Consider the following 56,680-nt stretch of genomic DNA (forward strand, 5'->3'; position numbering starts at 1 on the left):
AGCTGCGTCCCTCCATCCTCTAAGGTCAGAGTCAACTCATTGGTCGCATCGTTCAAACTGAAGGCTGTGATCTGCTGGTTGTCTGTATTGTCTAAAAATGGCGTCAGATTCACCGTACCACCGTCTTCCAGGGTTAGAATGTTTCCTGCCTCAAGGGTCAGTGCCTGATTGTCTGCAGCCGCTAAGATTGTGCTGAAGTCTACCAGCTGCGTCCCTCCATCCTCTAAGGTCAGAGTCAACTCATTGGTCGCATCGTTCAAACTGAAGGCTGTGATCTGCTGGTTGTCTGTATTGTCTAAAAATGGCGTCAGATTCACCGTACCACCGTCTTCCAAGGTCAGCGTGTTGCCGCTCAAACTTAATTGCTGATCATCGGTATTGATCAAAGCAGAAAGATCTACGGTAGCCTGGCTTCCGCTTCGAAGTCGTACCGTAAGAATTCGTGTCAGATTGTCAAAACTGAAATCATCAATCTCTGGGTTCACTCCTGAAGTGAGCCCCCATGAAGCACCGTTCCAGAAATAAAGGGCACCGGTATCAGTGTTGACGTAAATGTCACCAATCTCCACCCCTGACGGACTCGTTTGTCCATCTGCGGTAACATCGGTTCCGCTGAGTATCTCACAGTTACACTGGTCTTCCAGGGTCACGATCACCTGAGCGGAGGCGAATCCGGTAACCAGTAAGAAAAATAGTGGTAATAGTTTTTTCATCGTTTCGATAGGGCTAAATATTAAAGCTGATTTTTTGATTTCATTCTTTTGAACAGACTGATCCCTCTTCTTGTTCCTATTACAGCTGCCAGTAAAAGCAACAATTGTATAGCTATAAAGATCCCAAGGGCCCAGGCTATTACCGGACTACCCGCAAAATCTGTCATTACGGTCTCTAAAGCTGATGTTAAGGGGGTTGGTTTCATGTAGGCTTCAGTTTAGATTAAAATTCTCTCATGTTTTTGGGGATTAAATCTACATATCAGAGGCCGGTTTCAGAAAAAAATGATGCGAACCCCTTCAATAGTGTTGTCAATCATTTTTATTCACTCTGAATGTCTTATTTCTGTTGGTAATCACATGACGAACTGAAACGGTCAACTCAGCATGATTTGAATAAACTTCATTACAGTTAATACCACCATTTGAAACCGCAACCCGCACCAAAAAATCATTCTGATCAATATCAATATTGCTCAACATCAGGTTGTCGGTAGAAGCAGAAGGATATTCATTTACGTCGAAATCTGTGAAACTGCCACCCCCATTCACACTATATTGCCATCGGAAATTCATTGCATTAGAAGTGGTCACTGAAAAAGTAACGTCATCACCGGCGAAAGCAGCAATATCCTGAGGCTGCGTTTGAATAGTAGCATTAGGAATAATCGTAAGTGTGACTGCTGCCCTGAAAGTACTCCTTTTAACATCACTTGGGTCTGAATTATCTACTGTACCGGCATAGTAAGTTACCGTACCAAGGGTGTTTAAAGTGGGTGAAGCAACAAGGTTCCCCTGATACTCATCATCATACCATTCGATATCATAACCTTGCGGAGATGTAGCTGAAGCAGCTATAGGTCCGGAACAACTGGTAATATCACCGTCACTAACGGGGGGTTGCAAAGAATTTTCTATTTCATCAAAAGAACCTCCGGGAACATTATTTCCCTGGCAGGTCGAAAACTTTTCTGTTCCTATATAAATTGTTTGGGAACTGCTGCAATTCCCACTTGTAATCATTTCACCTCCATCAATAGCAATCACCGCGTTGTCAGGTAAATAAACATCAGCGTTTTTCACCCACCGCATAGCTCCAATTACCCCATTCGCTTCGTCTACAGCAAATAACTCGATCACCGGAATATTGAGTGTTATAACCGCATTATCCTGAAAAACTATTTCCCCGTCAAGCATGGTTAGCTTGTTGAAAGGAAAATCAACTGTAGAGGTTCCCGAAAAGAAGATGCTGGAACCATCGTCTACTACCAGATTACCATTCGTATCTACAATGCCGGGATAATCAATGGCTGCCACCCAATTGGTTCCGTTAAAATATTGCCAGTTCCCTGCTTCATCCCAATCGTTATTGACATTCCCTGTGAAACGATAATCCCCGGCCGTTTGCCCGAAGGCGACGGCAGAAAAAAGCATAGAAAGAATAAGGAAAGTGTAAAGATTCTTCATAGGCAGCAGGTCAGTATCTGGGTCATCTTGACTTTTAGGGGCTGATTAATAATTAAATCAACGGCAAATATAATCGAATAGCCCACCCACTTTCGTTCATTAATAGCTGTAGGTAGTCATATTCTCGACCAAATACAAGGTCGAAAAACAGCATAAATCTAAACAAAATCAAGCGTTTCAGCCCTTCTCCGCACCCTTTAATTATCCACTTTGTTGTTAACATCTCAGAATTCGATATCAAATACTCTAAATCTGAGGTTTGCGACAAAAGACACGGCCTGGTTTCGCTCGTTAATTTCGCATTTAATGATATCTTTGCGCCAAATTTTCAATATGAGTTTAGTTGCGGAAATCGCCAAGCGAAGAACCTTTGGCATCATTTCACACCCCGATGCCGGAAAGACCACGCTTACAGAAAAATTACTTCTTTTCGGAGGAGCTATACAGGAAGCAGGAGCCGTAAAAAGCAACAAGATTAAAAAAGGAGCCACCTCTGATTTTATGGAGATCGAAAGACAAAGAGGAATTTCGGTCGCCACCTCTGTGCTGGCTTTTAATTATAAAGACAAGAAGATCAACATACTCGACACCCCCGGTCACAAAGACTTCGCTGAAGATACCTTCAGAACGCTGACCGCTGTAGACAGTGTTATTGTGGTGATCGACGTTGCCAAAGGGGTTGAGGAACAAACCGAAAAACTGGTCGAGGTCTGCCGTATGCGCAATATCCCCATGATCGTTTTTATCAATAAACTTGACCGTGAGGGAAAAGATGCTTTTGACCTGCTGGACGAAGTGGAACAAAAACTCGGATTAAAAGTAACCCCGCTCAGCTTTCCCATCGGTATGGGATATGACTTTAAGGGCATCTACAACATCTGGGAAAAGAATATCAATCTTTTCAGTGGCGACAGCAAGAAGAATATAGAAGACACCATCGCTTTTGACGATGTGAACAATCCTGAACTGGAAGAGATCATAGGTGAAGATGCCGCAGAGGACCTCCGGGAAAACCTGGAACTGGTCTATGAGGTCTATCCTGATTTCGACCGCGAAGCTTATACCAAAGGTGAACTACAACCGGTATTCTTCGGGTCGGCCCTGAACAATTTCGGAGTGCGGGAACTGCTCGACTGCTTTGTTCAGATCGCCCCCTCTCCCCTTCCTAAGAAGGCTGAGGAGCGACTGGTAAAACCAAATGAAGAGGAGTTCTCAGGTTTTGTCTTTAAGATCCATGCCAATATGGATCCCAAGCACCGCGACCGCCTGGCCTTTATCAAGATCGTATCAGGAACCTTTGAAAGAAACACACCATACCTGCACGTTCGGCACAATAAAAAACTGAAGTTCTCCAGTCCGAATGCCTTCTTCGCCGAAAAGAAGGAGATCGTAGACATCTCTTATGCCGGTGATATTGTCGGCCTTCACGATACCGGGAATTTCAAGATCGGCGACACCCTTACACAAGGAGAAGAGCTCAACTTCAAGGGCATACCCAGCTTTTCACCCGAGCATTTCAGATACATCAATAACGCTGACCCGATGAAGTCGAAACAGCTGGAAAAAGGAATCACCCAGCTTATGGACGAAGGGGTTGCCCAGTTATTCACCCTTGAAATGAACGGAAGAAAGGTGATCGGAACCGTAGGTGCCCTGCAGTACGAAGTAATACAATATCGTCTGGAGCACGAATATGGCGCCAAGTGTACCTATGAAAATTTCCCGGTACACAAAGCCTGCTGGGTCGAACCCGAAGATGAGAAAAGTGAAGAATTCGCTGAGTTCAAAAGAGTCAAACAGAAGTTTCTGGCCAAAGACAAACAGGGACAACTGGTGTTCCTCGCAGATTCATCCTTTTCTATTCAAATGACACAGCAGAAATACCCGAACGTAAAACTGCATTTCGTATCTGAATACTAGTGAAGACAGGTACATAGGTACGTGGGTACGTGGGTACGTGGGTACGTGGGTACGTGGGTTGGATAGTTAAGTTCCGAAACTTTCCTGGCCCGTTGGAAAAAATCTGACTACCGCTTGGTGATCTCCGAGCCGGAGAAAACCCATACCTCCATACCTTCATACCCCCATACCCCCATAACCCCATACCTTCTTTACCCATACAAAAACAAAAAACCCGGGCAATACCCGGGTTTTTCGACGCACTAATATACTAAGATGTTAGGTTTAGCGTAATCGATCAACAGATTTTACGAGATCCTCATCCTTTTTGATGGCCTTGTTGGCCAACACTAATAAAACGATAGAAATTACAGGAAGTAGCATCCCAATACCCTTCTCTGAAACCTGGGTTTCTCCGGATAAGATTAGCGACCGATAAACGAAAAATCCTAGTAAAACAAAGTTTAATATGATATTCAATCTGTTTATGACAAATTGAGATTTTCGATTCTTATAAAGAAATACAGTCACGAAAGCAATGGCTGCGGAAACAAGAAAAAACACTGAATAAAAAAGGTCATCCTGGGCATATACAGCCTCCCCGTTATTATCTGTCCAGAGATTCACCCAAAAAGGAAGAACCCCGTTGATGATAACGACAAGAAACATGTATAAACTCTGTATTCTCTGCAGCACGCTTAAGGTGTTTAGTGAGGCAAAAATAATGTTCTTTTCGAAAAAATATATCCCAAATAAGAAATAAATTTGTATTATTGCGTAGTCAATTCGAAACGAGTACTTTACTTCGTTAGTTGCACTTCCAGCGAATTTTTTTTCATAAAAAATTATCGTTCACACCTCAAACCATCAATTTATAGTTTTAGTAAATGTTTGAAATTTCAGATTTAAAAGCAAAGAAACTTGCTGAATTACAGGAAATTGCCAAAACTGCCGGCATTCCTAAATTTCGTTCTCTTAAAAAAAACGACCTGATATACCAAATTCTTGATTTCCAGGCCGCTAAGCCCGGCGCCGTAAAGAAAGCTGCAGAAGAAGTTGCACAGGATAGCGATAAGACTCAGAGCGATTCCGGACAACAGCACGATCAAAATCAAAAAAAGAAACCTCAACCGCGCAAAAGATCGCGCGTGAGCAAAGATTCTCAAAAAGGTCAGGATAGCAATCAGCCTAAGAGTCATTCTTCTGAACAGAATGAAAATAAGACTGCCCAGCAAGAGCATCAACAGGATAAGAGCAGTCAAAAAGATAACAACCAGCGGGACACCAATCAAAGAGACAATAGTCAAAGAGACAATAGTCAAAGAGATAACAGTCAAAGAGATAAAGGAGGCTCAGGAAGAAAACCATCTCAGCAAAAAGACGATAATAAATCTCAGCGACCTCAAAAAGACAGTGGTTCAGGTTCCAATAAAGGACAATCAAAGCACCACAAGAAAGGTAATACCGGTAACGGGAAGGATAAAGACAACTACGACAAGGATAAAAAGAACAAGTATCGCGAGCCGGACTTTGAATTTGACGGCATCGTAGAAAGCGAAGGAGTTCTGGATATCATGCAGGATGGTTACGGTTTCCTGAGAAGCAGCGACTACAATTACCTGTCATCTCCAGACGACATTTATGTTTCTCAAAGCCAGATAAGACTTTTCGGCCTGAAAACAGGAGATACCGTTAAAGGAACAGTACGACCTCCTAAGGAGGGTGAAAAATACTTCCCTCTTATCAAGGTAAATCATATCAACGGACTGGACCCTCAGGTGGTTCGTGACCGTGTTTCCTTTGAACACCTCACTCCTTTGTTCCCGAATGAGAAATTCAATCTGGCCGAAAAACAAAGTACCATATCAACCCGTATCGTTGACCTGTTCTCTCCTATAGGAAAAGGACAGCGGGGTATGATCGTTTCTCAGCCGAAGACCGGTAAGACCATGCTGCTCAAAGATGTCGCCAATGCCATTGCAGCCAATCACCCGGAGGTTTACCAGATGATCCTGCTGATCGACGAACGTCCGGAAGAGGTAACCGATATGCAGCGACATGTTCGTGGAGAAGTAATCGCATCAACCTTTGACGAACCGGCAGACCGACACGTAAAAGTGGCGAATATCGTTCTTGAAAAAGCCAAACGCCTGGTAGAATGCGGCCATGATGTCGTAATACTACTGGATTCGATCACCCGACTGGCCCGTGCCTATAACACGGTACAACCTGCCAGCGGAAAAGTGCTGAGTGGTGGTGTCGACGCGAATGCGCTTCATAAACCTAAGCGTTTCTTTGGAGCAGCCAGAAATATAGAAGGTGGTGGCTCTCTTACCATCATCGCAACAGCATTGGTAGATACAGGTTCGAAAATGGATGAAGTGATTTTCGAAGAGTTCAAAGGTACCGGTAATATGGAACTGCAGCTCGACAGAAGAATTGCCAACAGACGAATCTTCCCTGCCATCGACCTCATCTCTTCTTCTACCCGAAGAGACGACCTGCTGCTTGATGACAATGCGGTTCAACGTATGTGGATCATGAGAAAATACCTTTCAGACATGAACCCTGTGGAAGCTATGGAATTCATGGAAAATCGCATTAAGCAAACAAAGAATAACGAAGAGTTCCTGATGACTATGAATCAATAGGAATTACCGACATAAAAACAAAAGCCCGCATTTTACAGCGGGCTTTTTTTATACCCCTCATTTGGTAATCACTCCCTTTTCCCCTTTTTCTGTATCGACAACCTGAAATACAGGGAACGCGCAATGAGTATCAGCACCAGCGCAAAAGGGAAAGCAAAGATCAGGGTCGCCGCCTGCAGGGCCTTGATTCCTCCTCCCGCTAACAGTAATAAGCTCAGGGCTGCAAGAACGAATCCCCATATTACCTTCAGTTTTAATTTTGGATCAAGGTCACCCTCAGAGGTCATCATACTGATGACGAAAGTCGCCGAATCAGCAGAAGTAACCAGAAAGGTAAACAGCAATACCAAAGCCACCACAGAGGTCACTCCGCTCAGCGGTAATTGCTCAAACAGAAGAAAGGTTCCAAGGTCAACATTTGCCAGGATTTCTTCACCTATAGAAACGTCAGAGAACATTTCAATTTCTATGGCCGATCCGCCGAAAACCGAAAACCAGAAAATACTGAAAATAGCAGGCACCAGTAAGCAGCCCATAATCAGCTCTTTTACGGTTCGCCCCTTTGAGATTCGGGCTATAAAGATCCCCACAAAAGGAGACCAGGCAATCCACCAGGTGAAATAACTCAGGGTCCAGTCTCCCATCCATGTCTCGTATTGAGGGCGGTAAGGGTCAACCTTAAAACTGTATTCCGGCAAATGCTGCAAATACAAACCGATTGAATCGACAAACACTTTCAGGTCAAAAAGCCAGTCTCCCGTAAAGAATACGAACATCAATAAAGCTATTGCTGTTAACATATTGGCATTGGAGAGAATCTTAATACCCTTGTCCAGACCTGTGGAAGAAGAAATGATAAACACCGCAGTGATCACCGCCATGATAATGCTATACCCCGCCAGATTCTGCACCTCCCAACCAAACACATGATTAATACCTCCACTTATCTGAAGCACTCCCAGCCCCAAAGAGGAACTTACCCCAAAGATCACCGCCAGTATCGCTATAAGATCGACTACTGCCTTAAGAATCTTCCGGGTAGATTTATTTTGGGTGAAATCGACAATGCTTGAGGAGATGAGATACTTCTTGCGCTTTCTGAAGCCGTAATAGGCCGTTCCCAGGGCACAAATAGTGTACACTCCCCAGGCATGCAACCCCCAGTGAAAAGAGGCGAAAGCGGTTGCTCCTCTCGCAGCTTCCACACTTCCGGGAACTGCATTGGGAGGATTTAAGAAGTGACTCATAGGCTCTGCCGTACCCCAGAACAATATTCCCACCCCCATTCCGGCAGAAAATAACATCGAATACCAGGAAAAATCAGAAAAATCAGGTCGCTCATCAGGAGGTCCCAAAACAACATTCCCAAACCGGCTAAAAGCGAGATAAAACAGAAATATCAGAAAAACAGAGGCCAGTAGTACATAAAACCAGCTTAGGTTATGCGAGATGAATCTCGAAATATTATCTGCTACTGTTCCAAGTTCCTCCCCGGCAATAAGAGCCAGAATGATTACCACGACCGTAACAGCAAGGCTCACCCAAAAGGTAATTCCCAGCAGAGACTTTTCTTCTTTACGAATCTCGTTAACATCCTTCCGAATATCATCGAGCTCGTTCTCAAGTATCCTTTCCTTAAATGATTTGGTACGCTCTGCAACCTGCCGGTAAGCATTCGGCTTGGTCATATCAAGCTCCCGCCGTAGTTTCATCTCATACTCCTCAACCTTGGCATCAACAGCCAATTGCACCTCTGGATTTTTAATTTTTTTCCTTTTTTCACGAGCAATAGATTCTTTATCTGACATATCTGAGAATTGAAGTTAATATACAGCAGGTCAGACAGGCGATCAGGACGCGGAGAGACTTCTTCTAAACCATATAAAATAAACTTATCTTTCTTATAGTCAAATTTTTAAGACATATTATGAACTGGGATTTGCTATAATTTTGATGATCTCCTTTAATGCACTAAATTGATACAAACCAAGAATCAACCGATGAAGAATATAAAAAAGTTTATAGCTCCCATCCTTATTGTTATCGTTTCCCTGGGTGTTAAACCCCTGATATTTGATGTATGGAACCTTGGAGAGCCCTATCTCTATTACCTGAACAAGATAAGCTCCATATCTCTAATCATCGGTCTTTCATGGGGCGCTATAACCACTCTGAAAATTCTGAAAAGGGAGTATCTCGAAGATTATAAAATAGACACTGAAGACAACCTCAACGCGCGAAAGCGGCTCACCCAGTTTAATATACTTGAACGAATCATCATATTTATCATTATTCTAATTGGTGTAGCAGCCACCCTGATGTTGTTTGAAGAGGTCAGAAAGATAGGTGTCAGCTTGTTCGCTTCAGCAGGTGTCGCCGGTATCATTCTTGGTTTTGCTGCCCAGAAAGCCATTGGCACCATTCTGGCCGGACTACAGATCGCCGTATCGCAGCCGATACGCATAGATGATGTGGTTATAGTTGAAGGTGAATGGGGCAGGGTCGAAGAAATAAAACTCACTTATGTGGTGATCAAAATCTGGGATAAACGAAGGTTGGTCGTACCCACCACCTATTTCATCGAAAAGCCCTTTCAAAACTGGACGCGCACCAATGCTGATATTCTGGGTACTGTTTACCTGTACACCGATTATAATATAGACTTTGATGCCTTAAGAGATGAACTCACCAGGCTGCTTGAAAACCATGAATTATGGGATGGCCAGGTCAATGTTCTGCAGGTTACCGACAGTGACGAGAACCATGTAGAAATAAGAGCACTGATGAGCGCAAGGAATTCTCCTCAGGCATGGGACCTGCGGGTTTACGTGAGAGAACATCTTATTCGTTTCATTCAGAATAATTATCCTGACGCTCTTGTGAAAACCAGGGTCACTATTAAAAACAAAGATTAATTCATCGAATTATAGTAAGATAATTCATAAATTTAAATGTCATGCCAAACGACGACAACCCAAGAATTAAGAATGAAGAACAATATGAAGCTTTGCGTGACAAAGGCATGTCTAAAGAAAAAGCAGCCCGTATAGCCAATTCTTCTGATAGCGGTAAAAAAGGCGGCAAGGCTGAACCTTATGAAGAAAGAACGAAAAAAGAACTTTATGAGAAAGCCAAGGAGATCGGGATCGAAGGGCGATCCAAAATGAATAAACAGGAATTAATTAAAGCTTTACGCAATCACTAACCAATGAGTAATATACAACCATTCCATCTGGCCATTCCGGTTGACGATCTGGACAAATGCCGGAAATTTTACCGGGATACCTTAAAATGCCCTGAAGGCAGAAGCAGCGACCTGTGGGTCGATTTCGATTTTTTCGGCCACCAATTGGTCATACACCATAAACCAAGGGAAGAGAGTGTAAGAGCTCACACCAATCCGGTAGACGGAAAAGACGTACCCGTTCCGCACTTCGGGGTTGTGCTGAAATGGGAAGACTTTCACAATCTGGTTAAAAGCCTGAGAGAAGCAGAAATTACCTTTGAGATAGAGCCATATATCAGGTTCGAAGGTCAGCCCGGTGAACAGGCAACCATGTTCTTCAGGGATCCTTCAGGAAACGCCCTTGAATTTAAATCGTTCAAAGATCCCTCCCGGCTATTTGCTTCCTGATCAAACAAAACCTGCTCTATGAATAAAACGATTATTTCTCCGGATCTCATGCGGCAGATCTTCCTCATAGCACTTATCCTGCTGTCGGGTTATCTGATCACTGCTGAGCTTTTACCCTATCTGTCAGGTATACTGGGCGCCATAACCCTATTCATCCTGTTCAAGGGTCTGATGAGGAAAATGCTTGATAAAAACTTCAAACCAGGACTTGCTGCAGGTATTATCATTATCATTTCAATATTTATTGTGATCATACCATTATGGCTGCTTATCCAGTTATTCATTTCAAAAATTCAAAAGGCAATCGATAACTCAGAGGCCTTTATGAACATCATCAAAGACCGGTTAGGTGATCTCGAAAATTACATTGGCTATGATATCATGGCCAATATCAACACGGAGGCCATTACTTCATGGGTGTCAAAAAACGCACAAAACCTGGTAGGTTCGACCTTTCAGATTTTTGTCACGCTTTCTATCATGTACTTCCTGCTTTATTTTATGCTGATCAAAATTGAACGCTTCAAGGAAATATTCCTGCAATTTATTCCTGTAAGCGACGAAAACATGGAGATCATCACGCATGAAAGCACTCAGATCGTAAAATCCAACGCCATTGGCATCCCTTTGGTAGCCATCATGCAGGGTGTTGTTGCCCTGGTGGGGTATTTTATTTTTGGAGTAAGCGATCCGTGGTTCTGGTTCGTGGTAACCGTAATAGGCTCCATGATCCCGTTTATCGGAACAGCCCTGGGTATCGTTCCGGTTACTGTATTGCTTTATGCTGACGGAAATACATTTTCTGCAATCGGACTTTTGCTATACGGGGCCTTCGTAGTGGGATCTACCGATAATCTCTTTCGAATGTTCGTTCAGAACCGCATGGCTAATCTTCATCCACTGATCACCCTGATCGGAGTTGTGATAGGTATTCCTTTATTCGGGTTTTTAGGGCTGATCTTCGGACCGCTGCTGCTTAGTCTTTTCCTGCTGCTGCTTAAGATCTATAAAAACGAATATGTCCCGAACAAATCTGAGAAAGATATCGAAAAACCCACAGAAACTGAAGAGGCTTCTGAAGACAATGAGAATCTGGAGTGAAATCATCTTCCCTTGCCCTTTTCTGACATCTTTCACTCATATCTCCAACTCCTGAGATCAGCACCTGCGGGGGCACTTTCTTCGATGCGCTTCATGATCTTCGGAACATACATCGTATTGTAGCGCAGACGACTGATATAATTCGGGTTTTCATGGTCGCCATTCCAACAATGTTCAGCCCGGTCGCCGTAATCAACCTCACCATCATAATAAGGGTCTGTTGTGCTTTCCAGAAAATCTTCCATCAGATAAACGGCATTGTTGAGATAGTAATTATCCATGTCTCCGCAATAGATATGGATTTTACCCTTAAGCTTTTCCCCAAGCTTGTTCCAATCTCTCTCCAGTATATATCTCAGATCATAATTCTCTTTCCAGTAATTTGCCACCTCCCTGTCAATCACACCGGTTCTTTTATCCCAGATTCGCTGAGGATATCCGTCATCTCCCTGTGGAGAATATGTCGCTTCCCAAATATCCCATTGCTGACCCGAGCGGGAATGGTCACCAAGTACCAGCTCGAGTTGATTAATATCTTTTACGGTTGATGATATCTGACCCAGGTAATCTCTGTGACCCGGTACCTCAAGACGGGTATGTTCGCCGGGGTAATAATAAGCATTCTCATCTTCATAAATATCGGTAAGACAATAGGCCCTGAAGTCAATGGGGTCAGGACAGGCCGCAAAGCAACCATTATATTCGTCGGGGTATTTTACCTGTACAGCCAGGGCCTCCCACCCTCCGGTGGAACCGCCGTATAAAAATCGTGACCACCCTTCACCCATTCCTCTGAACTCTTTTTCAATATAGGGTATTAGCTCATGTGTAATGGCATCACCATAGGGTCCCTGATTGGCAGAATTTAAAGCATAACTGTCATCATAATAAGGGGTGGGATGTTGTATCTGAATGATCAGAAACCTGGGGAAATCAGGTTCGATCCAACGCCGGTAGAAATTATAGGCCTCCTCTTGCTGAATGATGTTATACCCCTCGACGTCGAATCGCTCAGAATACTCCGGCTCCAGGTTGGGGTCAGGCGGAGTGGTTCTGAATCCGCCGAAATCTTTAGGAAAGTGACCGTGAAAAACCATCAGAGGATACTTTGCTTCCGGGTGTTCTTCAAACCCTTTCGGCAAGAGCACATGGGCCCCCAGATACATGTCACGTCCCCAGAATTCAGAAAGCATTTCAGACTTGATCCTGATATGCTTTATCCATTCGGTATCTTCAGGAGGGGTGATCTCGGGTATGACCCGGTCGATCGTGATCGTTACCTGATCGCCTTTTTTCAGATCGATAGTAACCGGAAGGTTATAGATATTTCCCGGGGAAGTATTCCATTGCTGCCCCTCCCCATTATCCATCGGCAGCTTAACCGTATGTCCGGTTGCCAGTTGAAAGGTTTCATAAACATGTAATAAGGCTTGTATGTGATAGGTTCCCTCAGGCAAACCGGAAAGAGTTTCAAGGGGATAGCCAAGTGCCTCTGCATCAAAACGGCGCTTCTCTCCGGCTGACAAGTCTTCAACATTCATTCCGAAAATCAACTGGCTCTGGGTATTATCTGAGATCTGAAAACGGGGTTCAGAAGTATCATCTGTCGACAGCATCAGTAGCAGCCGACCATCTACCCCCTTAACATTAAGGCTATCAGCCAAAACTACTTCGAAAACCGGATCTGTCGTATTTCGCGTTTTATTATCACAGGAAGAAAACACTATTATCGGGATCAAAAAGAAAAAGAGACGCCTCATGTCGAATAAATTTCCTACAAGGTATCTCTTTAAATCTTAAGAAGCAATATGCCCGGATAAACCGGGCATACAATATTATTTTCCTGCTTTCACCGCTCGGTGCCTTTCCCGGGCAAGCAGTGTATTTTTAAGTAACATGGCTATGGTCATGGGACCAACACCTCCGGGTACCGGAGTAATATAACTCGCTTTTTTACTGACTTCGTCAAAATCGACGTCACCGGCAATGCGATATCCTTTCTTGGCAGTTTCGTCAGGCACCCTGGTGATACCAACATCGATCACAACAACTCCGTCTTTTACCATATCGGCCTTTAAAAATTCCGGTTGACCTAAAGCAGTAATAACGATGTCTGCGTTCCTGGTAATATCTTTAAGATCGCGTGTATGACTGTGAGTAAGGGTAACTGTCGAATTCCCGGGAAAACCCTTTCGCCCCATTAAGATACTCATAGGACGGCCTACGATATGTGAGCGACCGATAACCACGGTGTTCTTTCCTTTGGTCTCCACTTCATATCGCTCCAACAACTCGAGAATCCCGAAGGGAGTAGCCGGAATGAATGTACTCATATCGAGCGCCATTTTCCCAAAATTCATAGGATGAAATCCGTCTACATCCTTCTCAGGGTCTACCGCCATGAGTACTTTTTGTGTATCGATCTGCTTCGGAAGCGGCAACTGAACGATAAAGCCATCAATATCATCATCATTGTTAAGCTCTTTGATTTTGTTCAGGAGTTCCAGTTCACTGGTGGTATTCGGCATGCGAACCAGGGTAGATTCAAATCCTACTCTTTCACAGGCCTTAACCTTACTGCCGACATAGGTGAGACTGGCACCGTCATTACCCACAAGAACCGCTGCCAGATGGGGAACCTTTTCTCCCCTTTCCTTCATCTTGGCAACCTGCGCTGCGATTTCGTCTTTTATCTGATTCGAGATCTTTCTTCCGTCGAGAATTTCCATATATATTTTTTCGGAGTTTTTAGATGTGAAAAAAGCGTTACATGCCTCGCATGTTATTCATCATCTGCATCATTTTACGGCCACCCCCGCCTTGCATCATCTTCATCATTTTGCTCATCTGTTTAAATTGTTTGAGCAACTGATTTACTTCCTGTATAGAGGTTCCACTACCTTTTGCGATTCGTTTCTTTCTGCTTCCGTTCAAAATAGAAGGGTCAGATCTTTCTTCGGGAGTCATTGAGTGAATGATGGCTTCGATTCCCTTAAAAGCATCGTCGTCGATATCGATTCCCTTCAGGGCCTTTCCTGCTCCGGGAATCATCCCGATCAGGTCTTTCATACTACCCATTTTCTTGATCTGCTGGATCTGGCTCAAAAAGTCATCAAACCCGAACTTGTCTTTGGCGATCTTTTTCTGAAGCTTTCTGGCTTCTTCTTCGTCGAATTGCTCCTGAGCTCTTTCCACCAGAGAGACAACGTCTCCCATCCCGAGAATTCGCTCGGCCATACGCGAAGGATAGAATACGTCGATAGCATCCATCTTCTCACCGGTACCGATAAACTTAATCGGCTTATCAACCACAGATCTGATCGACAGGGCGGCACCACCACGGGTATCACCATCAAGCTTGGTAAGGATTACCCCGTCAAAATTCAACACATCGTTGAATGCCTTGGCTGTATTTACCGCATCCTGACCGGTCATAGAGTCTACCACAAAGAGGGTTTCATTAGGTGAAACTGCCTTGTGAATATTGGCTATCTCAGTCATCATCTGATCATCGATAGCCAAACGACCGGCGGTATCGACAATTACCACATTGTGACCATTACTTTTAGCATAGGCAATGGCATCTTTGGCAATGGAAACAGGATCTTTATTATCCTTATCTGAATATACCTCCACTCCGATCTGATCACCTACCACATGCAACTGATCAATCGCAGCAGGTCGATACACATCTCCTGCCACCAGTAAAGGTTTTTTCGTCTTCTTATTTTTGAGATAATTGGCCAGTTTTCCTGAAAAGGTCGTCTTACCTGAACCCTGTAAACCTGACATCAGAATAACCGAAGGGGAACCGCCCAGGTCAATATCAACTGCTTCGCCTCCCATGAGTTCAGCCAGTTCATCCTTGACCAGCTTGACCATGAGCTGTCCGGGCTTTAAGCTGGTCAAAACATTCTGACCCAGCGCCTTTTCCTTAACCGTATTTGTAAACTCCTTAGCGGTCTTAAAGTTGACATCGGCATCTAATAAAGCCCTGCGAACCTCCTTCAGGGTTTCAGCCACATTGATCTCGGTGATCTGACCGTGACCTTTCAGAACATGAAACGCCTTATCTAACTTTTCACTTAAATTATCAAACATAATTGCTTACTATGGTTTATCTCAATTCCTGATTTTATTCAGGTAGTGCAAATTTAGCAATTACCGCCTTAAGTACGAAGAATTAGCCTGCTATTTACTTTCCGCCTAAAGCTCGCAGGTCTTCCAGACAGAAGGCATCCAGTTCAGGAACAGAAGAAGGCCGGGTAAGGTTGCCAATACTGATTCCGGCGTCAGCCTTGTAATTCATAAGGCAATTTTCGGTCTGGCAGTGATTTTTATTTTCCTCATCTTCATGAACAGTGACCATGGGAGTTCCCAGATTCACCAGGCCCAGAAGGTGAGAGAATTCATGATTGATCACCGTAGCCTGTGCAATAGCCAGCTCAGTATTATTGGCATAAGGGTTTAAACGTTTGATGGTTCCCTGAAAAATAACAAAGGAGGTATTTCTGTATGCGGTACCAAGAATCACCGATTCATCGGTATCTCTTTCAGACCTTCCATCCAGCATCAGCACAAATACAGAAACCGTCTCTTCATCGTTAAATGCCGTGCGGTGTGTCTCTTCAGTCTCTACTATATCATCAATGGTATACCGGTCTTTACCCGGGGAGCTTATGGTATTGTACCTGAATTCAATTCCTGATGGTTTATGGCAATGTCGGTCGATAAAACTTCGAAACTCCTCCAGAGCCATAGCTGAAGGTTCAAAATTTTCGACGGATACGATTTCCACTACGAGCTTCGTTTTATCATTTGTAAGCAGGTCAACCGAAGAACTGCCTGTCACCTTTTTATTGGCAAGGGTTTTATCTGATTCGCTTTCCGTTTCAGAGGAACAGCCAACAAGAAAAAGCGATATACAAAAAAATAGATTGCAGAAAAATAATCTGGTAGGCATCATTAAATTCAACTTTGATCGGTTCTAACAAAAATAAGATTTTTAGATACCTCTTTATTTTTCAGGCAGATTAATTAGTTCTCTTCACCAAACATCATCGACATGATCACAACATGCGGCATGGTAAGAGCCGCGATGAAGGGAAAAAAGATACTGATTATAATTTCCCTCTGATCTTTCAAAAACCAGATCATTACACCCAGACCAATAATGGCAAGTAACCAGAAAGGCAGCGAATCCCGAATATATCTTTTGACTCCCGCCATTGTTGTACTTCCATATAAATATGTCAGCTGTGATCGCAGGGATGGCAGGGAATGCCATAAAATAAAATAAACAGCAAAACTCCAGACAAGCCCTGAAAGATTGAAAATAATGATAAAAACGAGCATCAGTAAAATTTCCTTGGCCAACTTCTCGTAAGAAGGAAAAAGCAATTTTCTGTATCTATAGCCCAGAACAAGAACAGGGAATAAGGCTATGAGGGTAAAAATCGCAAAAGGAAGGTTTTTAAGCTCCAGTTGTAACAGGTCATTGATAATCATAACCGATTCCCCCGCATTAAACTGAAGTATCAACATGATAATCAGCATCCCGTAAAAAAACGCAAACAGTTTCGTACCCTTTTCAGGCTTATCAATATGTTCCAGCCAATGCTGTTCACCAAAATGATAACAGCTGAAAAAGATAAAAAGTATCAGGGCCACCAATGGAAAAAAATAGAAGGCAACAGAAGTGAGAAAAAAAACTGATATATAACCCGCTACATATTTCCGGGTGCGTTGTTTGTTCTCAGATAGCCTGCTTATGATCTTCATGTCATTGGCACCATGAACCAGACCAATGGTAAGAACCAGTAAAATTGCTGTGCTCCGGGCTGTCACTGCATTCAGATAACCAAGCAACCAAAGACTGAAAAAAGTCAAAACCAGCAAGTAACTCTCAAAACGATAACTGTTCACCTTTAAAAATTTTATTACGAAAGCTAAAACAGAATTGAACTTAAACAGCTCAAAATGTAAAAGTTATATTAAAGTAATAATTTTTTGTTTAATTTTTGCTAAATTTATTTAAACAAAAATACTAAAAACTATGAAACTATTGTTAGCACTACCCATGATCTCAAGAATTGATCCCAATGACTATGTGGGTTTCACATTCTTTGTGGGCTGTATGGCCATGATGGCTGCATCAGCTTTCTTTTTCCTTTCTATGAGACAATTTGACAGAAAGTGGGCCAATTCGATCCTTGTTTCAGGATTGATTACCTTCATCGCAGCAGTGCATTATTTTTACATGCGTGATTACTGGGCTGAATTTGGAGAATCCCCCACCTTTTTCCGTTATGTAGACTGGACACTGACTGTTCCGCTCATGTGTGTGGAATTCTTTCTTATTCTCAGAGTTGCAGGAGCAAAACGTTCCCTTATGTGGAAACTGATCTTCCTTTCTGTAGTGATGCTGGTTACCGGATACTTCGGTGAGGCAGTTGACCGACAAAATGCCTGGTTATGGGGGCTGGTTTCCGGTATCGCATATTTCGCCATCGTTTATGAAATCTGGTTTGGTAATGCCAAAAAACTGGCAGAAAGCGCAGGCCCGAAAGTACTGCAGGCACACAAAACCCTTTGCTGGTTCGTACTCGTAGGATGGGCGATCTACCCTATCGGTTATATGGCCGGAACCCCGGGTTGGTATGAAGGAATCTTCGGAGGCCTTAACCTTGACGTGGTGTATAATATTGGTGATGCCATTAACAAGATCGGTTTCGGTCTGGTTATTTATAATCTGGCTGTTCAGTATTCAGGCGCTGAAAATATGAATAAGGTAGGTAAAAAAGAGAAAGAACTTGTTTAACACCTTCTATCGTAAAAAAAGAAAGTCCGTTGAAAACCAACGGACTTTTTTTTGTAAATAAGCTTGATCACATGCGGTCAGGAACATTGATCCCGAGTAATTTCATTCCATCTGAAATCACCTCTGCTACCTTTTGAGCAAGTTGCACCCTGAATATTCTCTCATTTTCCTTTTCTGCCCCCAGTATGGATATGTTCTGATAGAAAGAATTAAATTCCTTAACCAGATCATAGCAATAATTAGCGATCAAGGCCGGGCTATATGCCTCTGCTGCCTGTGCTATCGCTTCGGGAAATCCTTCCAACTTTTTCACCAATTCCTTTTCCCTTTCGGCAAGCTCATAGGAAGCGATCTCTTTTTCATATTCAAAGTCAGCTTTGCGAAGTATCGACTGTATACGTGCATGGGTGTATTGAATGAAAGGCCCCGTGTTACCTTGAAAATCGATCGATTCTTTGGGGTCGAATAAGATTCTCTTCCGCGGATCAACCTTCAGTATATAATATTTGAGTGCCCCCAGACCAATGGTATGGTATAAGGTCTTTTTTTCATCTTCAGAAAAACCTTCAAGTTTTCCAAGTTCTGAAGAGATACTTCCGGCAGTGTCAATCATCTCATCTATGAGATCATCGGCATCGACCACGGTACCTTCCCGGCTCTTCATCTTTCCGGTAGGAAGGTCAACCATTCCATAGCTAAGATGATATAGGTTATCGGCCCATTCATACCCCAGTTTTTTCAGGATCAGGAAAAGCACTTTAAAGTGATAATCCTGTTCATTCCCTACCGTATAAACCATTCCGTTTATATCAGGAAAGTCCTTTACACGCTGAATGGCTGTACCGATATCCTGTGTCATGTAGACGGCTGTACCGTCTGCGCGAAGTACGAGCTTCTCGTCAAGACCCTCTTCACTGAGATCGATCCAAACCGAACCATCAGGTTTTTTGAAGAACACGCCCTCATTCAACCCGCGCTCCACTACATCTTTCCCTAATAAATAGGTTTGACTCTCATAGTACAAGGCATCAAAATCAACCCCGAGTCGCTCGTAGGTCTCATCAAAACCTTTGTAGACCCAACCATTCATCTTTGACCAAAGGGCTACTGTTTCAGTGTCACCTGCCTCCCATTTCCTAAGCATTTCCTGTGCCTCAAGCAGTATAGGTGCTTCCTTTTCAGCCTTTTCCTTCTCTATACCCGACTCGATTCGCTCAGCCACCTGTTTTTTGTATTCCTTATCAAAGGCCACATAATAGTTACCAACGAGCTTATCTCCCTTTAACCCGGCCGATTCAGGAGTTTCTCCATCTCCAAACTTCTGCCAGGCAAGCATCGACTTACAAATATGGATTCCCCGGTCATTGATCACCTGTGTTTTATATACCTTGTGACCATGGGCTTTAAGAATCTCAGAAACACTGTACCCCAGCAAGTTGTTTCTGATATGACCAAGATGGATGGGCTTGTTCGTATTGGGAGATGAGTACTCAACCATTACGGCTCCCTTCTCACCTGTATCTTTTGTATAACCATAATGGGAGACCTTCCTGATGGAGTTGAAGAAACCGAGATAATACCCATCGGTGATCACAAGGTTTAAAAATCCCTTAATGACATTAAAATCTGCTACTTCATCAACATTCGACTTCAGGTAATCACCAATCTCCTCACCTATCTTCTGAGGATTTCCCTTTAAGATTCGCAGCATGGGAAAAATAACCACTGTAATATCTCCCTGAAACTCCTTACGGGTATCCTGTAATTCAACACGGTCAAGCTCTTTACCGTATAATGCGGTTACCGCTTGTATAACTTTTTGTTCGAGAACATCCTGAATCTGCATGAAAAAAAAATTTTGCATGCAAAGATAGTTATTTGTAAAAAGTTTAAGCTTTGATTAACGGGCAAAACAACCCAAAAGAAGTATATTCATCCATGATTCATTCCGGTTCAGGATTCTTTCTTTAAATTCTGCCGGAAATGATCGCAAAACACCTGCCACCTCAGAAACGAACCCATTCAGGAAACCGCGGTATCACAGTGCGGTAATTTGATTCATAACATCGCCTCAGACTTACTGCTTCGATAAAAAAGCAGATGATCGATGACTCAGCAATGCCGGATCCCTTCAAAAGTTTTGAAAATATTTTAAAAAGATATGCTATTAAACATTTCATATAACGATCGCAAGGTACATGAAAAGGTATTGAATGAGGTAGGATCTCCCTTACGACTGGTCGAAAGATTTAAACTCGGAGGAAGCGGTTCTCCCAAACTTTTTATCACCAAGGCCAGCTTGCAAATCTACAACCTGCTCATACTCGACAATAATATCAACACCTGTAATATAGAAATTCGGTCAGAGGGCATCATTATCAGGTTCCGTTCGTTGCTCGAGACCTATGCTCTGATCATACCTTTTTATAAGTTGAACATTTATAAAGGCAGTGCTCAGGAATACACCTTATACAGAGACTCATATTTCATTCGTATTGCAGCCAAGACCCCTCAGGTTCACAATTTTATGAAAAAACTGAGATCGTTTAAAGATGAAAAATCAGACACCAATATCGAAGATCTATAATTTCACATCATGAAAGTTTTACTTACAGGAGCTAACGGTTACATAGGAATGCGAGTCTTACATAGTCTGCTGCCACTGGGTCATGAATTGGTTTGTGTGGTTCGGGATGAAAAAAGACTTTCGGTGCCTCCCGATATCAGATCGCAGATCGAGATTATAGAGATCGATTTTCTCGAGGAGGCAGATCCTGATAAGATCCCTCATGATATAGATGCAGCCTACTATCTTATTCATTCCATGACCTCATCAACCACAGACTTCGACGAAAAGGAAGCTCAGGCTGCAAAAAATTTCCTCAAATATGTTGAACCCACAGGGGTCAAACAGGTGATTTACCTCGGCGGTATCGCAAATAACGAAGAGCTTTCCAAGCATCTGGCCTCTCGAAAGAACGTAGAAAATATATTAAAGGAAGGAGACTTTCACCTTACAGTTTTGAGAGCCGGTATTATCGTTGGCTCAGGAAGTTCCTCCTTTGAGATCATCAGGGACCTTTGCGAAAAACTTCCTGTGATGATCTGTCCTAAATGGGTTTTGACCCGCTCTCAACCCATTGCCATACGCGATGTTCTAAAATTCCTTACAGGGGTTTTGGGAAACGAGGCTTGTTATGATGACGGCTTTGATATAGCAGGACCCAATGTGCTGAGCTACAAACAAATGCTGCAACTATATGCCAAAACGAGAGGATTTAAAAACTGGATATTTACCGTACCTGTCATGACACCCAAGCTGTCATCCTACTGGCTGTATTTCGTTACTTCCACCTCATACAAACTCGCCATGAATTTGGTCGACAGTATGAAAACTGAGGTAATCGCCAAGGATAAAAGACTGCAGGAAATGCTCGGTATAAAAACCCATACATATGTGGAAGCCATCGAAATGGCTTTTATCAAGATCGAACAGAATATGGTGGTTAGCAGCTGGAAAGACAGCATGGTAAGCGGACGGTTCAAAAAAGACCTGAACAAGTATATTCGGGTTCCCAGTTATGGCGTGCTTCGTGATCACAAAAGCATTCAGATCCAGGATCCTGAAGCGGTACTCGAAAGAATCTGGAGAATAGGAGGAGATACGGGATGGTATTACGGTGACTGGATGTGGAAGATCAGGGGCTTTTTGGATAAATTAGCTGGAGGGGTTGGCCTTCGCAGGGGCCGTACTCATCCCGACAAGATATTTCCGGGCGACTCCCTTGATTTTTGGAGGGTTCTTCTGGCCGATAAGGAAAATAAAAGGCTTTTACTTTTTGCAGAAATGCGTCTGCCGGGTGAAGCCTGGCTGGAATTCGATATCGATGAGAACAAGGTTTTACATCAAACTGCCACTTTCAGACCACGAGGCCTTTGGGGAAGACTTTACTGGTATGCCATGGTCCCCTTTCACTATTTCATTTTTGACCAGATGATCAAAAATATCGCAACGGTGCCACTCGAAGATTCAGTTCCCGTGAACGATTAGTGCTATTACAGAGAATGCTCATAGAAGAAAAGGGTTTAAAGCTCATGCAATTCATCTGATTTTTCGTCGACTTGGGGATAATTATGAATTCATCGGAGGGTAATCATTAATTTACTTTCTCTATAAAGCATTCATTCAGAACAACCTATGCTCCTAAGACCTGTTATTCTTCTGTGCACGATCATCCTGGCCTGCTGTTTCTCCGGCTGCTCGGAAAAAAGTGACCCGAAAATCGGTTCGAAGGTCTATGTTGGCAAGACCGGTGACACTTACCGCATCTTCAAAGATGGAGAACCCCTATATATTAAAGGAGCCGCAGGGGAAGCCACTCAGATGGAACTGCTGCGCGATATCGGCGGCAATACAATTCGATTCTACGATACCTTGCAATTACAATCAAACCTGGATTCTGCCATGAAGCATGGACTCTCGGTTATTGTAGACATACCCTTACCACGTTACAACGAAAAATATAATGTCTATGCCAGTGAGCGAATAAAAAATGACATCTACAAAGAGGTGGAGTTCCTTGTGTTAAAATACAAAGACCATCCGGCATTGCTCTACTGGATGCTCGGTAATGAAGTGTTATATCCCGATTCATATTTTAATTCAAGTGCAGAAGAGTTCATATCGTTTTATAATTCGCTGATCGACCTCATACACGAAATAGATAGTGACCACCCGGTCTCCACGGCGGTTTCTTCTGTTTCCAAAAAGCGCATCATCAAAATAGCGACCCATAGTTCGGAACTGGATTTTCTTTCCATCAACATTTTCGGCAACCTGAAAAGAATGCAAAAAGAGCTGGACAAGATTAAACTGATCTGGAACGGACCCTATCTTATCAGCGAATGGGGCGATGAAGGTCCGTGGGAAGTTAAAACCACCAAATGGGGTTCACCCATAGAGCCTACAAGTGAAAAAAAGGCTGAGCGGATTGCAGAAAGATACACAGAACAGATCAAACAACTCGGTGACCGATGTATGGGAAACCTGGTATTCTACTGGGGCCGTAAACACGAGAGAACACATACATGGTTCAGCCTGTTCGATGAAAAAGGACGCAAAAGTCAGATGGTATATCATTTGAATGACCTCTTTGAACAGCGGGAAACGGTCTCCGGAGAAGCTCCAAAAATAGGCTATATGCTTATTGACGGAAAAGGTGCTGAAGAAAATATGGTATTAAAACCCGGTGCCCTGCTCAACGCGGCGATCTATTACGAAGCAGATGATTGTGATCGTATCGAAATATCCTGGGAGATCCTGCCCGAGGCCTGGGACCATGTCAGGTATGATAAGGAAGATAAACCCGATGACCTCAACCATCTCATAACTGCAAGCTATGACAATCAAGCGGTAATAAAAACCCCTGATCGGGAAGGTCCCTATCGACTGTTTTGTTATGTGACCCATGAAAACGGAAGTTTTTCTTCAGCCAACACCCCCTTTTTTGTGATTAAGGATAACTAACATGAAGCGAAAAATCAAACTGCATCCTCCCTCCAAAAAAGAGAAGCTCACCCTGCGATTTCTGATCGTGATCGGCTTGTTGAGCATCATCAATTTTGCGTTCTGGTTTTTCTCTCTTGAACTGATTGATAATGCACTCCTATTTGGGTTGCTCACCGCTACACTGGCCTACAGTGCTATACGCGTTCTATATGAATGGTATCATTACTGGAGCATATCAACCCCTGAGAAAAAGAACATGAAGCGTCACCTCACTGTTGACATGCTCACTACCTATTTCCCGGGAGAGCCCTACGATATGATCGAGAATACTCTCGAAGCCATGAAAAACGTAAGATACCCACATACGACCATTCTCTGCGACGAAGCCAATGACCCCAGGCTTATAGACTTCTGTAAAAGAAATGATATCGTTCACGTTACCCGTGATAACCGGATTGATGCCAAGGCCGGAAATATCAACAATGCACTCAGAACAAAAGCTAAAGGAGATATCTGTGTGATACTCGATCCGGATCATGTTCCTGCTCCGGAATTCCTCGATCCTATCTTACCCTATTTTGAGGATCCCGATATCGGGTATGTACAGATCGTACAGGCATATAAGAACCTGCACGAATCATATGTGGCCAAAGGTGCGGCCCAGCAAACCTTTCATTTTTATGGCCCCATGATGATGGGAATGAACTCATATGGTACTGTCAACGCTATCGGAGCCAACTGTACTTTCAGGCGGGCTGCTCTTGACTCGATCGGTGGTCATGCGCCCGGACTTGCAGAAGATATGCATACTTCGATGCAACTGCATGCTAAAGGATGGAAATCGGTTTATCTTCCAAGAGTGCTGGCCAGAGGTTTGGTACCTTCATCTCTCACGGCGTATTATAAGCAACAGCTTAAATGGTCAAGGGGCACTATGGAATTACTGTTTCGGGTATACCCAAAGCTCTTTAAGAATTTTAACTGGAGACAACGACTGCATTATGCCAGTCTTCCCCTGCATTACCTTATTGGCTTCTTTTACCTGATCAATTTCCTGATACCTATTATAGCACTTACGACCTCCACCACTCCATGGAAGGGAAATATGGTTTTCTTTGGTTTTATATGCATTCCGCTTATAGCGAGTGTCATACTTGTCAGAACCTATGTTCAGAGATGGGTCATGGAGGAAAGCGAAAGAGGGTTTCACGTGGTCGGAGGGCTTTTACAGATAACGGCATGGTGGGTATTTTGCGTCGGTATTATTTACACTTTTTTTAAAAAGAAAGTACCCTATTTACCCACACCAAAAACAGGAGAAGACAAAACAAGCTGGAAAATTCTTGCCCCCAATATAATTATGGGTTTACTCTCTATCGCAGCCATCGCCTATGGCCTGTTGATGAACCTTACCCCCTTCAGTATCCTGATGTCTGGTTTTGCCTTGCTGAATGCTTTCTTTATGTTCTTTACAATCTATTTGGGAAGTCATCGGTCGAGAAATATAGAGATGTTCGAGGAAGGCCTTTCCAAAAAATGGTATGCAGCAAAACACGCAGCCAAGGTCAGGTTTTATCATTTCAGGCACGGTCTCTATCGGGTTGCCAGGAAAACAGCACTTCCCCTTATGATTTTCAGTTGTGTGATTTCAGCCCTGCTGGTATACCAGATGAATTACCTAAGGTGGGAAGGAGTGACTCCCCGTAATCCCCTGCCGAGACTTCCTGTAAAATCACTGGGAATATACCACCCCAGTCTTATTAACGGCCCTTCAGACATGGCTTCTGTAGACCGGGTAGAGAAAGCTTTAAAATTGAAGTTCGATATCATTTCGCACTATGTTCCATGGGGAGATTCAAAAGACCTTGAGGGACTCACTGAAATACTTGACAACCGAAAGAACAACGATTACACCCCGATGATCACCTGGGAACCCTGGGCCAGCAATTTCAGTTTCAGCAGAGAAGATGATCAACTATCACGTGAGAGGGAGGTATACAGGCAAATCACCCGCGGAACCTTTGATACTTACATAGATCGTTTCGCCGAAGAGATCAGCAATTATGAGAATCCGGTGTACATACGTTTTGCTCATGAGTTCGACAATCCTGATTACCCCTGGTCTAAGACAGGCGGCAATAACAGCCAGGAGTTTAAGAGAGCCTGGCGGTATGTTTGGAACAGATTCAAGGATCAGGGGGTGACCAATGTTTCCTGGATATGGAACCCCTGGAAATCAGAAGCCATAAAGAACTATTACCCGGGTGATGCCTATGTAGACTTTGTCGGAATAACCGGATTGAACTACAGCGATATCTTGGGAGGCCAGGGGATTACTCCATTTGAACGTATTTATAATCCGTTCCGGGAAGCACTGCTCGATGCACAAATAGACAAGCCTGTCATTATTGCTGAATTCGGGAGTCTTAACTTGAACGGTCATCAGAATGACTGGCTTATGAGCAGCCTGGAATCGATATTTCTGAATTACCAGGAAATAAAGTCAATTGTATTTTTCAACAGCAATATCGATCAAAATATTCCTGATCATATCGAATTGGCGAGCCTTGACTGGTCGATAAATGATCCCGACTCTATAAAATTGAAGCTATGGGAACTTAAAGATGCGGCCACGGAAAAATTCCAGTCCTTTGAGGACCTTGAACCCAGGCATAAAATTCAAAATTATGCCATCACAAAAAACATACGGGGAGTGAACTATAAGAAGGGTCAGAACTGGTATAAAAATTACCAGGTGCTCGATCGCAATACCCTGGATCAGGATTTCAACCTCATGAAAGATATCGGCCTAAACCAGGTCAAGTATTATGGAAGTGAAATTTATCATTATAATTTTTTCAGGCTGATAAGAGAAAAAGGACTTAAAGTAAGTTATGGGCTCTGGCTTCCTGAAAACAATAACTTTCAGTTTAACAGACGATCTTTTGACGAAATCAAAACGGAGTTTATAAAAAAGATCAGAGAATTAAAAAGCAACCCTGACATCACTTCCTGGTACCTGGGTAACGATTTGCTGTCATCATATTACAATAAATTACAAACCTCAGAGATCTATAACTTTCAACAGGATTATCTTGAATGGCTGAATTCACTCATCGCTGATATCAAAGCTGAAGATCCCAACAGACCGGTTATCGTGGAGATCGATGCCAATGCGAAAGCTATTTATCACACCAGGCTTTTACAAAATCAGGTTGAAGGCATTGATGCGCTGGGTTTGGTAGTTCGTGATCCGGAAGCCTTTAAATTGCTTAGGAAATATCTGAGTCAGGAAAAAATCGCATTCCTTATAAGCGACATCGATCCTGAACTACTCCCCGAAATACAGAACGGTTCTTTTTATCTGAGAAACTGGCAGGACCAGAGAGAAAGCGATGTAGTAAGTTTTGACGGGCTGCTTGATAACTACGGCAATAAGAAAACGGCTTATCGCGACCTGCTACACTCCTACAGAAAGATCCCTGCAGATTATAACAAGTTAAAAATACGCGTGCTGAAACCTGCCGATCTGGTTGGTAAGAATAAGACCATGACGTACCATGCCATGAAAAGACATGCTGAAGATAAAAATTGGAAATACATCAAAAACAGGAATCCCTATTCACTTGAATGGTTTCTGGTAAAGAATGATGATTTCGGCAATCATCTAGCCATTAAAAAATTGGGTGAAACATCTTCCATTGACGTAAAGATTCCTGAAAATTACCAGAACTATCAGTTGATACTCAGATATAAGGATGATGGATATGTAAAAGATGTTCTTACCTCCCTGAATATTCCCTTACTTCCGTCAGAATAGGTTTTTTTTTACTATTCAGATAATCCGAAATATCCCGGGCGAGCTGCCTTGTAAATGCCTTAGCACTCTCAGAGTAAAGATGTGAGGCATCATATGTCTGAAACCTTTCTTCTACAGCATCAGCATAATTCAGATACAAGACCTCATTTCTTTTTGCAAACCCTGTCATAAGGGAATCCATTTCGGGCCAGATCTGCTCTTCAAGCTTCAGGAGGTCGGGATGCATGGGTATACGCACTATAAATACCTCCCCGTGACCTTGCAATGTTTTTATGGTTTTCTCGAACCAACGCAAACGATAATCAGAAATGGATTCAGGTAACACCTTCACCAGTTTGGTATAGCCCTCTACCGTTTCCTGTTGCCAAAACCTGATCTGATCCTGATCGATCTGATAATCGCCGGCTGAAAGTCTGAACTCTTCCCAACCGTTGTCATGAAAAACAGTGGTAATGCGATGCTCATGAGGTAAAATCCCTTTATACAAAGACCGGCCAAAACATTCTCTTACATATTCAAAATTCGGATGCGCATTAAGATTTTCGACTTTCGCGATCATCATTTTCTGATCGAACTCAAAAACCTCAGCATCACTGCTCATTCTGTCAGGGGCAGAAAAACTTCCGGGAGACACTCCCAATATATAAATCCCGGTTGTTGTGCTGTCGGGTATTTTTTTCTTAATGGCATTGAGATAGACCTCTCCGTAAGGTGACTGAGACTTTTCAAAGGCAAAATTCAGGAATTCCTTCTGGTAAGGTACATCAAGAGAAGCCGCAAGGGTCTGGGGGTCGATACCGTAATGCGCCCTTGAAAGCCCAAGAATCAGGTTGGGGGCACGATGTGTGAATTTCGGGTAATCATCTCCAACAAAACCACGGGTCAAAACCCAGGAAAAAAGAATATAAGTTCCTGCCAGCAAGAGGGCCAGCACAAGGATCTTTCCTATAAATATTCTGATCTCCTTCAAAATTGAAAATATATAAAATTGTTCTGCCGGTTCACACTGAAAAGTACGATAACCAGTATAAACGTCAGGTATATTCCCCAACGAACCTGTACGGGCCTGAAGGTAACCAATTCATATACCTTGTCATTCCCTTTGAAATAATGAATAGTCTGAACAACTATGATCAGGAAAAAGCATAAAGCCAGCTCCAGATAATCCTGCGTAACATTAACGTAGGTTGAACTTAAGCTCACCATTCTTCTCAGATAGATCGCTGCCGTACCTATGTCTGGAGAGCGAAAGAAAATAAGCGAGGTTGACAGGGAAAGAAAAACAGCAGCCCAGGTAACCAAACGCAATCCCAGTGACTTTCTTGATATCCCAAAATACTGGAGGAGTCTGTGCCGAAGATTCTTTGTAGATGCTTCCAGTAACATAAATAAACCACAGATGGCTCCCCAGACTACAAATGTCCAGTTAGCACCATGCCACAAACCATTACACACAAAAACGATCATAGCGGCCATGGCCTTGGTCGTACCGAACTTTCTGATGAGCGGGATATAAAGATAGTCCCGCAACCACAGCATCAGAGATATATGCCAGCGACGCCAGAAGTCGCCGAAACTTTTCATAAATATCGGCTTGTTGAAGTTTTGCATCAGATCGTAACCCAATACCCTTGCGGCACCTACAGCAATAGTACAATATGCTGAAAAATCAAAATAAATCTGAAATGAGAAAAACAGACTGCCGATAAAAAGCGGTAATCCGCGATGCCTGGAAGGATCATAAAACACTTCATCAACATACACTCCAAGTCGGTCTGCAACCACCAGCTTTAAAAAGAACCCCCATGCCATCATCGTGATACCAATCTTGATCGAACGGATATCGAGTTTTATCTTTTTATAGAACTGCGGGATCAGGCGATGTGCCCGCTCGATAGGACCTGCTACCAGCTGAGGGAAAAACGCCACATACAACGCGTATTTCCCGAAATGTCTGATTGGCTTGATCTCTCTTCGGTATACATCTATACTGTAGCTAAGTGTCTGAAAGGTGTAAAAACTGATCCCTATCGGAAGTAAAATCTTATTGAATGAATAGGTTTCATTGCTCATCTCAGGTAACCAGTCGATTCCGAAAAAAGCAAGTATGGCTCTTGAGCTCTCGGTGAAGAAAATAAAATACTTGAAGAAGAACAACATTCCCAGGTTACCGCCGATACTCAGCCAGAGATAAAATTTTCTCCGCTTTAGCTGATTGATCTGTTCCATTTTCAGGGCACAGAAATAATCGAGACAGGTGGAGGCCATCAATAGTATAATCAGGCTTGGCTCCAGCCACATATAAAAAAAATAACTGGCCAGCAAGAGCCAGGCCCATCTGATAAAATGCGGTAGTAGATAAAATACCAATGCTACTAAGGGGAAAAAGAATAAGAAATCAAAAGAATTGAATAACATTCGGAGCCCTTTTTGGTAATACACTCTAATTTAACCGATTATAGACGAACCCGATAATGAAACCAGTTCAAAAGACAAAAATGAATGATTAAATACAAGACCCTCAGCAGTGAAGTCATATTCACTCATTATTCCCTATATTCATTCTCATGTTTTTAAAATCTTACGTAAACAGGAATAAATTACTGGTCTTCTCAGTGCTTCTCATACTCATATTCTCCCTGGGTATGATCCTGTTTACAGAGGCGGTTTTCCAGCTTACCAGCGTTCTTTCTGCCTGGATACGCTCTTTATTTGGACGCTATTATCTTTGGCTCGGACTGGGCTGTGTACTGCTTTTATGCGGCCTTGCTCTGTCTCCCTTAGGATCGAAAAGAATTGGCAAAGCAACAGACAGACCTGAACATTCCAGGTGGTCCTGGATCGCCATGCTCTATAGTGCCGGGATGGGGGCCGGCGTCTTATTGCGAGCAGTACAGGAACCGGTTTATATGTTTCTCAATCCACCGGTGAGCACAGGAGAACCTGCCCCGGTTGTGGCTCTGGAATACACCTTCTACCAATGGGGACTGACAGCCTGGGCGTTTTATGCCCTTTTTGCCCTGATCATAGGGTATGCATTCTTTACAAAAGGCAAGCTCATCCTGGTCAGTGCTGCGGTGGAAAACCAGGTAAGAAATAAGCGAATTTTAAAAACGATCGATTTACTGGTGATTCTCACTACAGTTATCGGTGTTGTTGCTGCGATCTGTCTGGGAACGACACAGATCACCGGAGGACTCAGCTTTCTCTCTAAATACGATCTCGGTATTGAAACCAATATTACATTTTTGATACTGATCATGACCCTTGCCTTTATTTCAGTCTGGTCAGGCCTGAATCGCGGAATAAAATCAATCTCTAATTTCAACATCCTGTTAACCCTGTCTCTGTTATTTTTTACTATGGTCATGGGTGATATGTCAGGCATACTTATTTCCTTCTTCAACAGCCTTTGGGAGTATATCAAAGATTTTATTCTGTTAAGTCTCGCCTGGGGTGATTATAATCCCGGGGAAGTTTTTTTGAAAGACTGGACCTATTACTATTGGGCTTTTTGGATCTCATGGGCTCCATTTACAGGCGTTTTTATAGCCAGGATCTCGAAGGGAAGAACCATCAGAGAGTTTGTTCTGGGGGTTATGATTATTCCTTCTCTGGCAAGTTTCTTCTGGTTCTCGGTTTTTGGTCATACTGCCATGAGCCTGATTACTGAATGGGGTTCCTATTCCGGACAATTCAGTGATGAATTCAGTTCAATCTTTGTTTTCTTTTCCTTCCTCCCTTTTGACTTCGTCATAAACCCGCTTATCATTATACTTTTGATCGGTTTTCTGGTGACCTCAGTAGATTCAGCGGTATACGTTCTAAGCATGTTCAGTGATCGGGGTGTAACAGATCCAAATAAAAAGCACCGACTGTTATGGTCGGTGCTTATGGCTTTAACAGGTATCGGACTTTTAATCTTAAGCAACGTGAGGCAGGAAATCGATGTACTTAACATCCTGCAAATCATGTTGATCGTTACCTCTCTTCCCTTTTCATTTTTTATTCCCTACATAACCTTTCATTTTGTAAGGGAGCTAAGCACAAAAAAGCTTAGCGATAAATAAGTGAGTTTCTGAAGGTCATTTCCTCTGCTTCAGCTTTTTCCAGGTCTATGATAAATCCGTTAATAACGTAATGGGTTTTCTTACCTTCTTTACTCAGGTAGAAGGTAGGATTGCTGCCTACCTTAAGTTCGAACCCGGGTTCATAATCGGTACTGATAACATGCATTGGAAATTCTGCATGGGTCAGGGAATCAGGTATCTCCTCTACGCGTAAATAACCATACCCCTGCGCTATCAAATTCATGTGATCCAACTTTCCGGCCTCCTCCAGATTCTTAACTTTCTGAGGATATACCTTAGCCGGTTCTGCCACATAACCTGAAACATCGATGCTTTTATAACCAAAGAAGGTTGACAAATCCCCGACATCTCCTATACCTGATGCCAGATAAAAGTCTGAATGCGCTTCGTTATCTACTTCGTATCTGTAGAAACCTACATCCAGAATATACCGGTCACCTAACAATTCATGCGTAAGCCCCTTAAGCTTAAGGTCGAATAGTTTACGATCATTATTGGGTATCTCAAAATACCTGTCTTTATCGATTCCTATATAACTCTCATTGGCAATGGCATGGAGTGCGGTCAGAATAGACACAAAATTTAGTTTTCTGATGCGTTGTTTTTCCCTGTCATCATAGGTTCCTCCCGATTCGATAAGAATGGTACTCGTGCCCCATTTCTGAATGTTGTCTCCAAAAGCACGAGGTTCAAAATCGTCGTTATATCGTCCGACCTGACCGGGAACATAACGCTGAAGAACCTCATTCATCAGAACGATGATTTTCATGGCATTACCCCTGACAAGATTCACATCTTTATCGTAGTTATAGGCTGGTGCCAGGTAAGAAATCGTGGCCGGTTTCTCGGTTAGGTTGGCATTGTAATAGCGACTTTGGTCATGCAGGTTGAAACCAAAATCGGCCTCCAGACTGTCTCTGACCCGCTTCAGGGTTTTTGATTCAGGCGATTGTAAGCGCAGTGCGTCTCTGTTAATATCGATACCCAAACGATTCCTTCTGCTGAAGTTTTCAGCCCCGTCGGGATTGAGCATAGGTAAAAAATGGATACGCAGATTACTTAAAAGTAACGACTTCTCATCTTTAAAATCTTTTGAATCAAAGAAATTCAAAATATCAAAGATTGCCAGGGTAGCTGTAGATTCATCGCCATGCATCTGTGACCAAAGGAAGACATCGGTTTCGCCTGACCCCAGAGATAACAAATAGAGATCTCTTCCTTCTATCGACTGCCCGACTTTATTAACTTCAACATCAGTCTTTTTCTTTAAGCCTGAAATCAGCGGAAGCAGATCTTCGTGTTTGACCCTTCTCTTGGTAAGTGAAGGCTCCTGATATTTTTCGTATGACGCATAGAGAGAACCTGTGAAATCCTGGGCATTTAAAGCAATACATTGACAGAACAAAAACAGGTAAAAGAAATATTCTTTCATCATGGTTTATTTTTCAGGTATGGGTTTAAATTTGTCAGCCTCAAACGATGAACGAACTTTTGTCATAAAATCATCTCCCGGGTCTGATTTTTCGGTACGGTATCCTTCGTCCTTTTCCAGCCATAAGGGATGACCTTCGAAAAGTCTGTACTCGTGGTGTCCTATCACATAATCAATGGGATATTTTTTTGAAAGATATTCTACCAGTTGAATATTACTGCGCAGCTGTGCTTCGGTAAGAGGAGTTTCTTTTGTTCCCCCCACATTTTCGATTCCTATCGCACAATGGTTCAACCCGATCACGTGTCGGGCCATGGTTGTTTCAGGCATCAGCCTGTAAATGGTTCCGTCTTGTGCTATCAGGAAATGAGCAGATACGTTCAGGGCCCCTGCACCTGCGATCTCAGGCCTCCAGTTTGGTAGTTTGGAATCCCGAAATGCGTCGAACGATTTTTCAAGGCTTGGGATGGCTGTCCAGTGTATCACTACCATTTTCGGATCGATAGTGGGTACATCCTGCTGAAGACCATATCGCTCATCGAGGTAGGCGATGGTAAGTTCCTCTCTTTCCTGATCGAAAGAAACGGGTCTGTCAACAATTTTTGGGCCGCAACCAAGCAGCACCGCTGCACAGGATACTAAAATAAGCTTGTTCAGTTTCATCTTTATTTATCGGTAAAATTTCTCATAAATATATGACTCACATTTTGTATAACCACAAAAAAAACCGGTATGATACCGGTTCTGTTCCTATACTCCTGAAGGATAAACTCTTAGGAAAGATGCAATCCGCATTCACGATTTCCATGTACTTTAGTGGGATCAAAGTAACGATTTTCATTCTCCAACCTGAACCCATCCATATACCGGTCCAGTTCTTTATCTGAATAATGATAGAACGGACTTACCTTGATACGTTCATCCCTGTCTGTGGAGACGATGTCTAACGAGTCTCGTAACGCGGTCTGACCTTTTCTGAGGTTGGTAAACCACAAATCCGGATTCAGATCCCGCATGGCCCGTTTGAATGGTTCCAACTTGACCTGGTAGGTAAATTTTTCGTGAAGGGGATCATCGATATCAGGAATTCCCATAATCACTTCCCGATGAGCAACGGTCTGTTTGGGAACATAAAGATGAATGTTCAGGCCCAATTCCTCAATAAGATTTTCGGCATATCGGTAAGTATGGGCCGTATTATACCCGGTATCACACCATATTACAGGGATTTCAGGCATCAAACGTGTTACCGCATGCAGGATAACAGCTTCATAGGGCCTGAAATTAGTTGTAATCACGGGCCTTTCAGCCTTCTCAAGTGCCCAAATGATTATTTCTTCCGGGCTTCTGTCCTTTAATTCTGTATTGATACTTTCGGTATTCATATCTATTTTGTGTTTACCTCAAAAGGCAAATATATAAATACCCTAGTAAATTAATAGACTTTATTGGTTTTAATTATGTGAGATCTGCCAGCGTTTTGTTTTCCAGCACTTGTAAGGTACTGTCTCTTACCTCTATCATAAGCCTGCTCAGCGAACAAGTCTCTTCATCAGGACAATCGTCACATTTCTCATAAAAGTTCAGACTTACGCAGGGGAGCATCGCGATCGGCCCCTCAAGAATTCTGATCAATGCAGCAACCGTAATTTTTTCAGGCGATTTGATCAGGTAATAGCCCCCGCCCTTTCCCTTCTTGGAACCAAGAAAGCCCGCATTTTTCAATTGCAGCAAGATGATTTCCAGGAATTTTTTTGAAATATTTTCCTTTTCAGAAATTTCAGATATCAGTATGGGCTCATTCCCTCCTTTTTTGGCCATATAAGTCAGTGCCTTCAGGCCGTATTTGGTTTTTTTTGACAACATAGCAGCTGTTTTCCTTTCTTGAATTCAGAGCAGAAACAGGCCCGGACGATCAAAAGATGGAGCCGGGCCATTTCTTCAGGAAGGTAATTTACTGTTTTTTGGGCAGAAACACCTCTGCCATCATGCAGCGGGCACTTCCTCCACCTAAAGTTTCTATTGTGGTAAGCGGACTATAGATAATTTCATTATAGCCTTCCAGTTTTTCTCTTTGTTCATCGGTTAGTGAACGATAGGCAGCTTCACTCATTACAAGATATGGAGTTCCCTCCTTCGAAACCACCTGCAACATGTTCCCGGCAAAGTGATTCATCTGTTCCTCACTGATCTCAATGATCTCCTTTCCGTCCATTTTCAGATGATCGGTTACATTCTTACGCTCCTTCTTGTCATCGATGGTGTCAAGACAAATAACTGCATAACGATCAGCCATACACATGAGAACATTGGTGTGATAGATCTGCTTCCTTTCCTTACCAACAGACTGATAAGCATTAAAGATTACCGGAAAATATTCGAAATCTTCACAAAATTCTATAAACAGATCTTCGTCGGCCCGTGGCGATAATGCGCAATAAGCCTTTTTATTTTCACGATCAAGCACAATGCTCCCGGTTCCTTCAAGAAATACCTCATCATCTTCTGCACTGGTATAATCCAATACCTGATCGATCTGAAATCCTTGCTGCTCCAGCAGTTGAAGAACGTCTTCGCGTCTTTCCAGGCGTCGGTTTTCAGCGAACATAGGGTACAAAGCAATGGTGCCTTCCCTGTGAAAAGATATCCAGTTATTAGGAAAGATCGAATCGGGCGTATCAGGGTCTTCTGTATCGTCAACCACAACCACTTCTATATTCTTCGCGCGTAGTTTCTGCACAAAATCATCAAATTCTTTCTGAGCAGCAGCGGTGACTGAAAGGCTCTTCTCTTCTAACTCCTGCTGGAAGTAATTATTTACAGCGGTCTGTTCATTCATTCGGAAATTGACCGGACGAATCATCAAAAGGGTATTGGTAGCTTGTTTCATTTTTTTAATTTTTTGAAGTGATCATGCTCTTAGCAATGGCATGGTCGAACAACGTAAAAGTCCTTCCTGCTTTGCAATTTCAGCATATGGTATTTCTTCGACAGTAAGGCCTTGTAATCTTAGCCAATCATTTAAACGCTTAAAATTCCTTTCTGAAACCACCACATCAGGGGCGATAGAAAAAACGTTACTGAACATCTGGTACATTTCATCTCTTGTAATATGAAAGAGGTTTTCTTTTCCGAATAAATCTCTCAGGTACTCATAATCTTTCACATCGCGAAATCCTCCTTCGTAGATAATACCCAGGTTATCACCCACAGGCTGAAAACAGCAGTCCAAATGCAAGGCGTTATCCCGCGCTTCCGTTTTGGATTTTACCAGGTCGAATTCCCTGACCGTTTTATGAGGAAACAGTTCTTTGATGAATCTAACCGCTTGCATGTTGGTTCGCGCAGTTATCTGGTCAGGATAATCATCACCCTTATAGGTTCCGATAAAAATATGATCCTTCCAGAGCATAACGTCACCTCCTTCGATATGTACTTCTTCCGGCGGTTGAATCACCTGCCCTGAAGGTATCTTTTCTATGATGTATTCGATGGCCTTCTTTTCATCTTCCCTGTCAGGAAGAATATTTGACTTGATGAGCTTATCTTCAATGACCATCGCGATATCACGGGTAAAAATTTGGTTGCAGTCATTTATTATCCGGGGTCTGTATACGGTAACATCGTATTTTTCCAGAACTGTTTTGAATGCATCCATTTCTTTGACCATATCCTCTTCAACCGGATAAGTACCCGCTAAAATATGTTCGAGCGATTTTGGGTCATAGGCTTCCTCTGCCGAGGGCGTAGGGCCATTACTCAAAGCAGTACCCAAAATCACCGCTTTCAATCTTGAGGTTTCGTCTGCAACATGTATTTTCATACTCTGATTTTAAAAATGTCGACAAAATAAAGAAAAGCGGGAAATCAAACTAAATCGTTTTCCCGCTTTTTTCTAAAATAATTTTCTATTCCGTTTACGACCTGTCTTTCAGATCCTTAAACTCTCTGTGGTTATTCCCTATGTAAACCTGTCTGGGTCTTCCGATAGGTTCCTTACGCAACCTCATTTCACGCCATTGAGCGATCCATCCGGGCAGACGACCCAACGCAAACATCACTGTAAACATTTCTGTAGGTATCCCCAGTGCGCGGTAGATTATTCCTGAATAGAAATCTACGTTAGGATAGAGTTTTCTATCAACAAAATACTGATCTTCCAAAGCTTGTTTCTCAAGTCCTTTAGCGATCTCAAGAATCGGATCTTCTACCCCCAGGTCTCCAAGCACCTCATCGGCTGATTTCTTGATGATCTTGGCACGAGGATCAAAATTCTTGTAAACCCGGTGTCCAAAGCCCATCAGGCGGAAAGGGTCATCTTTGTCTTTGGCCTTTTCCATATACTTTTCAGTATCACCTCCGTCAGCTTTGATCTTTTCCAGCATTTCGATCACTGCCTGGTTTGCCCCTCCGTGCAGCGGTCCCCAGAGAGCGGAAACTCCGGCAGCGATAGAGGCGAAAAGACCGGCATGAGAAGAACCTACAATACGAACGGTTGATGTTGAACAGTTCTGTTCGTGATCAGCATGCAGAATCAGTAGTTTATCCAGGGCATTTACAACCACAGGATTCATCTTATAAGTTTCATTGGGCTTTTTGAACATCATATACAGCATGTTCTCTACGTAGCCAAGGGTGGAATCTCCGTAATCATACGGCTTTGACTTCATCTTTCTGAGAGTCCAGGCAGCCAGTACAGGGAATTTACCCATTATACGAACGATAGCATTATACATATCTTCCTCAGAATTGATATCTACGGAAGATGGATTAAAGGCCGTAAGGGCTGAAGTAAGGGAAGAAAGCACTCCCATTGGGTGTGCTGATCGAGGAAAACTATCTACGATCTTTTTAACATCTTCGTCTACCTCTGAATTTTCTTTAATGTCATTATGAAACTTCTCCAGTTGTTGTTTATTGGGAAGCTCTCCAAAGATCAGGAGGTAAGCTACTTCCAGAAAGTCTGCCTTTTCCGCGAGATCTTCGATGGCATATCCTCTGTACCGAAGTATTCCTTTCTCACCATCCAGGTAAGTGATAGCACTTTCACATGATCCGGTATTTTTGAAACCGGGGTCCAGGGTGATCATACCGGTACTCGATCTCAAGGTTTTTATATCGATCGCCAATTCATTTTCTGAGCCTTCCACCACCGGAAACTCAAAAGTCTTTCCGTTGTACTGTAAAGTAGCTTTATCTGACATATATTGCTTTGATTTATATTATTTTTTAAGTGTTGCGAAATTACGAAATTAAGTGTTAAAATTGGGTTAATCCTTGTTGTTTTTAGCCTGTAAAAGCCCCCTTTATTCCCGATTTTTCAACAATTTAAACTTCAAGGTCGCTCCACAACTTTCAGGGTCTTGCACCGGCCTTTTTTTTCTTCTTCCCATTTTCTTCGTCATCTGCATCCTTCAGCTTATACAGATCACGGTAATAGTCATCTACAGAGTTCTCCCATGAAAAACGCGCTTCTGAAGCCGCCCGGCAAACTGCCTTCCATTTCTCCGGCTCATCGAAATAAAGATCAAGTGCCTTTTTGAAAACTTTGACAAACGATCGCTTCTTTTTATCAAGGGTCTCTCCTTCAAAAGCGAAACCGGTTTTCATATGTGCTACAGTATCTTTCAAACCTCCGGTATGATTCACCAGGCAGGGCTGACCATTTCTCATAGCCAGCATTTGGCTGATACCACAGGGCTCAAACAGACTGGGCATGAGGTAAAGATCAGATTCCAGATATAGGGAATCGATCACATCTTCAGACTGGGCGTTGATAAATAAAAAGTTTTCCCTTTCATAACTGAGCGACCTGAACAGCTCCTCATATTCAGGAGCCCCCGTTCCTAAAATGATGTAGACCCCATTTCTGCGCTCTAAAATATCGAGTAATTCCCGCAGCAGATCGGGATCTTCCTTATAGAAGTAAAACTTTTGTTCGGTGAGTCTTGCCACACTACAGCAAACAAAGTCCGGTTTATGGCTTAGAAGCCTGGTAATCTTGTGCCCCGTGTGGGCCAGAAAATCAGACTTATACTTCTTATTAGGCTGTTGCAACCAGATAAAAAGGTCAGAAAGCGTGTTCTTCCACAACCAACCCTTTTCGGCCACCCTGATATTATTATAATTACATCCGTTAAGTATTCCAAACAGCCGTCCTTCCTTATCAGCCTTTTTCAGATCAGCCTCAAGTCCTTCGCCGCCGATGAAATGCGGAGGCTTACTGGCCTGCTGTACATCTTCCCGGTAGGAGGGTGATACGGTGTGAACCGCGTCGGCATGTCTGATCCCTACAGCCATAAGATTGATACAATCAGGATATCGGGGATCAACCAGTTCTTCTGCGTTGAACACAACCTCAGGGTAAAATGCTTCCAGTGAGGAAGCGTTATCTCTGAAGGGCCTGATACCCTGGATAGCGAGATTATGAATAGAGTAAACCCAACGTGAGTTTCTCAACACAGCGTATGACGGGTGATATTTTTTAAGGAACAGTAACAGGCTCGTATGCCAGTCGTGAAGATGCACCACATCCGGTTTACCAAAAACTCCCTGCTTAACTGCTTCTGCAACTGCTATACAAAAAAGAGAGAAGGCATTGGCATCCTGAAAAAAAGGCTGAACGGGATCGTTATAATAAATGTGGGCTATATCTCCTGATTTTATATCCGGATGATCGATCACGTAATGGGCAATTCCCGGCAGGATCTTTTTACCCGGCACCTCGTAAATTACCGCCTGCTGATCATAGCCACGGTATGAGAAATTAAGTTCCATAACCGGTTTCCCTTGTTGATGCAATCTCCCGTAAGAGGGAGTCACCACATTAACGGTATCTCCACGTGCAGCGATATGTCGTGGCACATCTCTGACCACATCGCCCATTCCTCCGGCTTTACAATTTGGTATTCCGTCGTTTTCAGCTGATACAAATAAAAAGTTGTTATTCACAGGTTGGTCTATTTCAGGATTAAAGAGATTGAATGAATATTTAAAAGATAACCAATTCCCGGCAGACTGGAAATTGCGATATCATTAAAACATTGTTAATAAAGAACATAAAAAAAGCCCTTATTCCTGACAGAAAAGGGCTTAAAAACTCTTATTTTCGGGGAAATCAGCCTACTTTAAAAGCCTTTTGTCCCGGATAATATGCCACAGCTCCCAGATCTTCCTCGATTCTGAGCAACTGGTTATACTTAGCCATACGGTCACTTCTGGAGGCTGAACCGGTTTTGATCTGTCCGGTATTAAGTGCCACTGCGAGATCTGCAATCGTATTATCTTCGGTTTCGCCTGAGCGGTGAGACATCACAGATGTATAACCGGCATTTTTTGCCATGTTTACCGCTGCGATCGTTTCGGTAAGGGTACCGATCTGATTCACCTTGATCAGGATAGAATTCGCTATACCATTATCAATTCCTCTGGAAAGGCGCTCCACATTGGTCACAAACAGATCATCTCCTACCAGCTGCACCTTATCGCCTACACGATCAGTCAGCATCTTCCAGCCATCCCAGTCGTTCTCATCCATCCCATCTTCGATCGATATGATTGGGTATTTTTCGCAAAGAGATGCCAGGTAATCAGCCTGCTCCTCTGAGCTCCGCACTGCACCTTTATCACCTTCGAATTTGGTGTAATCATACTTACCGTCTACATAAAATTCTGCAGCAGCACAGTCAAGGGCGATCATGATCTCATCACCCATCTTATATCCTGCCTTTTCAACGGCTTTGCTTATGGTATCAAGTGCATCTTCGGTACCATCAAGAGTAGGTGCAAATCCACCCTCATCTCCTACTGCTGTACTCAGGTTTCGGTCATGCAGTACCTTTTTGAGGTTATGAAAGATCTCTGTCCCCATCTGCATGGCCTGTGAAAAGCTTTGAGCCTTCACCGGCATGATCATGAATTCCTGGAAAGCGATAGGCGCATCTGAATGCGACCCTCCGTTAATAATATTCATCATCGGAACAGGCAGCGTATTTGCACTGACTCCACCTACATATCGGTACAATGGCATGGCGAGCTCATTGGCCGCTGCCTTTGCAACCGCCAGAGAAACTCCAAGAATAGCATTCGCACCCAGCTTTGATTTGTTAGGAGTTCCATCCAGGTCGATCATCGTCTGGTCGATAAGGTTCTGCTCAAATACAGAAGCTCCTACCAGTTCTTCAGCAATAATGGTATTCACATTGTCTACGGCCTTAGCTACACCCTTACCCATGAAGGCTTTTCCGCCATCGCGTAATTCTACGGCCTCGTGCTCTCCTGTAGAAGCTCCGGAAGGCACCGCTGCTCTTCCCAGAATTCCACTTTCGGTTATAACATCTACCTCTACTGTCGGATTTCCTCTTGAATCAAGGATTTGTCGCGCATGAACGCTGATGATTAAACTCATACTGTTTCTAATTTTCTTTGTTTTATATTCTCAATAAACTGATCGAATAAATAGGTAGCGTCATTCGGACCGGGTCCGGCTTCGGGGTGATACTGAACTGAAAAACAGTTCTTGCTTTTGTGCCTGATACCCATAACCGTCTGGTCGTTCAGGTGGGTATGAGTGATCTCAATATCGCTATTAGCTTCGGTCTCCTTCCTGTCGATCGCAAAACCATGGTTCTGGGAGGTGATTTCCCCCTTTCCGGTCAGGTGATTGATCACGGGGTGATTGATACCACGGTGTCCGTTATACATCTTGAAAGTTGATATTCCCTGGGCCAGGGCAACGATCTGGTGACCCAGACAGATCCCGAACAAGGGCTGATCTTCTTCCATGATTTTTTTGGCTACCTCTATAGCATTGCTCAATGGCTCAGGGTCTCCCGGACCGTTGGAAAGGAAATAACCATCAGGCTCGAAAGCCTTCATTTCTTCGAAGCTGCTGTCAAAAGGAAAGACTTTAATATAGCAGTCTCTTTTTGCAAGGTTTCTGAGTATATTCTTTTTGATTCCCAGGTCGAGAGCTGCGATCTTGTAGGTAGCATCGGGCTCACCTACGAAATATGGCTCTTTGGTCGAAACCCTTGATGCGAGCTCCAGCCCTTCCATTTTCGGATATTCGGCCAGTTTCTTCTTAAGTTCATCAATCTTATCTGTTTCGGTGGAAATTACGGCATTCATGGCCCCATGATCCCTGATATAACTCACCAAAGCACGTGTATCTACATCTGATATGGCAAAGAGCCCGTTGCGATCCAGAAACTCCTCCAGCGAATCGGTCATACCTTTTCTTGATGGCACGTAGCTGAAGTTTTTGCAAACCAGCCCTGCGATCTTAACCGTATCAGATTCTTCTTCACCCTCCTTTACACCATAGTTTCCTATATGTGCATTGGTGGTTACCATGATCTGACCGAAATATGACGGATCTGTAAAGATCTCCTGATACCCGGTCATTCCGGTATTGAAACAAACTTCTCCAAAGGCGCTGCCTTCATTATTACCTACTGCTTTTCCATAAAAAATGGTCCCGTCTGCCAACAGGATCAATGCCTTCTTTTTCGACTGATATTTCATTGAATTATTGTGCTAAAAAGTTTAACAAAATAACATAAAAAAAAGGATAAACTAAAGCGTTTATCCTTTTTGATATGTTGTGAAAACGGGAATCACTATTCTTCAGCTTTACCTGATTTGTCAGCTTCCTGAGTGTTTTCATTTTTAACTTCTGCGGTTTCCTGCTCTGCAGAAGATTTTTTACCTCTACCTCTACGAGTAGATTTCTTCTTCTCAGGCTTACCTGCATTATAGGTCTCATTGTAATCAACAAGCTCGATAAGCGCCATATCGGCATTATCACCCAGCCTGTTTCCAAGCTTGATCACTCGGGTATATCCTCCCGGACGATCACCTACCTTGGCAGCCACATCTCTGAATAGTTCAGAAACCGCTTCTTTATCACGCAGTTTACTGAAAACGATACGACGGTTGTGCGTGGTATCTTCTTTTGATTTTGTAACAAGAGGCTCCACAAACTGCTTAAGAGCTTTCGCCTTCGCCAGGGTGGTATTGATTCGCTTGTGCTCGATCAGCGAACAGGCCATATTGGCCAGCATCGCCTTTCTGTGAGCTGTTTTTCTCCCTAAATGGTTAAATTTCTTTCCGTGTCTCATTGTATTCTTTAATTAATCCCTTTCACCTTCCCCCAGAAGAGGGAAGGCAAAGGAAAACTAATCCTTATCTAGTTTGTACTTCGAAAGATCCATTCCAAAACTCAAGCCTTTGTTATTCACAAGTTCTTCAAGTTCGGTGAGTGACTTCTTACCGAAGTTTCTGAATTTCATTAAATCGTTTTTATTGAAGGATACCAAATCTCCAAGGGTATCAACCTCTGCAGCTTTCAGGCAGTTAAGCGCACGTACCGAAAGGTCCATGTCGACCAGCTTGGTCTTGAGTAACTGACGCATGTGCAGAGACTCTTCATCATAGGTTTCGGTCTGAGCGATCTCGTCTGCTTCAAGCGTGATGCGCTCATCTGAGAACAACATGAAGTGATGGATCAGGATTTTGGCTGCCTCGGTCAACGCATCTTTAGGATGAATAGAACCATCTGTAATGATCTCGAATACCAACTTCTCATAGTCGGTTTTCTGTTCTACCCTGTAGTTCTCGATGCTGAATTTCACATTCCTGATAGGAGTGTAGATCGCATCGGTAAAGATGGTTCCCAATGGAGCGTTAGCCTTCTTATTCTCTTCAGCAGGTACATATCCGCGACCCTTTTCAATGGTAATTTCCATATTGATAGTCACCTCTTTGTCAAGATTACAAATGACCAAGTCTGGATTTAAGACCTGAAATCCTGAGATGAATTTCTGAAAATCACCAGCAGTTATCTGATCCTTACCGGTAAGAGAAATAGAAACGGTTTCGTTATCGATATCATCGATCTGACGCTTGAAACGAACTTGCTTCAGGTTCAGGATGATTTCGGTCACGTCTTCTACCACACCCTCTATGGTTGAGAACTCGTGTTCCACTTTATCGATTCGGGTTGAAGTGATTGCGAAACCTTCTAAAGAAGATAAAAGTACTCTTCTAAGAGCGTTCCCAACGGTCAATCCGTATCCCGGTTCCAAAGGTCTGAATTCAAACTTACCTTCGAAATCGGTAGAATCGATCATTATAACTTTATCGGGCTTTTGAAAATTTAATATTGCCATAGTACGACTGCTGACTAATTATTATTTAGAGTATAACTCGACGATTAATTGTTCCTTGATGTTTTCAGGAATCTGGATTCTTTCCGGAACGCTAACAAATGTGCCCTCTTTCTTTTCATTGTTCCAGGTGATCCACTCATAAACACTGCTGTTGTTAGCAAGCGCGTTACCGATAACCTCAAGAGATTTTGATTTTTCGCGCACCCCAACTACATCGCCAGGTTTTAATTGATAGGAAGGAATATTTACCACTTCACCGTTTACGGTAATGTGACGGTGTGACACAAGCTGTCTTGCACCTCTTCGTGAAGGAGAAACCCCCATACGGAATACCACATTATCAAGACGTGATTCGCAAAGTTGCAACAGCACTTCACCGGTTACGCCTTTTTTACGGTTTGCTTTTTCGAATAGATTTCTGAATTGCTTTTCAAGAATTCCGTAAGTGTACTTCGCTTTCTGCTTTTCCATCAACTGAACTGCATATTCAGACTTTTTACCTCTTCTACGGTTATTACCGTGTTGCCCCGGAGGGTAATTACGCTTTTCAAATGACTTATCGTCACCAAAAATAGCTTCTCCGAATTTACGGGCTATCTTAGTCTTAGGACCTGTATATCTTGCCATGTTTGTTTAAAATTATGAAGGTGATTATGAATTAAGGCTATCCTTCGATAATCGTATAAAAACCTTCGGTAAACATTGATTTAATTAAACTCTTCTTCTTTTAGGAGGACGACATCCGTTGTGAGGTAGTGGGGTAACGTCGATGATCTCGGTTACTTCGATACCTGCATTGTGAATGGATCTGATGGCAGATTCTCTACCTGAACCCGGACCTTTCACATAAACTTTCACTTTACGTAATCCAGCCTCCTGGGCTACTTTTGCAGCATCTTCTGCAGCGATCTGAGCTGCATAAGGAGTATTCTTTTTAGAACCTCTGAATCCCATCTTTCCGGCAGAAGACCATGAAACCACGTCTCCTTTTTTGTTGGTAAGAGAGATAATTACGTTATTAAAAGATGCAGCGATATGGGCTTCACCCACGGCGTCAACTACTACTTTGCGCTTTTTAGCGGCCTTAGCACCCGCTTTTGACTTTGCCTTTGCCATAATTAGCTACCTGTTATTTAGTTGCTTTTTTCTTGTTAGCAACAGTTTTTCTTTTACCTTTTCTTGTTCTGGAGTTATTCTTGGTACGCTGACCTCTTAACGGCAGACCCGCTCTGTGTCGAATACCTCTCTGACAACCGATATCCATCAATCGCTTGATGTTCAGTTGAACCTCAGAACGAAGCTCACCTTCGATCTTATATGAAGACACTGCTTCACGAATACGAGCAATTTCATCATCAGCCCAGTCTGATACCTTCGTATCTTCACTTACCTGAGCTTTCTCAAGGATTTCTTTTGCTCTGCTTTTACCAACTCCAAATATGTAAGTTAATCCTATAACTCCTCTTTTTTGTTTTGGTAAGTCTACACCTGCGATTCTAGCCATAACTTAACCTTGTCTTTGTTTAAATCTAGGATTCTTTTTGTTAATAACGTATAATCTCCCTTTCCTACGCACAATTTTGCACTCGGGACTTCTCTTTTTTAGTGATGCTCTTACTTTCATCTCTTTAATATCTATAAGTAATTCTTGCTTTAGTTAAATCGTACGGACTCATTTCGAGTTTTACCTTATCACCCGGAAGCAATTTAATATAGTGCATACGCATCTTTCCGGAGATATGAGCCGTTACCACGTGACCATTCTCAAGTTCTACGCGGAACATAGCATTCGATAATGCCTCGATAATGGTTCCGTCTTGTTCTATTGCTTGTTGTTTCGCCATAATTAAGCTACAACTTTTCTGTTTTTACCTGTTTTCATTAAACCGTCATAATGCCTGTTCAACAGATAGGCGTTAACCTGCTGCATGGTATCGATGGCAACTCCCACCATAATAAGCAGCGAAGTACCTCCGTAGAACAGTGCCCATCCCTGTTGAATACCCATCACATTAACCACGATGGCAGGGAAAACAGCGATCACAGCCAGGAATAACGATCCCGGGAAAGTGATCAGCGACATTATTTTATCCAAATAATCAGCGGTTTCCTTTCCGGGTCTGATACCGGGAATAAATCCGCCGCTACGTTTCAGATCATCAGCCATTTTATTGGTAGGCACAGTGATAGCGGTATAGAAATAGGTGAACACGATGATCAACAGCGCAAACACCAGGTTATACCAGAAACCGAACATGGAACCATTTCCAAAATTCACCTGCAGCCATTGTCCGACAGCCGTGTCTTTCAGCATACCGATACTCCCGATATAACCGGGGGCAAACATGATCGCTTGTGCGAAAATGATCGGCATTACACCTGAAGCATTCAGCTTAAGGGGTATATACTGACGCGAACCGAAAACGTTCTTTTCGTATCCGCCTGAAGCCGTTCTTCTGGCGTACTGAACCGGAATCTGACGTGTAGCCATTACCAGCATGATACAGGCCAGAATGACCACGAACCATAAAATAACTTCGATCAGGATCAGGATCAGCCCTCCATTATTTCGATTCACCACAGAATCGAATTCCTGAGCAAATGAAATAGGAAGAGTTGCGATAATACCTACCATGATCAGCAGGGAAATACCGTTCCCGATTCCTTTATCGGTAATCTTTTCACCCAACCACATTGCAAAAATCGTTCCTGTTACCAGAATCAACACGGCAGGGATCATAAAATCAAGGCCTTTACCAAGAATAAAGGCGCTGTCAGGAACTCCAAGAGCTCCTAATCCATACAGGTAAGCAGGTGCCTGCACCAGACATATTCCGATGGTCAGCCATCGGGTGATCTGATTCAGGGTCTTTCTACCACTCTCTCCTTCTTTCTGTAACTTCTGAAGGTAAGGAATGGCGAGACCCATTAACTGCACAACAATAGATGCCGATATGTACGGCATGATACCTAAAGCAAACACAGAGGCATTAGCAAAAGCACCCCCGGTAAATGCATTCAATATTCCCAATAACCCACCACCGTCTGTACGGGAAGTGAGTTCTGCAAGTTGTTGTGCATCAATACCCGGAAGTACCACCTGGGCACCAAAACGGTAAACTAACAGCAAACCGAGGGTCACCAGGATTCTACCTTTCAACTCTTCAATTTTCCAGATATTGCTTAATGTCTCTATAAATTTCTTCATGGTTACTTATTGGGTTATAAATTTACGGCCTCTCCTCCTGCTGCCTCGATAGCTGCTTTTGCGCTGGCAGTAAATTTATGAACAGATACCTTTAATTTAGCCTTCAGTTCTCCTCCACCCAGAATTTTAACCAGGTCAGAAGACTTCACGATTCGGTTCTCTATCAGAAGGTCCATATCCACGGTGTCTTTGATCACCCCTTTATCGGCCAACTCCTGAAGTTTGCTCAAATTGATACCAACATACTCCTTACGGTTGATGTTGTTGAAACCAAATTTAGGCACTCGTCTTTGAAGTGGCATCTGACCTCCTTCAAAACCGATCTTTTTAGAGTAACCAGAACGAGACTTGGCACCCTTATGACCTCGGGCGGCAGTACCACCTTTGCCAGATCCCTGACCTCTTCCTACTCGCTTTCCGTTTTTATGTACTGAACCTTCAGCGGGTTGTAAGTTACTTAAATCCATAACTATATTGTTATTAAGCTTCTTCTACAGAAACTAGGTGTTCTACTTTTTTTACCATACCAAGGATGCTAGGTGTTGCTTCATGTTCCACCTCCTGGCCTATTCCATTGAGCCCTAACGCCTCCAGGGTACGCTTTTGATCCTGCGGACGCTTAATGTTGCTCCTTACCTGTGTAACTTTTATCTTTCCCATCTTATCCTTGATTTATCCTTTAAAAACTTTTTCTAAAGAAATTCCTCGCTGAGCAGCCACGGTTTTGGCATCTCTCAGGCGCAATAATGCGTCAAAGGTCGCCTTAACCACATTGTGAGGGTTCGAAGACCCTTGTGACTTTGAAAGTACGTCATGTACCCCTACAGCTTCCAGTACGGCACGAACCGCTCCACCGGCGATTACCCCGGTACCGTGAGAGGCTGGCTTAAGGAATACACGGGCACCGCCGTATTTTCCTTTTTGCTCATGAGGCAATGTACCCTTATTCAGCGGAACTCTTACCAGGTTTTTCTTCGCATCTTCAACCGCTTTGGAAATAGCGTCTGCCACCTCTTTAGACTTTCCAAGTCCGTGACCAACAACACCATCTTCATTTCCTACCACGACGATAGCTGAAAAACCAAAAGCACGACCACCCTTGGTTACTTTAGTTACTCGTTGTACACCTACAAGACGATCTTTTAACTCAAGTCCTCCAGGCTTCACCAATTCTACGTTCTTATAATTTTGATACATAACTTTTCTTAGAATTTAAGTCCTGCTTCTCTGGCACCTTCAGCCAATGATTTAACTCTACCGTGGTAAAGGTATCCACCTCTGTCAAAAGTGATGGTTTCGTACCCGGCTTTGATCGCCTTTTCGGCAATTGCTTTCCCAACAAGAGCTGCGATTTCAGATTTCGTACCTGTAGCATCGCTGATCTCTTTATCGCGAGATGATGCAGCAATAAGGGTTTTCCCTTCATTGTCATCGATCAATTGCGCGTAAATCTCTTTATTACTTCTGTAAACAGCCAGACGCGGTCTTGCTTCCGTTCCGGAAACATCCTTGCGAATTCTGTTCTTAATTCTCTGTCTTCTTTCAGTCTTTGATAATGCCATAATGCTAAATTATTAAGCTGATTTACCTGCTTTTCTTCTCAGTTGTTCTCCCACAAACTTAACACCTTTTCCTTTGTAAGGCTCAGGCTTACGGAATGAACGGATCTTGGCAGCTACCTGCCCGACCAGTTGCTTATCGTGAGAAGTCAATTTAACGATAGGGTTCTTACCTTTTTCTGAAACAGTCTCAACCTTGATCTCAGGAGCCAGCTCCATAACGATATTATGTGAGAAGCCCAGTGCCAGATCCAGTTTTTGTCCCTGGTTGCTGGCGCGGTATCCTACTCCTACCAATTCTAATTCTTTCGTAAAGCCGTTAGAAACCCCTTCGATCATATTATTGAACAAAGACCGGTATAACCCATGCTTGGCTTTTAAATCTTTCCCGTCTGAAGAACGCTCTACAATGATATTTCCTTCCTCGACCTTCACGGTCACGTCTGAAAATTTCTGCGTAAGCTCTCCAAGCTTACCTTTAACGGTAACTTCGTCTTCCTTTACATCTACAGTAACCCCTTCCGGAATCACTATTGGACTATTACCTATTCTTGACATTTCCTTTTGTCTTTAATGATTAGTAAACGTAACACAACACTTCTCCACCAACGCTCTCCTGCTGGGCCTGCTTGCTTGTCATCACCCCGTGAGAGGTTGAAACAATCGCAATTCCCAATCCGTTGAGAACACGAGGAAGTTCATCTTTCCCGCTGTATTTTCTCAATCCGGGCTTACTGATACGCTGTATTTTTCTGATAACAGGCTCTTTGGTCTGCTTGTCATACTTAAGAGCGATCTTGATCGTTCCCTGAGCGGTATCGTCTTCGAACTTGTAGCTCAGGATATACCCCTGGTCGAAAAGGATCTTAGTGATCTCCTTCTTAAGCTTTGAAGCTGGTATTTCAACCACTCTGTGACCCGCGCTGTTTGCGTTTCTAATACGTGTTAAATAATCTGCTATAGGATCTGTATACATCTTTTATCCTTTTAAAACTTTTACCAACTTGCTTTTTTAACTCCGGGGATCAGACCCTTGTTGGCCATTTCTCGGAACATAACCCGTGAAATACCGAAAGTACGCATATAACCCCTTGGTCTTCCGGTAAGCTTACAACGGTTGTGCAAACGTACAGGTGAAGAGTTCTTAGGCAGCTTCTGCAATGCCTCCCAGTCGCCAGCCTCTTTAAGGGCTTTGCGCTTCTCGGCATATTTATCTACCATTTTTTGTCTTTTAACCTCGCGGGCTTTCATTGATTCTTTAGCCATACTTAATTCTTTTTAAAAGGTAATCCTAGTTCGCTCAATAATGATTTCGCCTCTTTATCGGTTTCGGCAGTGGTCACGAATGTTATATCCATTCCGGCCACCTTGTGCACCTTATCGATATCGATCTCAGGGAAGATGATCTGCTCGGTAATACCGAGGTTATAATTTCCTCTTCCGTCGAAACCATTGGCCTTGACACCATTAAAATCTCTTACTCGTGGCAGTGCTGAAGTAATCAAACGATCTAAAAATTCATACATACGCTCTCCGCGAAGGGTTACTTTTGCCCCGATAGGCATTCCCTTACGCAGTTTAAATGAAGCTACGTCCTTTTTAGACATCGTAGCTACAGCTTTCTGTCCTGAAATTCTGCTCAGCTCGTCAACGGCGTGATCTATAAGCTTCTTATCAGCTACAGCTGCACCTACTCCACGGCTAATCACAATCTTTTCAAGTTTAGGTACCATCATGATATTGTCGTACCCAAATTCTTCGGTAAGAGAAGAGACTATTCTCTCTTTATACTCTTTCTTTAGTCTTGGAATGTAAGCCATAATTAAATTACTTCATTAGATTTTTTAGAAAATCTCACTTTCTTACCATCTCTCTCCTCGTATCCAACACGTGTGGTCTCTCCTGACTTAGGATCGATCAGTGACAGGTTTGAGATATGAATCGGAGCTTCTTTTTCAACGATTCCTCCCTGAGGGTTCTGAGCACTGGGCTTTTCATGCTTCTTGACCAGGTTCACTCCCTCAACGATCGCTTTGTTCTTTTCACGATCTACTCTGAGAACTTTACCTTCTGACCCTTTGTGGTCTCCGGCTATCACTCTCACAGTATCTCCTGATTTTATCTTTAGTTTCATCATTTCTTTGCTGTATTAAAGCACTTCAGGTGCTAATGATACAATTTTCATAAACTGCTTGTCGCGCAATTCTCTCGCTACGGGTCCGAATACACGGGTACCGCGCATTTCACCTTGTGGGTTGAGCAGCACGCAGGCATTATCATCGAAACGAATGTAAGATCCGTCAGGACGTCTTACCTCTTTTCTGGTACGAACAACTACTGCTGTAGATACCTGTCCCTTTTTCACGTTTCCGTTAGGGGTGGCATCTTTAACAGTAACAACGATCTTATCACCTACTGAGGCATAGCGTCTTTTAGTACCGCCGAGTACACGGATAGCCAAAACTTCTTTGGCTCCGGTATTGTCTGCTACTTTTAATCTTGATTCCTGTTGTACCATAATTATTTAGCTCTTTCAATGATTTCAACTAATCTCCAACATTTGGTTTTGCTCATGGGCTTTGTTTCCATGATCTTAACAGTGTCACCAATGTTGCAATCTTCTTTTTCGTCGTGTGCAACGTATTTTTTCGTTTTCAACACGAACTTTCCGTACATAGGGTGCTTTACGCGTTTCACCTCAGAAACCACAATCGACTTCTGCATTTTGTTACTGGTTACTACCCCTATTCTTTCTTTTCTTAAATTTCTATTTTCCATCTCTAGCAGAATCGAATTATTGTAATTCTCTTTTCGTAAGCTCCGTGGCCAGTCTGGCTACCGTTCTTCTTGTATTACGAAGCTGAATCGGGTTTTCCAGCGGTGTGATCGCGTGAGCTAATTTCAGATCTGCATACTGCTTTTTAGCAACACCAAGCTTTTCTTGTAGCTCAGCAGTAGATAATTCTCTAATCTCTGATTGTTTCATGTTCTTCTTAATAAATAAATTAAGCTGAATAATCCCTGGCTACTACGAACTTGGTTCTAACGGGTAGTTTCTGAGCGGCTAATCGCAACGCTTCTTTCGCTACCTCCATGGGTACACCACCCACTTCGAACATAATTCGACCTGGTTTAACTACAGCTGCCCAATATTCGGGAGCACCTTTACCTTTACCCATACGCACCTCAAGAGGCTTCTTTGTGATAGGTTTGTCCGGGAAAATCTTGATCCACAACTGTCCTTCTCTTTTCATGTAACGGGTTGCCGCCACACGAGCTGCCTCAATCTGACGGGCAGTGATGAACTTAGAATCAAGAGACTTTATTCCGAACATACCGTTTGAAAGCTCATGCCCTCTTTGAGAGATGCCTTTCATACGGCCCTTTTGCTGCTTACGGTATTTTGTTCTTTTCGGCTGTAACATTTTTTCTTACTTTAAAAAATTACTTTCTACGACGAGCTTTTCCTTTTCCTCCTGCATTACCTCTTCCTTTTCCCTGCTTTTTTGACATGCCGGTCAAAGGAGAAAGGTCTCTCTTTCCGTAGACCTCGCCTTTCATGATCCACACTTTTACACCCAGCCTACCATAAGTAGTATGAGCTTCTTCCAGTGCATAATCAATATCAGCTCTAAAAGTTGATAAAGGGATGCGACCATCTTTATAAGACTCTGAACGCGCCATTTCAGCACCGTTCAGTCGTCCTGAAATCTGGATTTTGATACCTTCTGCGTTCATACGCATAGCTGCGGCAATAGCCATTTTAATGGCACGTCGGTAGGAGATCCTGTTTTCGATTTGACGTGCGATACTTGACGCAACCAGGTGAGCATCCAGCTCAGGTCTTTTGATCTCAAAGATGTTGATCTGAACCTCTTTATCAGTGATCTTCTTAAGCTCTTCTTTCAGCTTGTCTACCTCCTGACCGCCTTTTCCGATAATGATACCGGGGCGCGCGGTGGTGATAGTAACGGTTACAAGCTTCAGGGTTCGCTCGATGATTACCCTTGAAACACTCGCTTTAGAAAGACGGGCATGGATATACTTCCTGATCTTATCGTCTTCAGCAAGTTTATCCCCGTAATCGTTACCTCCGTACCAGTTGGATTCCCATCCTCTGATGATACCAAGGCGATTTCCTATTGGATTTGTTTTCTGTCCCATACTATTCTTCCTATTAGCTTTGAGTGTTATTATTAGATCCAAGCACTAATGTTACGTGATTGGAACGCTTTCTTATTCTGTGTGCACGACCCTGAGGTGCCGGACGAAGACGCTTCAGCATGCTTCCTCCGTCTACTCTGATCTCTTTCACATAAAGGTCTGCCGCCTCGATATCAGCTTCCTCGTTCTTAGCCTGCCAGTTAGCTATCGCTGAAAGCAACAGCTTCTCCAGGCGGCGAGAAGCCTCTTTTTGGCTAAACTTCAAAATAGCAAGTGCCTTCTCTACTTTTTCACCGCGTACCAGATCTGCTACCAGTCGCATCTTCCTGGGTGAAGTAGGGCAGTTATTCAACTTAGCAAAAGCCAAACTCTTTTTAGCTTCCTTTATTTGCTCTGCTCTTTCTTTTTTTCGAACTCCCATGGCTACTTATTATTTTTTACCTTTATTTTTCGCACCGGCATGACCACGGAATGATCGTGTCGGTGAAAATTCTCCTAGCTTGTGGCCCACCATGTTCTCGGTAACATAGACCGGAACAAACTGGCGACCATTATGAACCGCGATCGTCTGACCTACGAAATCCGGAGTGATCAATGACGCTCTGGACCAGGTTTTGATTACGGTTTTCTTTCCTGATTCTATATTTTGCTGAACCTTCTGCTCTAACTTATAGTGAACGTAAGGTCCTTTTTTTAATGAACGTGCCATTTCTTAGTGTTTATTTCTTTCTACGTTCTACGATATACTTGTTACTTGCTTTAGTTTTAGAACGCGTTCTAAAACCTTTAGCAGGAAGACCTTTTCTGGATCTTGGGTGACCTCCTGAAGCTCTTCCTTCACCACCACCCATTGGGTGATCGACAGGGTTCATAACCACAGGTCTTGTTCTCGGTCTTCTACCCAACCAGCGTTTTCTACCGGCCTTACCTGAAACGATCAGCTGGTGATCTGAATTAGACACCGCTCCGATCGTAGCCATACAGTTGGCCAGTACCAAACGGGTTTCACCCGAAGGCAACTTGATAGTGGCATACTTGCCCTCTCTGGCCATCAACTGAGCAAAAGCACCTGCAGACCGAGCCATTACAGCTCCTTGTCCGGGGCGCAGCTCCACACAAGATATGATCGTACCTAATGGCACTTCACTTAAAGGCATCGCATTCCCGATCTCTGGAGAAACGCCTGAACCCGACTTCACGGTCTGACCGACCTGAAGTCCGTTCTGAGCAATGATGTAATTTTTCTCCCCGTCAGTATATGTAATAAGGGCGATGAATGCCGTTCTGTTCGGATCGTACTGTATCGATTCAACCGTTGCCTCCATTCCGACTTTAGCCCTCTTGAAGTCAACCACACGATACTTACGCTTATGACCACCACCCATATAGCGCATGGTCATCTTTCCTTGACTGTTTCTACCTCCCGACTTTTTTAACGGAGCGAGCAAGCTCTTCTCCGGCTTATCAGTAGTAAGCGCGTCAAATCCGTTTACTACTCTAAAACGCTGTGCGGGAGTTACTGGTTTTAATTTTCTAACTGACATCTCTTGTCTTTAACTTATATATTACTATAAAAATCAATAATATCTCCTTCGGCTACCTGAACAACAGCTTTCTTAAAGGCATTGGTCTTACCGCGCTGAATTCCTGTTTTTGTATAACGGGTCTTACGGGTAGGACCATAGTTCATGGTACGAACTTTTTCAACAGAAACGCCATAAGCAGATTCTACCGCATTCTTGATCTCCAGCTTGTTAGCACGGGGATCCACGATAAAACCATAACGATTATTCAACTCGCTGTCTGCGGTTGCTTTTTCGGTAATGATAGGTTTAATTAACACACTCATGGGTTCCTTATTTACTTAAATTTGACTCGATTTTCTCCAACGCACCCTCTAAAAGCACGATACTCTTCGCGTTAACGATTTTGTAAGTGCTTAATTCTGAGCTTGTTATCACGTCAGACGCCTTCAAATTACGCGACGACAAATATACGTTATTATTTGAATCGCCCAAGACGAACAAAGACTTTTTATTCTCTAAGCCTAAGGCCTTTAGCACCGCTGTAAACTCCTTGGTTTTTGGCGCTTCAAAGTTGAAATCTTCAACTACCACTATCGCCTTTTCCTGAGCTTTTTGAGTCAACGCTGATCTTCTGGCCAGACGCTTCACCGATTTGTTCAGTCGCTGCGTATAATCTTTTGGTCTCGGACCAAAGATTCGCCCACCACCTTTAAAGATCGGTGACTTGATGCTACCGGCTCTTGCAGTACCGGTACCTTTTTGCTTCTTGATCTTACGGGTACTCCCTGCGATCTCAGCTCTTTCTTTCGCCTTGTGGGTTCCCTGACGCTGATTCGCAAGATATTGCTTCACATCAAGGTACACCGCATGATTGCTCGGCTCTATTCCGAAAACCGAATCAGAAAGGTTTACCTTTCTACCGGTTTCTTTTCCATTGATATCTAAAACTGCTACTTCCATTACTTCTGAACGATTACATAAGCGTTTTTGTGACCTGGAACACACCCTTTAACCACTAAAAGGTTTTTCTCTGGAACCACTTTCAACACTCTTAAGTTTTGAACTGTTACTTTTTCAGACCCCATTTGCCCTGCCATACGCATTCCTTTAAAAACACGTGCAGGGTAAGAGGCAGCACCGATAGAACCGGGCGCTCTCAAACGGTTGTGCTGACCGTGAGTCGCTTGTCCGACACCGCCGAACCCGTGACGTTTAACAACCCCCTGGAAACCTTTTCCTTTAGAGGTACCCGTCACATCTACGAACTCACCTTCTACAAATTGTTCAACAGTGACACTGTCACCTAATTTATACTCGCCTTCAAAATCCTGGAACTCGACAACTTTTCTTTTAGGAGAAACCCCTGCTTTTTTTGCATGGCCTGCTTCGGCCTTGTTAGCATGTCTTTCTGCCTTGTCATCGAAACCAAGCTGAAGAGCTTCATACCCGTCAACCTCTTTGGTTCTGACTTGGGTAACTACACATGGCCCAGCTTCGATCACAGTACAAGGAATGTTTTTCCCGTTCTCGTCGAATATGCTGGTCATACCAATTTTCTTTCCAATTAACCCAGACATTCTAAAATTTAATTTAACGACCCTTTTTACCAGGTCAGATTAATACTTAACAATAATTACTCTATAAAAGTTCAGGGTCAAAAATACTTTCAACCCTGAACGTATTTCTTTCCGTTTTTCCTTCGCGAAACGCTCCGGACATGTACCGAAAACTCTCCCGTCTTCGGTTGCTGTCAAGTTACACCTTGATCTCTACCTCTACCCCGCTGGGCAGCTCAAGCTTCATCAGAGCATCAATAGTCTTTGATGAAGAACTGTAGATATCAAGAAGACGCTTGTATGAGCTCAACTCAAACTGCTCTCTCGACTTCTTGTTAACGTGAGGCGAACGCAGTACC

At 43.2% G+C, this 56,680-nt stretch carries 63 protein-coding genes and 1 pseudogene (1 of these 64 cut by a window edge); 12 read left to right on the forward strand and 52 right to left on the reverse strand.

Annotated features, from left to right (window positions below):
• The 3 genes and pseudogenes from K7R10_RS05705 to K7R10_RS05715 form a co-directional block, all read right to left on the reverse strand.
• Positions 1-713, reverse strand: a pseudogene (locus K7R10_RS05705) (hypothetical protein); the annotation flags it as partial.
• Between the two features lie 20 nt (positions 714-733).
• A complete protein-coding gene (locus K7R10_RS05710) occupies positions 734-919 on the reverse strand; it encodes a hypothetical protein (protein WP_224483728.1) in 186 nt (61 codons plus the stop codon).
• A gap of 106 nt (positions 920-1,025) precedes the next feature.
• The gene (locus K7R10_RS05715; RefSeq protein WP_224483729.1) at positions 1,026-2,180 is read right to left on the reverse strand and encodes an immunoglobulin domain-containing protein; all 1,155 of its coding nucleotides are present in this window, start codon (positions 2,178-2,180) and stop codon (positions 1,026-1,028) included.
• Between the two features lie 333 nt (positions 2,181-2,513).
• On the opposite strand from K7R10_RS05715, the gene K7R10_RS05720 reads away from it, so the two are divergent.
• Positions 2,514-4,100 (forward strand): peptide chain release factor 3, encoded by a 1,587-nt coding sequence (locus K7R10_RS05720; RefSeq protein ID WP_224483730.1) that lies wholly within the window; start codon positions 2,514-2,516, stop codon positions 4,098-4,100.
• A gap of 264 nt (positions 4,101-4,364) precedes the next feature.
• On the opposite strand, the gene K7R10_RS05725 is transcribed toward K7R10_RS05720, so the two are convergent.
• Positions 4,365-4,775, reverse strand: coding sequence for a DUF4293 domain-containing protein (locus tag K7R10_RS05725; RefSeq protein ID WP_224483731.1), 411 nt, complete (start codon positions 4,773-4,775; stop codon positions 4,365-4,367).
• 191 nt (positions 4,776-4,966) lie between these two features.
• Here K7R10_RS05725 and rho point away from each other — a divergent pair, with 191 nt between their 5' ends.
• Positions 4,967-6,730: a transcription termination factor Rho gene (gene rho / locus K7R10_RS05730; protein ID WP_224483732.1), complete on the forward strand. Its 1,764-nt coding sequence runs from the start codon at positions 4,967-4,969 to the stop codon at positions 6,728-6,730.
• Positions 6,731-6,798: 68 nt separating this feature from the next.
• Here rho and K7R10_RS05735 read toward each other — a convergent pair whose 3' ends face one another.
• Positions 6,799-8,538, reverse strand: a complete 1,740-nt coding sequence (locus K7R10_RS05735) for a BCCT family transporter (RefSeq protein WP_224483733.1) — start codon at positions 8,536-8,538, stop codon at positions 6,799-6,801.
• Positions 8,539-8,730: 192 nt separating this feature from the next.
• Between K7R10_RS05735 and K7R10_RS05740 the strand changes: the two genes are divergently transcribed.
• From K7R10_RS05740 to K7R10_RS05755, 4 genes are read left to right on the forward strand one after another with little or no spacing between them, the layout of a single operon-like run.
• Complete coding sequence (locus K7R10_RS05740; protein WP_224483734.1) at positions 8,731-9,645, forward strand: mechanosensitive ion channel family protein; 915 nt, start codon at positions 8,731-8,733, stop codon at positions 9,643-9,645.
• Positions 9,646-9,686: 41 nt separating this feature from the next.
• Positions 9,687-9,935 carry a DUF7218 family protein gene (locus K7R10_RS05745; RefSeq protein ID WP_224483735.1) on the forward strand — a complete coding sequence of 83 codons (249 nt, stop codon included), beginning with the start codon at positions 9,687-9,689 and terminating at the stop codon, positions 9,933-9,935.
• 3 nt (positions 9,936-9,938) lie between these two features.
• The gene (locus tag K7R10_RS05750; protein WP_224483736.1) at positions 9,939-10,364 is read left to right on the forward strand and encodes a VOC family protein; all 426 of its coding nucleotides are present in this window, start codon (positions 9,939-9,941) and stop codon (positions 10,362-10,364) included.
• 18 nt (positions 10,365-10,382) lie between these two features.
• Positions 10,383-11,465: an AI-2E family transporter gene (locus tag K7R10_RS05755; RefSeq protein WP_224483737.1), complete on the forward strand. Its 1,083-nt coding sequence runs from the start codon at positions 10,383-10,385 to the stop codon at positions 11,463-11,465.
• Between the two features lie 32 nt (positions 11,466-11,497).
• On the opposite strand, the gene K7R10_RS05760 is transcribed toward K7R10_RS05755, so the two are convergent.
• The 5 genes from K7R10_RS05760 to K7R10_RS05780 form a co-directional block, all read right to left on the reverse strand.
• Complete coding sequence (locus K7R10_RS05760) at positions 11,498-13,225, reverse strand: alpha/beta hydrolase-fold protein (protein ID WP_224483738.1); 1,728 nt, start codon at positions 13,223-13,225, stop codon at positions 11,498-11,500.
• A 75-nt stretch (positions 13,226-13,300) separates the two neighbouring features.
• Positions 13,301-14,194 carry a bifunctional methylenetetrahydrofolate dehydrogenase/methenyltetrahydrofolate cyclohydrolase FolD gene (folD, locus tag K7R10_RS05765; RefSeq protein WP_224483739.1) on the reverse strand — a complete coding sequence of 298 codons (894 nt, stop codon included), beginning with the start codon at positions 14,192-14,194 and terminating at the stop codon, positions 13,301-13,303.
• Positions 14,195-14,231: 37 nt separating this feature from the next.
• Positions 14,232-15,566 carry a signal recognition particle protein gene (ffh, locus tag K7R10_RS05770; protein ID WP_224483740.1) on the reverse strand — a complete coding sequence of 445 codons (1,335 nt, stop codon included), beginning with the start codon at positions 15,564-15,566 and terminating at the stop codon, positions 14,232-14,234.
• 94 nt (positions 15,567-15,660) lie between these two features.
• Complete coding sequence (locus tag K7R10_RS05775; RefSeq protein ID WP_224483741.1) at positions 15,661-16,431, reverse strand: zinc metalloprotease; 771 nt, start codon at positions 16,429-16,431, stop codon at positions 15,661-15,663.
• 71 nt (positions 16,432-16,502) lie between these two features.
• A complete protein-coding gene (locus tag K7R10_RS05780; protein ID WP_224483742.1) occupies positions 16,503-17,390 on the reverse strand; it encodes a Brp/Blh family beta-carotene 15,15'-dioxygenase in 888 nt (295 codons plus the stop codon).
• Between the two features lie 130 nt (positions 17,391-17,520).
• Between K7R10_RS05780 and K7R10_RS05785 the strand changes: the two genes are divergently transcribed.
• Positions 17,521-18,285 carry a bacteriorhodopsin-like gene (locus K7R10_RS05785; RefSeq protein WP_224483743.1) on the forward strand — a complete coding sequence of 255 codons (765 nt, stop codon included), beginning with the start codon at positions 17,521-17,523 and terminating at the stop codon, positions 18,283-18,285.
• Between the two features lie 67 nt (positions 18,286-18,352).
• Here K7R10_RS05785 and argS read toward each other — a convergent pair whose 3' ends face one another.
• A complete protein-coding gene (gene argS / locus K7R10_RS05790; RefSeq protein WP_224484307.1) occupies positions 18,353-20,131 on the reverse strand; it encodes an arginine--tRNA ligase in 1,779 nt (592 codons plus the stop codon).
• A 315-nt stretch (positions 20,132-20,446) separates the two neighbouring features.
• Here argS and K7R10_RS05795 point away from each other — a divergent pair, with 315 nt between their 5' ends.
• From K7R10_RS05795 to K7R10_RS05810, 4 genes are all read left to right on the forward strand, one after another.
• A complete protein-coding gene (locus tag K7R10_RS05795) occupies positions 20,447-20,872 on the forward strand; it encodes a hypothetical protein (RefSeq protein WP_224483744.1) in 426 nt (141 codons plus the stop codon).
• A gap of 9 nt (positions 20,873-20,881) precedes the next feature.
• Positions 20,882-22,336, forward strand: coding sequence for an SDR family oxidoreductase (locus K7R10_RS05800; RefSeq protein ID WP_224483745.1), 1,455 nt, complete (start codon positions 20,882-20,884; stop codon positions 22,334-22,336).
• 147 nt (positions 22,337-22,483) lie between these two features.
• On the forward strand, positions 22,484-23,812 hold the full coding sequence (locus tag K7R10_RS05805) for a glycoside hydrolase 5 family protein (protein ID WP_224483746.1): 1,329 nt from the start codon (positions 22,484-22,486) through the stop codon (positions 23,810-23,812).
• A gap of 1 nt (position 23,813) precedes the next feature.
• The gene (locus K7R10_RS05810; protein WP_224483747.1) at positions 23,814-27,614 is read left to right on the forward strand and encodes a glycosyltransferase; all 3,801 of its coding nucleotides are present in this window, start codon (positions 23,814-23,816) and stop codon (positions 27,612-27,614) included.
• Here the strand turns inward: K7R10_RS05810 and K7R10_RS05815 are convergent.
• Both K7R10_RS05815 and K7R10_RS05820 read right to left on the reverse strand, forming a co-directional pair.
• On the reverse strand, positions 27,577-28,584 hold the full coding sequence (locus tag K7R10_RS05815) for a hypothetical protein (protein WP_224483748.1): 1,008 nt from the start codon (positions 28,582-28,584) through the stop codon (positions 27,577-27,579). The genes K7R10_RS05810 and K7R10_RS05815 overlap by 38 nt on opposite strands.
• Positions 28,581-30,032 (reverse strand): MBOAT family O-acyltransferase, encoded by a 1,452-nt coding sequence (locus K7R10_RS05820; protein WP_224483749.1) that lies wholly within the window; start codon positions 30,030-30,032, stop codon positions 28,581-28,583. Before K7R10_RS05820 ends, K7R10_RS05815 begins: the two co-directional genes overlap by 4 nt.
• Positions 30,033-30,181: 149 nt before the next feature.
• Between K7R10_RS05820 and K7R10_RS05825 the strand changes: the two genes are divergently transcribed.
• On the forward strand, positions 30,182-31,684 hold the full coding sequence (locus K7R10_RS05825; RefSeq protein ID WP_224483750.1) for a BCCT family transporter: 1,503 nt from the start codon (positions 30,182-30,184) through the stop codon (positions 31,682-31,684).
• On the opposite strand, the gene K7R10_RS05830 is transcribed toward K7R10_RS05825, so the two are convergent.
• The 39 genes from K7R10_RS05830 to rpsJ all read right to left on the reverse strand — a co-directional run.
• Complete coding sequence (locus K7R10_RS05830) at positions 31,671-33,140, reverse strand: M14 family zinc carboxypeptidase (protein WP_370631298.1); 1,470 nt, start codon at positions 33,138-33,140, stop codon at positions 31,671-31,673. The genes K7R10_RS05825 and K7R10_RS05830 overlap by 14 nt on opposite strands.
• A 3-nt stretch (positions 33,141-33,143) precedes the next feature.
• On the reverse strand, positions 33,144-33,800 hold the full coding sequence (locus K7R10_RS05835; RefSeq protein ID WP_224483751.1) for an N-acetylmuramoyl-L-alanine amidase: 657 nt from the start codon (positions 33,798-33,800) through the stop codon (positions 33,144-33,146).
• A 110-nt stretch (positions 33,801-33,910) separates the two neighbouring features.
• Positions 33,911-34,522, reverse strand: coding sequence for a phosphoadenosine phosphosulfate reductase domain-containing protein (locus tag K7R10_RS05840; RefSeq protein WP_224483752.1), 612 nt, complete (start codon positions 34,520-34,522; stop codon positions 33,911-33,913).
• Positions 34,523-34,595: 73 nt separating this feature from the next.
• Positions 34,596-35,003, reverse strand: a complete 408-nt coding sequence (locus K7R10_RS05845; protein WP_224483753.1) for an RrF2 family transcriptional regulator — start codon at positions 35,001-35,003, stop codon at positions 34,596-34,598.
• Between the two features lie 88 nt (positions 35,004-35,091).
• Positions 35,092-36,027, reverse strand: a complete 936-nt coding sequence (gene ctlX, locus K7R10_RS05850) for a citrulline utilization hydrolase CtlX (protein ID WP_224483754.1) — start codon at positions 36,025-36,027, stop codon at positions 35,092-35,094.
• A gap of 21 nt (positions 36,028-36,048) precedes the next feature.
• Complete coding sequence (locus tag K7R10_RS05855; protein ID WP_224483755.1) at positions 36,049-36,960, reverse strand: dimethylarginine dimethylaminohydrolase family protein; 912 nt, start codon at positions 36,958-36,960, stop codon at positions 36,049-36,051.
• Positions 36,961-37,054: 94 nt separating this feature from the next.
• On the reverse strand, positions 37,055-38,341 hold the full coding sequence (locus K7R10_RS05860) for a citrate synthase (RefSeq protein WP_224483756.1): 1,287 nt from the start codon (positions 38,339-38,341) through the stop codon (positions 37,055-37,057).
• 151 nt (positions 38,342-38,492) lie between these two features.
• Positions 38,493-40,088 carry a glycogen synthase gene (locus K7R10_RS05865; RefSeq protein ID WP_224483757.1) on the reverse strand — a complete coding sequence of 532 codons (1,596 nt, stop codon included), beginning with the start codon at positions 40,086-40,088 and terminating at the stop codon, positions 38,493-38,495.
• A gap of 166 nt (positions 40,089-40,254) precedes the next feature.
• Complete coding sequence (eno, locus tag K7R10_RS05870; protein WP_224483758.1) at positions 40,255-41,544, reverse strand: phosphopyruvate hydratase; 1,290 nt, start codon at positions 41,542-41,544, stop codon at positions 40,255-40,257.
• Positions 41,541-42,662, reverse strand: coding sequence for a glutamine-hydrolyzing carbamoyl-phosphate synthase small subunit (gene carA, locus K7R10_RS05875; RefSeq protein WP_224483759.1), 1,122 nt, complete (start codon positions 42,660-42,662; stop codon positions 41,541-41,543). The genes eno and carA overlap by 4 nt, the downstream gene beginning before the upstream one ends.
• A 95-nt stretch (positions 42,663-42,757) precedes the next feature.
• Positions 42,758-43,258 carry a 50S ribosomal protein L17 gene (rplQ, locus tag K7R10_RS05880; protein WP_224483760.1) on the reverse strand — a complete coding sequence of 167 codons (501 nt, stop codon included), beginning with the start codon at positions 43,256-43,258 and terminating at the stop codon, positions 42,758-42,760.
• A gap of 57 nt (positions 43,259-43,315) precedes the next feature.
• The gene (locus K7R10_RS05885) at positions 43,316-44,308 is read right to left on the reverse strand and encodes a DNA-directed RNA polymerase subunit alpha (RefSeq protein ID WP_224483761.1); all 993 of its coding nucleotides are present in this window, start codon (positions 44,306-44,308) and stop codon (positions 43,316-43,318) included.
• A gap of 21 nt (positions 44,309-44,329) precedes the next feature.
• Positions 44,330-44,935, reverse strand: a complete 606-nt coding sequence (gene rpsD / locus K7R10_RS05890) for a 30S ribosomal protein S4 (RefSeq protein WP_224483762.1) — start codon at positions 44,933-44,935, stop codon at positions 44,330-44,332.
• A gap of 84 nt (positions 44,936-45,019) precedes the next feature.
• On the reverse strand, positions 45,020-45,424 hold the full coding sequence (rpsK, locus tag K7R10_RS05895) for a 30S ribosomal protein S11 (protein WP_224483763.1): 405 nt from the start codon (positions 45,422-45,424) through the stop codon (positions 45,020-45,022).
• A gap of 13 nt (positions 45,425-45,437) precedes the next feature.
• Positions 45,438-45,812 carry a 30S ribosomal protein S13 gene (gene rpsM / locus K7R10_RS05900; protein ID WP_224483764.1) on the reverse strand — a complete coding sequence of 125 codons (375 nt, stop codon included), beginning with the start codon at positions 45,810-45,812 and terminating at the stop codon, positions 45,438-45,440.
• 3 nt (positions 45,813-45,815) lie between these two features.
• Positions 45,816-45,932: a type B 50S ribosomal protein L36 gene (ykgO, locus tag K7R10_RS05905; protein ID WP_074978891.1), complete on the reverse strand. Its 117-nt coding sequence runs from the start codon at positions 45,930-45,932 to the stop codon at positions 45,816-45,818.
• A 4-nt stretch (positions 45,933-45,936) separates the two neighbouring features.
• Entirely contained in the window at positions 45,937-46,152 is a 216-nt protein-coding gene (gene infA, locus K7R10_RS05910; protein ID WP_136335436.1) for a translation initiation factor IF-1, read from the reverse strand.
• A 2-nt stretch (positions 46,153-46,154) separates the two neighbouring features.
• The gene (gene secY, locus K7R10_RS05915; protein WP_224483765.1) at positions 46,155-47,516 is read right to left on the reverse strand and encodes a preprotein translocase subunit SecY; all 1,362 of its coding nucleotides are present in this window, start codon (positions 47,514-47,516) and stop codon (positions 46,155-46,157) included.
• 14 nt (positions 47,517-47,530) lie between these two features.
• Positions 47,531-47,983 carry a 50S ribosomal protein L15 gene (gene rplO, locus K7R10_RS05920; RefSeq protein WP_224483766.1) on the reverse strand — a complete coding sequence of 151 codons (453 nt, stop codon included), beginning with the start codon at positions 47,981-47,983 and terminating at the stop codon, positions 47,531-47,533.
• Between the two features lie 13 nt (positions 47,984-47,996).
• Positions 47,997-48,176, reverse strand: a complete 180-nt coding sequence (gene rpmD, locus K7R10_RS05925; RefSeq protein ID WP_224483767.1) for a 50S ribosomal protein L30 — start codon at positions 48,174-48,176, stop codon at positions 47,997-47,999.
• 12 nt (positions 48,177-48,188) lie between these two features.
• Complete coding sequence (gene rpsE, locus K7R10_RS05930) at positions 48,189-48,713, reverse strand: 30S ribosomal protein S5 (RefSeq protein WP_224483768.1); 525 nt, start codon at positions 48,711-48,713, stop codon at positions 48,189-48,191.
• A gap of 8 nt (positions 48,714-48,721) precedes the next feature.
• A complete protein-coding gene (gene rplR / locus K7R10_RS05935) occupies positions 48,722-49,078 on the reverse strand; it encodes a 50S ribosomal protein L18 (protein ID WP_224483769.1) in 357 nt (118 codons plus the stop codon).
• Between the two features lie 12 nt (positions 49,079-49,090).
• Positions 49,091-49,633 carry a 50S ribosomal protein L6 gene (rplF, locus tag K7R10_RS05940; RefSeq protein ID WP_224483770.1) on the reverse strand — a complete coding sequence of 181 codons (543 nt, stop codon included), beginning with the start codon at positions 49,631-49,633 and terminating at the stop codon, positions 49,091-49,093.
• A gap of 19 nt (positions 49,634-49,652) precedes the next feature.
• Positions 49,653-50,051, reverse strand: a complete 399-nt coding sequence (gene rpsH, locus K7R10_RS05945) for a 30S ribosomal protein S8 (protein ID WP_224483771.1) — start codon at positions 50,049-50,051, stop codon at positions 49,653-49,655.
• A gap of 20 nt (positions 50,052-50,071) precedes the next feature.
• Positions 50,072-50,341: a 30S ribosomal protein S14 gene (gene rpsN / locus K7R10_RS05950; RefSeq protein WP_224483772.1), complete on the reverse strand. Its 270-nt coding sequence runs from the start codon at positions 50,339-50,341 to the stop codon at positions 50,072-50,074.
• Between the two features lie 2 nt (positions 50,342-50,343).
• A complete protein-coding gene (rplE, locus tag K7R10_RS05955; protein ID WP_224483773.1) occupies positions 50,344-50,895 on the reverse strand; it encodes a 50S ribosomal protein L5 in 552 nt (183 codons plus the stop codon).
• 2 nt (positions 50,896-50,897) lie between these two features.
• Complete coding sequence (gene rplX, locus K7R10_RS05960) at positions 50,898-51,212, reverse strand: 50S ribosomal protein L24 (protein WP_224483774.1); 315 nt, start codon at positions 51,210-51,212, stop codon at positions 50,898-50,900.
• A gap of 12 nt (positions 51,213-51,224) precedes the next feature.
• Positions 51,225-51,593, reverse strand: coding sequence for a 50S ribosomal protein L14 (gene rplN, locus K7R10_RS05965; protein ID WP_202029073.1), 369 nt, complete (start codon positions 51,591-51,593; stop codon positions 51,225-51,227).
• Between the two features lie 2 nt (positions 51,594-51,595).
• Positions 51,596-51,853, reverse strand: coding sequence for a 30S ribosomal protein S17 (gene rpsQ / locus K7R10_RS05970; protein WP_224483775.1), 258 nt, complete (start codon positions 51,851-51,853; stop codon positions 51,596-51,598).
• Between the two features lie 16 nt (positions 51,854-51,869).
• A complete protein-coding gene (rpmC, locus tag K7R10_RS05975; protein WP_224483776.1) occupies positions 51,870-52,061 on the reverse strand; it encodes a 50S ribosomal protein L29 in 192 nt (63 codons plus the stop codon).
• A 19-nt stretch (positions 52,062-52,080) separates the two neighbouring features.
• Positions 52,081-52,500 (reverse strand): 50S ribosomal protein L16, encoded by a 420-nt coding sequence (gene rplP / locus K7R10_RS05980; RefSeq protein WP_224483777.1) that lies wholly within the window; start codon positions 52,498-52,500, stop codon positions 52,081-52,083.
• 19 nt (positions 52,501-52,519) lie between these two features.
• Positions 52,520-53,239 carry a 30S ribosomal protein S3 gene (gene rpsC / locus K7R10_RS05985; protein WP_224483778.1) on the reverse strand — a complete coding sequence of 240 codons (720 nt, stop codon included), beginning with the start codon at positions 53,237-53,239 and terminating at the stop codon, positions 52,520-52,522.
• A gap of 13 nt (positions 53,240-53,252) precedes the next feature.
• The gene (rplV, locus tag K7R10_RS05990; protein WP_224483779.1) at positions 53,253-53,660 is read right to left on the reverse strand and encodes a 50S ribosomal protein L22; all 408 of its coding nucleotides are present in this window, start codon (positions 53,658-53,660) and stop codon (positions 53,253-53,255) included.
• A gap of 9 nt (positions 53,661-53,669) precedes the next feature.
• The gene (gene rpsS, locus K7R10_RS05995; RefSeq protein ID WP_224483780.1) at positions 53,670-53,948 is read right to left on the reverse strand and encodes a 30S ribosomal protein S19; all 279 of its coding nucleotides are present in this window, start codon (positions 53,946-53,948) and stop codon (positions 53,670-53,672) included.
• Positions 53,949-53,958: 10 nt separating this feature from the next.
• Positions 53,959-54,783, reverse strand: a complete 825-nt coding sequence (gene rplB / locus K7R10_RS06000) for a 50S ribosomal protein L2 (protein ID WP_224483781.1) — start codon at positions 54,781-54,783, stop codon at positions 53,959-53,961.
• Between the two features lie 14 nt (positions 54,784-54,797).
• Complete coding sequence (gene rplW / locus K7R10_RS06005; RefSeq protein WP_224483782.1) at positions 54,798-55,088, reverse strand: 50S ribosomal protein L23; 291 nt, start codon at positions 55,086-55,088, stop codon at positions 54,798-54,800.
• Between the two features lie 7 nt (positions 55,089-55,095).
• Entirely contained in the window at positions 55,096-55,725 is a 630-nt protein-coding gene (gene rplD / locus K7R10_RS06010; RefSeq protein WP_224483783.1) for a 50S ribosomal protein L4, read from the reverse strand.
• Positions 55,725-56,342 carry a 50S ribosomal protein L3 gene (gene rplC / locus K7R10_RS06015; RefSeq protein WP_224483784.1) on the reverse strand — a complete coding sequence of 206 codons (618 nt, stop codon included), beginning with the start codon at positions 56,340-56,342 and terminating at the stop codon, positions 55,725-55,727. Before rplC ends, rplD begins: the two co-directional genes overlap by 1 nt.
• A 178-nt stretch (positions 56,343-56,520) precedes the next feature.
• On the reverse strand, positions 56,521-56,680 hold the 3' portion of the coding sequence (gene rpsJ, locus K7R10_RS06020; protein WP_013073266.1) for a 30S ribosomal protein S10. It continues 146 nt past the right edge of the window; 160 of the gene's 306 nt are visible here — the last part of the coding sequence; the start codon falls outside the window, past its right edge — the gene reads right to left on this strand; its stop codon occupies positions 56,521-56,523.

The sequence above is a fragment of the Robertkochia aurantiaca genome (genome assembly GCF_020166495.1).
Taxonomy (GTDB): domain Bacteria; phylum Bacteroidota; class Bacteroidia; order Flavobacteriales; family Flavobacteriaceae; genus Robertkochia; species Robertkochia aurantiaca.

Excerpts from the sequence above, each read along its gene's own strand:
- eno (WP_224483758.1), bottom strand. The coding sequence starts at position 41,544 with ATGAGTTTAATCATCAGCGTTCATGCGCGACAAATCCTTGATTCAAGA.
- rplP (WP_224483777.1), bottom strand. The coding sequence starts at position 52,500 with ATGTTACAGCCGAAAAGAACAAAATACCGTAAGCAGCAAAAGGGCCGT.
- rplO (WP_224483766.1), bottom strand. The coding sequence starts at position 47,983 with ATGGATTTAAGTAACTTACAACCCGCTGAAGGTTCAGTACATAAAAAC.
- K7R10_RS05720 (WP_224483730.1), top strand. The coding sequence starts at position 2,514 with ATGAGTTTAGTTGCGGAAATCGCCAAGCGAAGAACCTTTGGCATCATT.
- K7R10_RS05810 (WP_224483747.1), top strand. The coding sequence starts at position 23,814 with ATGAAGCGAAAAATCAAACTGCATCCTCCCTCCAAAAAAGAGAAGCTC.
- K7R10_RS05715 (WP_224483729.1), bottom strand. The coding sequence starts at position 2,180 with ATGAAGAATCTTTACACTTTCCTTATTCTTTCTATGCTTTTTTCTGCC.
- K7R10_RS05820 (WP_224483749.1), bottom strand. The coding sequence starts at position 30,032 with ATGTTATTCAATTCTTTTGATTTCTTATTCTTTTTCCCCTTAGTAGCA.
- rpmC (WP_224483776.1), bottom strand. The coding sequence starts at position 52,061 with ATGAAACAATCAGAGATTAGAGAATTATCTACTGCTGAGCTACAAGAA.
- K7R10_RS05825 (WP_224483750.1), top strand. The coding sequence starts at position 30,182 with ATGTTTTTAAAATCTTACGTAAACAGGAATAAATTACTGGTCTTCTCA.
- K7R10_RS05760 (WP_224483738.1), bottom strand. The coding sequence starts at position 13,225 with ATGAGGCGTCTCTTTTTCTTTTTGATCCCGATAATAGTGTTTTCTTCC.
- rplD (WP_224483783.1), bottom strand. The coding sequence starts at position 55,725 with ATGGAAGTAGCAGTTTTAGATATCAATGGAAAAGAAACCGGTAGAAAG.
- K7R10_RS05830 (WP_370631298.1), bottom strand. The coding sequence starts at position 33,140 with ATGATGAAAGAATATTTCTTTTACCTGTTTTTGTTCTGTCAATGTATT.
- rpsC (WP_224483778.1), bottom strand. The coding sequence starts at position 53,239 with ATGGGACAGAAAACAAATCCAATAGGAAATCGCCTTGGTATCATCAGA.
- rplC (WP_224483784.1), bottom strand. The coding sequence starts at position 56,342 with ATGTCTGGGTTAATTGGAAAGAAAATTGGTATGACCAGCATATTCGAC.
- rplQ (WP_224483760.1), bottom strand. The coding sequence starts at position 43,258 with ATGAGACACGGAAAGAAATTTAACCATTTAGGGAGAAAAACAGCTCAC.
- K7R10_RS05710 (WP_224483728.1), bottom strand. The coding sequence starts at position 919 with ATGAAACCAACCCCCTTAACATCAGCTTTAGAGACCGTAATGACAGAT.
- K7R10_RS05795 (WP_224483744.1), top strand. The coding sequence starts at position 20,447 with ATGCTATTAAACATTTCATATAACGATCGCAAGGTACATGAAAAGGTA.
- rpsS (WP_224483780.1), bottom strand. The coding sequence starts at position 53,948 with ATGGCACGTTCATTAAAAAAAGGACCTTACGTTCACTATAAGTTAGAG.
- rplX (WP_224483774.1), bottom strand. The coding sequence starts at position 51,212 with ATGATGAAACTAAAGATAAAATCAGGAGATACTGTGAGAGTGATAGCC.
- folD (WP_224483739.1), bottom strand. The coding sequence starts at position 14,194 with ATGGAAATTCTCGACGGAAGAAAGATCTCGAATCAGATAAAAGACGAA.
- K7R10_RS05800 (WP_224483745.1), top strand. The coding sequence starts at position 20,882 with ATGAAAGTTTTACTTACAGGAGCTAACGGTTACATAGGAATGCGAGTC.
- K7R10_RS05735 (WP_224483733.1), bottom strand. The coding sequence starts at position 8,538 with ATGTCAGATAAAGAATCTATTGCTCGTGAAAAAAGGAAAAAAATTAAA.
- K7R10_RS05845 (WP_224483753.1), bottom strand. The coding sequence starts at position 35,003 with ATGTTGTCAAAAAAAACCAAATACGGCCTGAAGGCACTGACTTATATG.
- carA (WP_224483759.1), bottom strand. The coding sequence starts at position 42,662 with ATGAAATATCAGTCGAAAAAGAAGGCATTGATCCTGTTGGCAGACGGG.
- K7R10_RS05755 (WP_224483737.1), top strand. The coding sequence starts at position 10,383 with ATGAATAAAACGATTATTTCTCCGGATCTCATGCGGCAGATCTTCCTC.
- ykgO (WP_074978891.1), bottom strand. The coding sequence starts at position 45,932 with ATGAAAGTAAGAGCATCACTAAAAAAGAGAAGTCCCGAGTGCAAAATT.
- rpsD (WP_224483762.1), bottom strand. The coding sequence starts at position 44,935 with ATGGCAAGATATACAGGTCCTAAGACTAAGATAGCCCGTAAATTCGGA.
- rplW (WP_224483782.1), bottom strand. The coding sequence starts at position 55,088 with ATGAGTGTGTTAATTAAACCTATCATTACCGAAAAAGCAACCGCAGAC.
- argS (WP_224484307.1), bottom strand. The coding sequence starts at position 20,131 with ATGCAGATTCAGGATGTTCTCGAACAAAAAGTTATACAAGCGGTAACC.
- K7R10_RS05885 (WP_224483761.1), bottom strand. The coding sequence starts at position 44,308 with ATGGCAATATTAAATTTTCAAAAGCCCGATAAAGTTATAATGATCGAT.
- K7R10_RS05775 (WP_224483741.1), bottom strand. The coding sequence starts at position 16,431 with ATGATGCCTACCAGATTATTTTTCTGCAATCTATTTTTTTGTATATCG.
- K7R10_RS05840 (WP_224483752.1), bottom strand. The coding sequence starts at position 34,522 with ATGAATACCGAAAGTATCAATACAGAATTAAAGGACAGAAGCCCGGAA.
- K7R10_RS05745 (WP_224483735.1), top strand. The coding sequence starts at position 9,687 with ATGCCAAACGACGACAACCCAAGAATTAAGAATGAAGAACAATATGAA.
- K7R10_RS05805 (WP_224483746.1), top strand. The coding sequence starts at position 22,484 with ATGCTCCTAAGACCTGTTATTCTTCTGTGCACGATCATCCTGGCCTGC.
- rpsN (WP_224483772.1), bottom strand. The coding sequence starts at position 50,341 with ATGGCTAAAGAATCAATGAAAGCCCGCGAGGTTAAAAGACAAAAAATG.
- K7R10_RS05855 (WP_224483755.1), bottom strand. The coding sequence starts at position 36,960 with ATGAAAATACATGTTGCAGACGAAACCTCAAGATTGAAAGCGGTGATT.
- rpsM (WP_224483764.1), bottom strand. The coding sequence starts at position 45,812 with ATGGCTAGAATCGCAGGTGTAGACTTACCAAAACAAAAAAGAGGAGTT.
- rho (WP_224483732.1), top strand. The coding sequence starts at position 4,967 with ATGTTTGAAATTTCAGATTTAAAAGCAAAGAAACTTGCTGAATTACAG.
- rpsH (WP_224483771.1), bottom strand. The coding sequence starts at position 50,051 with ATGTATACAGATCCTATAGCAGATTATTTAACACGTATTAGAAACGCA.
- rplR (WP_224483769.1), bottom strand. The coding sequence starts at position 49,078 with ATGGCATTATCAAAGACTGAAAGAAGACAGAGAATTAAGAACAGAATT.
- K7R10_RS05860 (WP_224483756.1), bottom strand. The coding sequence starts at position 38,341 with ATGTCAGATAAAGCTACTTTACAGTACAACGGAAAGACTTTTGAGTTT.
- K7R10_RS05785 (WP_224483743.1), top strand. The coding sequence starts at position 17,521 with ATGAAACTATTGTTAGCACTACCCATGATCTCAAGAATTGATCCCAAT.
- rplE (WP_224483773.1), bottom strand. The coding sequence starts at position 50,895 with ATGGCTTACATTCCAAGACTAAAGAAAGAGTATAAAGAGAGAATAGTC.
- rplF (WP_224483770.1), bottom strand. The coding sequence starts at position 49,633 with ATGTCAAGAATAGGTAATAGTCCAATAGTGATTCCGGAAGGGGTTACT.
- rpmD (WP_224483767.1), bottom strand. The coding sequence starts at position 48,176 with ATGGGAAAGATAAAAGTTACACAGGTAAGGAGCAACATTAAGCGTCCG.
- rpsK (WP_224483763.1), bottom strand. The coding sequence starts at position 45,424 with ATGGCAAAGGCAAAGTCAAAAGCGGGTGCTAAGGCCGCTAAAAAGCGC.
- rpsE (WP_224483768.1), bottom strand. The coding sequence starts at position 48,713 with ATGTATCAAAATTATAAGAACGTAGAATTGGTGAAGCCTGGAGGACTT.
- K7R10_RS05750 (WP_224483736.1), top strand. The coding sequence starts at position 9,939 with ATGAGTAATATACAACCATTCCATCTGGCCATTCCGGTTGACGATCTG.
- rplN (WP_202029073.1), bottom strand. The coding sequence starts at position 51,593 with ATGGTACAACAGGAATCAAGATTAAAAGTAGCAGACAATACCGGAGCC.
- rpsQ (WP_224483775.1), bottom strand. The coding sequence starts at position 51,853 with ATGGAAAATAGAAATTTAAGAAAAGAAAGAATAGGGGTAGTAACCAGT.
- ctlX (WP_224483754.1), bottom strand. The coding sequence starts at position 36,027 with ATGAAACAAGCTACCAATACCCTTTTGATGATTCGTCCGGTCAATTTC.
- ffh (WP_224483740.1), bottom strand. The coding sequence starts at position 15,566 with ATGTTTGATAATTTAAGTGAAAAGTTAGATAAGGCGTTTCATGTTCTG.
- K7R10_RS05835 (WP_224483751.1), bottom strand. The coding sequence starts at position 33,800 with ATGAAACTGAACAAGCTTATTTTAGTATCCTGTGCAGCGGTGCTGCTT.
- K7R10_RS05740 (WP_224483734.1), top strand. The coding sequence starts at position 8,731 with ATGAAGAATATAAAAAAGTTTATAGCTCCCATCCTTATTGTTATCGTT.
- rplV (WP_224483779.1), bottom strand. The coding sequence starts at position 53,660 with ATGGGAGTTCGAAAAAAAGAAAGAGCAGAGCAAATAAAGGAAGCTAAA.
- infA (WP_136335436.1), bottom strand. The coding sequence starts at position 46,152 with ATGGCGAAACAACAAGCAATAGAACAAGACGGAACCATTATCGAGGCA.
- secY (WP_224483765.1), bottom strand. The coding sequence starts at position 47,516 with ATGAAGAAATTTATAGAGACATTAAGCAATATCTGGAAAATTGAAGAG.
- rplB (WP_224483781.1), bottom strand. The coding sequence starts at position 54,783 with ATGTCAGTTAGAAAATTAAAACCAGTAACTCCCGCACAGCGTTTTAGA.